This is a genomic window from Sorangiineae bacterium MSr12523 (assembly GCA_037157775.1).
GTDB classification, from domain to species: Bacteria; Myxococcota_A; Polyangia; order Polyangiales; family Polyangiaceae; genus Pendulispora; species Pendulispora brunnea.
Genome location: CP089982.1, coordinates 6,054,116 through 6,111,786 on the forward strand (window position 1 = coordinate 6,054,116; position 57,671 = coordinate 6,111,786).

The 57,671-nt window shown below is 67.2% G+C and carries 40 protein-coding genes (2 of these 40 running past the window's edge); 17 read left to right on the forward strand and 23 right to left on the reverse strand.

Features of this window, described 5'->3' with window-relative positions; translation table 11 throughout:
• The 5 genes from LZC95_23270 to LZC95_23290 all read right to left on the reverse strand — a co-directional run.
• Positions 1-419, reverse strand: partial view of an MFS transporter gene (locus LZC95_23270; GenBank protein ID WXA99723.1) — the 5' end (the start) only. 889 nt of this gene lie to the left of the window's left edge; only the first 419 of its 1,308 coding nucleotides appear in the window; its start codon is at positions 417-419; the stop codon falls past the left edge of the window.
• A gap of 101 nt (positions 420-520) precedes the next feature.
• A complete protein-coding gene (locus LZC95_23275) occupies positions 521-1,609 on the reverse strand; it encodes a LacI family transcriptional regulator (protein ID WXA99724.1) in 1,089 nt (362 codons plus the stop codon).
• Between the two features lie 54 nt (positions 1,610-1,663).
• Positions 1,664-2,434 carry a nucleotidyltransferase domain-containing protein gene (locus tag LZC95_23280; GenBank protein WXA99725.1) on the reverse strand — a complete coding sequence of 257 codons (771 nt, stop codon included), beginning with the start codon at positions 2,432-2,434 and terminating at the stop codon, positions 1,664-1,666.
• A 10-nt stretch (positions 2,435-2,444) separates the two neighbouring features.
• Entirely contained in the window at positions 2,445-3,377 is a 933-nt protein-coding gene (locus tag LZC95_23285) for a hypothetical protein (GenBank protein ID WXA99726.1), read from the reverse strand.
• A gap of 3 nt (positions 3,378-3,380) precedes the next feature.
• Entirely contained in the window at positions 3,381-5,354 is a 1,974-nt protein-coding gene (locus LZC95_23290) for a DUF4962 domain-containing protein (GenBank protein ID WXA99727.1), read from the reverse strand.
• Positions 5,355-5,469: 115 nt separating this feature from the next.
• Between LZC95_23290 and LZC95_23295 the strand changes: the two genes are divergently transcribed.
• Together LZC95_23295 and LZC95_23300 are read left to right on the forward strand one after the other, a co-directional pair.
• Positions 5,470-5,901 (forward strand): Ohr family peroxiredoxin, encoded by a 432-nt coding sequence (locus LZC95_23295; protein ID WXA99728.1) that lies wholly within the window; start codon positions 5,470-5,472, stop codon positions 5,899-5,901.
• 137 nt (positions 5,902-6,038) lie between these two features.
• Positions 6,039-6,524: a MarR family transcriptional regulator gene (locus LZC95_23300; protein ID WXA99729.1), complete on the forward strand. Its 486-nt coding sequence runs from the start codon at positions 6,039-6,041 to the stop codon at positions 6,522-6,524.
• Here the strand turns inward: LZC95_23300 and LZC95_23305 are convergent.
• The 4 genes from LZC95_23305 to LZC95_23320 all read right to left on the reverse strand — a co-directional run bounded on the left by LZC95_23305 (position 6,494) and on the right by LZC95_23320 (position 12,497).
• A complete protein-coding gene (locus LZC95_23305; GenBank protein ID WXA99730.1) occupies positions 6,494-8,191 on the reverse strand; it encodes a serine/threonine protein kinase in 1,698 nt (565 codons plus the stop codon). The two genes, LZC95_23300 and LZC95_23305, sit on opposite strands and share 31 nt — an antisense overlap.
• A gap of 47 nt (positions 8,192-8,238) precedes the next feature.
• Positions 8,239-8,661, reverse strand: a complete 423-nt coding sequence (locus LZC95_23310) for a metalloregulator ArsR/SmtB family transcription factor (GenBank protein ID WXA99731.1) — start codon at positions 8,659-8,661, stop codon at positions 8,239-8,241.
• Between the two features lie 112 nt (positions 8,662-8,773).
• On the reverse strand, positions 8,774-10,372 hold the full coding sequence (locus tag LZC95_23315) for a DUF4139 domain-containing protein (GenBank protein ID WXA99732.1): 1,599 nt from the start codon (positions 10,370-10,372) through the stop codon (positions 8,774-8,776).
• Entirely contained in the window at positions 10,365-12,497 is a 2,133-nt protein-coding gene (locus tag LZC95_23320) for a DUF4139 domain-containing protein (protein ID WXA99733.1), read from the reverse strand. The genes LZC95_23315 and LZC95_23320 overlap by 8 nt, the downstream gene beginning before the upstream one ends.
• A gap of 24 nt (positions 12,498-12,521) precedes the next feature.
• Between LZC95_23320 and LZC95_23325 the strand changes: the two genes are divergently transcribed.
• The 5 genes from LZC95_23325 to LZC95_23345 all read left to right on the forward strand — a co-directional run bounded on the left by LZC95_23325 (position 12,522) and on the right by LZC95_23345 (position 17,934).
• On the forward strand, positions 12,522-13,025 hold the full coding sequence (locus LZC95_23325) for a hypothetical protein (protein ID WXA99734.1): 504 nt from the start codon (positions 12,522-12,524) through the stop codon (positions 13,023-13,025).
• A gap of 21 nt (positions 13,026-13,046) precedes the next feature.
• The gene (locus LZC95_23330; protein WXA99735.1) at positions 13,047-13,988 is read left to right on the forward strand and encodes a hypothetical protein; all 942 of its coding nucleotides are present in this window, start codon (positions 13,047-13,049) and stop codon (positions 13,986-13,988) included.
• A gap of 46 nt (positions 13,989-14,034) precedes the next feature.
• On the forward strand, positions 14,035-14,688 hold the full coding sequence (locus tag LZC95_23335; GenBank protein ID WXA99736.1) for a sigma-70 family RNA polymerase sigma factor: 654 nt from the start codon (positions 14,035-14,037) through the stop codon (positions 14,686-14,688).
• Positions 14,685-15,812, forward strand: coding sequence for a FecR family protein (locus LZC95_23340; GenBank protein ID WXA99737.1), 1,128 nt, complete (start codon positions 14,685-14,687; stop codon positions 15,810-15,812). Before LZC95_23335 ends, LZC95_23340 begins: the two co-directional genes overlap by 4 nt.
• A 724-nt stretch (positions 15,813-16,536) precedes the next feature.
• Complete coding sequence (locus tag LZC95_23345) at positions 16,537-17,934, forward strand: hypothetical protein (protein ID WXA99738.1); 1,398 nt, start codon at positions 16,537-16,539, stop codon at positions 17,932-17,934.
• Position 17,935: 1 nt separating this feature from the next.
• Here the strand turns inward: LZC95_23345 and LZC95_23350 are convergent, their stop codons facing one another.
• Both LZC95_23350 and LZC95_23355 read right to left on the reverse strand, forming a co-directional pair.
• Positions 17,936-18,325, reverse strand: coding sequence for a YkgJ family cysteine cluster protein (locus tag LZC95_23350; protein WXA99739.1), 390 nt, complete (start codon positions 18,323-18,325; stop codon positions 17,936-17,938).
• A 21-nt stretch (positions 18,326-18,346) separates the two neighbouring features.
• Positions 18,347-21,739 (reverse strand): protein kinase, encoded by a 3,393-nt coding sequence (locus tag LZC95_23355; GenBank protein WXA99740.1) that lies wholly within the window; start codon positions 21,737-21,739, stop codon positions 18,347-18,349.
• A 95-nt stretch (positions 21,740-21,834) separates the two neighbouring features.
• Here LZC95_23355 and LZC95_23360 point away from each other — a divergent pair, with 95 nt between their 5' ends.
• Together LZC95_23360 and LZC95_23365 are read left to right on the forward strand one after the other, a co-directional pair.
• Positions 21,835-23,514 (forward strand): ATP-binding cassette domain-containing protein, encoded by a 1,680-nt coding sequence (locus LZC95_23360; protein ID WXA99741.1) that lies wholly within the window; start codon positions 21,835-21,837, stop codon positions 23,512-23,514.
• Between the two features lie 117 nt (positions 23,515-23,631).
• Positions 23,632-25,230, forward strand: coding sequence for a serine/threonine protein kinase (locus LZC95_23365; GenBank protein WXA99742.1), 1,599 nt, complete (start codon positions 23,632-23,634; stop codon positions 25,228-25,230).
• On the opposite strand, the gene LZC95_23370 is transcribed toward LZC95_23365, so the two are convergent.
• Together LZC95_23370 and LZC95_23375 are read right to left on the reverse strand one after the other, a co-directional pair.
• Positions 25,227-26,765, reverse strand: a complete 1,539-nt coding sequence (locus LZC95_23370) for a HEAT repeat domain-containing protein (protein WXA99743.1) — start codon at positions 26,763-26,765, stop codon at positions 25,227-25,229. The two genes, LZC95_23365 and LZC95_23370, sit on opposite strands and share 4 nt — an antisense overlap.
• Before the next feature lie 88 nt (positions 26,766-26,853).
• The gene (locus tag LZC95_23375) at positions 26,854-27,381 is read right to left on the reverse strand and encodes a hypothetical protein (protein ID WXA99744.1); all 528 of its coding nucleotides are present in this window, start codon (positions 27,379-27,381) and stop codon (positions 26,854-26,856) included.
• Positions 27,382-27,541: 160 nt separating this feature from the next.
• Between LZC95_23375 and LZC95_23380 the strand changes: the two genes are divergently transcribed.
• Positions 27,542-27,700: a hypothetical protein gene (locus LZC95_23380; GenBank protein ID WXA99745.1), complete on the forward strand. Its 159-nt coding sequence runs from the start codon at positions 27,542-27,544 to the stop codon at positions 27,698-27,700.
• A gap of 89 nt (positions 27,701-27,789) precedes the next feature.
• On the opposite strand, the gene eno is transcribed toward LZC95_23380, so the two are convergent.
• Both eno and LZC95_23390 read right to left on the reverse strand, forming a co-directional pair.
• Positions 27,790-29,064, reverse strand: coding sequence for a phosphopyruvate hydratase (gene eno / locus LZC95_23385; protein ID WXA99746.1), 1,275 nt, complete (start codon positions 29,062-29,064; stop codon positions 27,790-27,792).
• 154 nt (positions 29,065-29,218) lie between these two features.
• Positions 29,219-31,240, reverse strand: a complete 2,022-nt coding sequence (locus LZC95_23390) for an ATP-dependent DNA helicase (GenBank protein WXA99747.1) — start codon at positions 31,238-31,240, stop codon at positions 29,219-29,221.
• Positions 31,241-31,290: 50 nt separating this feature from the next.
• Here LZC95_23390 and LZC95_23395 point away from each other — a divergent pair, with 50 nt between their 5' ends.
• A complete protein-coding gene (locus tag LZC95_23395; GenBank protein ID WXA99748.1) occupies positions 31,291-33,699 on the forward strand; it encodes a tetratricopeptide repeat protein in 2,409 nt (802 codons plus the stop codon).
• Between the two features lie 51 nt (positions 33,700-33,750).
• On the opposite strand, the gene LZC95_23400 is transcribed toward LZC95_23395, so the two are convergent.
• The 6 genes from LZC95_23400 to LZC95_23425 are packed head-to-tail and all read right to left on the reverse strand — an operon-like array spanning position 33,751 to position 47,344.
• Positions 33,751-34,353 carry a TerB family tellurite resistance protein gene (locus LZC95_23400; GenBank protein ID WXA99749.1) on the reverse strand — a complete coding sequence of 201 codons (603 nt, stop codon included), beginning with the start codon at positions 34,351-34,353 and terminating at the stop codon, positions 33,751-33,753.
• A gap of 21 nt (positions 34,354-34,374) precedes the next feature.
• Positions 34,375-36,264, reverse strand: coding sequence for a carboxypeptidase regulatory-like domain-containing protein (locus LZC95_23405; GenBank protein ID WXA99750.1), 1,890 nt, complete (start codon positions 36,262-36,264; stop codon positions 34,375-34,377).
• Positions 36,261-36,803, reverse strand: a complete 543-nt coding sequence (locus LZC95_23410; GenBank protein ID WXA99751.1) for a hypothetical protein — start codon at positions 36,801-36,803, stop codon at positions 36,261-36,263. The genes LZC95_23405 and LZC95_23410 overlap by 4 nt, the downstream gene beginning before the upstream one ends.
• Complete coding sequence (locus tag LZC95_23415; protein ID WXA99752.1) at positions 36,803-43,141, reverse strand: hypothetical protein; 6,339 nt, start codon at positions 43,139-43,141, stop codon at positions 36,803-36,805. The genes LZC95_23410 and LZC95_23415 overlap by 1 nt, the downstream gene beginning before the upstream one ends.
• 39 nt (positions 43,142-43,180) lie before the next feature.
• Positions 43,181-45,019, reverse strand: a complete 1,839-nt coding sequence (gene sppA, locus LZC95_23420) for a signal peptide peptidase SppA (protein WXA99753.1) — start codon at positions 45,017-45,019, stop codon at positions 43,181-43,183.
• Positions 45,020-45,025: 6 nt separating this feature from the next.
• Positions 45,026-47,344, reverse strand: coding sequence for a zinc-ribbon domain-containing protein (locus tag LZC95_23425; GenBank protein WXA99754.1), 2,319 nt, complete (start codon positions 47,342-47,344; stop codon positions 45,026-45,028).
• Positions 47,345-47,605: 261 nt separating this feature from the next.
• Between LZC95_23425 and LZC95_23430 the strand changes: the two genes are divergently transcribed.
• Complete coding sequence (locus tag LZC95_23430; protein ID WXA99755.1) at positions 47,606-48,280, forward strand: hypothetical protein; 675 nt, start codon at positions 47,606-47,608, stop codon at positions 48,278-48,280.
• 17 nt (positions 48,281-48,297) lie between these two features.
• Here the strand turns inward: LZC95_23430 and dps are convergent, their stop codons facing one another.
• Positions 48,298-48,774, reverse strand: a complete 477-nt coding sequence (gene dps / locus LZC95_23435) for a DNA starvation/stationary phase protection protein Dps (protein ID WXA99756.1) — start codon at positions 48,772-48,774, stop codon at positions 48,298-48,300.
• Positions 48,775-48,885: 111 nt separating this feature from the next.
• Between dps and LZC95_23440 the strand changes: the two genes are divergently transcribed.
• Positions 48,886-49,812, forward strand: coding sequence for a LysR substrate-binding domain-containing protein (locus LZC95_23440; GenBank protein ID WXA99757.1), 927 nt, complete (start codon positions 48,886-48,888; stop codon positions 49,810-49,812).
• A 7-nt stretch (positions 49,813-49,819) separates the two neighbouring features.
• On the opposite strand, the gene LZC95_23445 is transcribed toward LZC95_23440, so the two are convergent.
• On the reverse strand, positions 49,820-50,635 hold the full coding sequence (locus LZC95_23445) for a M23 family metallopeptidase (GenBank protein WXA99758.1): 816 nt from the start codon (positions 50,633-50,635) through the stop codon (positions 49,820-49,822).
• A 78-nt stretch (positions 50,636-50,713) separates the two neighbouring features.
• Here LZC95_23445 and LZC95_23450 point away from each other — a divergent pair, with 78 nt between their 5' ends.
• The 4 genes from LZC95_23450 to LZC95_23465 form a co-directional block, all read left to right on the forward strand.
• Positions 50,714-51,403, forward strand: a complete 690-nt coding sequence (locus LZC95_23450) for a HEAT repeat domain-containing protein (protein ID WXA99759.1) — start codon at positions 50,714-50,716, stop codon at positions 51,401-51,403.
• Positions 51,400-52,284 (forward strand): hypothetical protein, encoded by an 885-nt coding sequence (locus tag LZC95_23455; GenBank protein WXA99760.1) that lies wholly within the window; start codon positions 51,400-51,402, stop codon positions 52,282-52,284. Before LZC95_23450 ends, LZC95_23455 begins: the two co-directional genes overlap by 4 nt.
• Before the next feature lie 231 nt (positions 52,285-52,515).
• Positions 52,516-54,069, forward strand: a complete 1,554-nt coding sequence (locus LZC95_23460) for a serine/threonine protein kinase (GenBank protein ID WXA99761.1) — start codon at positions 52,516-52,518, stop codon at positions 54,067-54,069.
• Positions 54,070-54,139: 70 nt separating this feature from the next.
• A protein-coding gene (locus LZC95_23465; protein ID WXA99762.1) for a hypothetical protein crosses the window boundary here: on the forward strand, positions 54,140-57,671 show its 5' portion. Its footprint extends 1,259 nt past the window's final position; 3,532 of the gene's 4,791 nt are visible here — the first part of the coding sequence; the start codon lies at positions 54,140-54,142; its stop codon lies beyond the right edge, outside the window.

Below are 57,671 nucleotides of genomic sequence, written 5' to 3' on the forward strand. Positions count from 1 at the left end.
CCGCTGTTGAAGATGCCCATGGCAAAGGCGCGCTCGCGCACGGGAAACCATTCGGCCACGACTTTGGCGGCGCCCGGCCAATTCCCTGCTTCGCCCAGTCCGAGCACGAAGCGCCACGCACTCAGACCACCGAGCCCGCGTGTAAATGCATGCCCGATGGCGGCGAGCGACCACACGATGACCGACACCATGAACCCACGCCGTGTCCCGATGCGATCGTACAGACGCCCGGAAAGGGTTTGGCTGATGGTGTACGCGAGGAGAAACCAGGTGCCGACGCTCGCGTACTCGAGGTTCGAGAGGCGCAGCGCGTCCATGATGACCGGCGCCAACACGGAGACGGTCAGCCGGTCCAGGTAATTGATCAAGGTCACGGTAAACACGAGCCCGATGACCAGCCACCGAGCGTTCGTTCGCATGGGTTCGTGCGCTGCGACCATGTGATAACGTTATCATACGTCCTCGCGACGAAGCCGCCACCCGAAAGCGGCCGCGGGCGGCTTATTCCAGTGGACGTTCGTTAATCCGTTCGAGCTATGTCCTTGATGGTCGATTGGCGGACGATCAGCTCACAATCGAGGCAGATGTTGCGGCGTTCGCGTTGCCGATTGCCGTCGATGCGGTCGAGAAGGAGCAAGGCGGCCTCACGACCTTGCAGGACCGTTCGCTGGGCGACGGTGGTGAGCGGCGGCGCCGTGTACGCGGAGAGCGGCACGTTGTCGAAGCCAGCGACGGCGATATCGTCGGGAATGGCCAGTCCGGCGTCGCGGATGGCGTACATCGCGCCCATTGCGGTGAAGTCGTTGCGCGCGAAGATGGCAGTGGGCCGGCTCTTCGCGGACAAGATGCGTTTCGCCCCCTCGTAGCCGTCGTCCTGCGTGGAAAATCCAGGCCCCGCATCGACCTTGGGGCCGACGACCAGCTTTTCATCGAAGGGAATACCGTTCGCGCGCAAAGCCTCCACGTACCCGCGGTAGCGATGCAACCCTGCCCCGTTCGGTGCGGAGACACCGACGAAGGCAATGCGACGGTGGCCCATTTTGATCAAATGCTCGGTGACATCGTAGCCGCCCTTGAAATGGTCCGCGGTAACGCGGTCCACGCGCGGATGATTCAATTCGCGCCCGACGACGACGATCTGCAAATCGTAATTGAGTAAACCCAATAGAAAATCGTTGCCTGCTTTGGTCTCACGCGTCGCGACGATCGCGCCATCCGCACGATGGTCGAAGAGGGCGCGCAGGCCGGCCTCCTCGCGGGTCGTGCTGCGGTCGCTCGTGCTGATGAACGACGAATAGCCGCGCGCGGAAAGCACTTCCTGGATGCCGCCGACCAGTTCTGCCGCGAAGGGATTGGCAATGTCCGGCACCAGAATGCCAATGGCTTGCGTGCGCCGCCGTTTGAGTCCGCGCGCGAGCCCATTGGGATGGTAATTGAGCTCCTGTACCGCCTTCAGGACCTTCTCGCGCATTTCCTGGCTGACGTACCCGCTCTCGTTGATGACGCGGGAAACCGTCATCACCGCAACCCCGGTGTGCGCCGCGATGTCGCGAATCGTCGTGGGGCGAGAAAGCTTCGGCTGCCGATGGGTCTTCTGCTTTTCTGCCATCTCGGTTGCTTGCACCGCAGATGTTCGCACGTTCCACCCGATTTGTATCTTTCTTTATGACTCCGGAACCGCCGCAATGGCCTTTGCCAACCTGTCCGCCGCGATGTCGACGGCCTCGACGAGACGTCCCGGCTCGAGCCCGGTGAGCCATGCATCGGCGTCGTGCAGACCTGCATCCTCGAGCAGCGTCTTCTCGTTCGTGATCCATTGGCCGCGCGCCGCCAAAATGGCATGCGCCGCTTCGCACGTCGCCCGCGCAATCGCACCCGCCACGTGCACGACATGGCCGCGCGGCGCGTGTGCGGCCTTCGCATAGGCTAGGTGAAGTTGTGCGTCGCTCCACCAGATCCGTCGTGCAGCCTTTCGCAGCGCATCGGGATACTCCGGTTTGGGCAGCTCGCCGTGCAGCACGCGCGCCCTCGCGAGCTCCGCCACCACGATGTAGCTCGGGATGCCTGCCAGGTGAAAGAGCAGTCGCTCGATGTGAAATCGCCCATCGCGCGCCTCGGCCAGCCGCAACTCCACGTCGTTCCAGTCGCGGTAGTGCACATCCACCCGGCGCCCGTCGACCTCGAGCCATGCGCCGCCGTTGAACACGCCCCCACCCCACGCGCCCAGCTCGAATACTTGCCCAACCCAGCCCAGTGCGCGCAAGGCATCGGGCGAAAAGTCGCCGCGGTAATAAATGCCAAAGTCCCAATCGCTGTCCGGCCGGTGCGTTCCCGTCGCGCGCGATCCGCCCAGCGCGACCGCCACGACGTGAGGCAATCCCGCTAACTCGCCGGCGACGTACCGGCAAAATGCGTCGTCATCCTGAAAGCGCATGCATTCGAGTTTACCCCGGCGGAACGATCTCGCGCACGGAGAAGATGGCCACATCCATATCGTGAATGCCATCGGTGCGGAACGTAGTTTGCCACCCGCCCCAATCGACGAGCTTCGTATATTTGCCCGTGCTCTTGCCCTCTTCGTCGACGTATTCGCTGAAGAGACGCCAACCGTTCTTGGGCTTGCCGCTGGTGCGATCGAAGGGAGCGGTGTCGAGATAAAGTCGATTGATGACTTTGCCAGATTGAGCATAGCTCACCAACTTCATACCGACCCATTCGTCGTCGGCCATCTCCGCGGAAAACGCGGGCGTGAGTGTAACGTAATCGTAGGTGGGGTGATTCAGCTCCTTGCCAAATCGGGTAACGTGGCCCGCGCTCGCCGGCGCCAGCAGCATCATGGTGCACGAACCGAGGGCCGCCTCGGACTCCTTCGACGAGTGCTTCCCGCCGCGGATTTTCAAGGTGAGCGCGGCGCGCGGCACATCGAGGATCCGATGCGGGCGAACGTAAACGGTGAATTCCTGATTCTTCAAGTCCTGAGGGCTCGAAAGGTATCCGTGCTGCGTCTTCCACGTGTACTTTTGCTCGCCGCCGCTGGCGTGCACGTGAAGGCGACTCGTCCACCCTTTTCCTCCGCTGGAGTAATCCAAGGGGTAACTCGGCACGTTCCAAAAATGGATACCGCCGTCCGTGCCCGCCGTGGCCTTGGTGTCTTTTTCGATGACGAAACGGTCGGTGTCGTTGGGATTGCTCGTACCAAGCCGAAAGGACACACCGGACGACGCCGACGGAAAAAGCATTTGCACGCCATCGCCATCGAGGGCGCTTTCCGGGCTCACTTGCGCGGGCTGCGTCGCCGGCAGTTCCTCCTCGGCTTTGCCGCCAGCGCACGCAATGAGCGTTAGAACCGCAAGACAGAAAAACGGCTTCGTTTGCATCCTTCACCTCGGTTTGGCACGAATTCCGAGCTTCGTCACGAAACGTGTTTGGGTTCCTACACCTGCAGGAGAAATTTCGAGCCGCTCACCGCGCTGTTCGCGTTCGCCCTGTTCGATGGAGCCGGGTTTTCCCGGGGCAGCCACGATATTCGGAACGATGGCCGTCACGAAGGGCGCCGGTGCGGTCACGTCGACGAGCAATTGCCCACGAATGAGAAATTGATTCGCCGCCAACGTTTCTACTTTGTCGTCGGCATGAAAAAGAATGCCAAAGCGCCCTTCTTGTCGCGATGCTACCTCGTCGGTGAGCACCAGACCTTCGGCCTCGGTGAAGGTTAGCTCGCGCACGAACTTGGTCAGGCCCAATTGCGGTTCGTAGGCCAATGTAGCGTTGCCACGCACGTACGCGCGCCCGGCCTCGAGCTTCACGTCCTCGATGCGAATGCCATCCAGCCGCTCAGCGGGAATACCCTCGAAGGCTTCGTGCTTCTCACCCTCGCGTGCCTGGCCTTTGCCGTCGAGGAGCAACGTGTTGTTATGCGCGGCCATTGGAATGCCCGCGTAACCCGAAGGGCCGGTCAAATAGCTTCCGTCGCCATAGAGAATGAAGCCGTTCGCATCGGGGTGGGCGTGCCCCGTCGAGGGCTCCCAATCCCGAAAATCGGCGAGCAGCGGCTTGGCATGGTGCCCCTCGGGCGGGCCGCATTTGAATGCAAACGCCGTGGCCTGAGGTGTCCAATCCTTGCGCCAATAGACGACTTCATGATCGGGAAAGTAGTGCCATGGCGTTTGCCGTTCGATGGGAACGACCGGCACGCTCGGATCGTACCAAAGCAGCGACCAATAGTTCTCGGCGTTGTAGTGATCCAGGCTCTCCATCCACGCCGCCACGCCCTGGGCCTCGCCGTCTTTGAATCGGGAAGCCAGTCGATAGAGCAGATTGTAATTCGTATGAAACCGGCCTCCGGGGTGCGAGCGCTCGTACTCCGGGCCCTTTTTCGCGCGGGTAGCCGGGCCATCGAAGATGTCGCCGAAGTCGAAGACGTATTGCCCATCGGGTAGCATCGAGTGGGCCACGTATTCGTGCATATGACGGAAGCCTGGGCGATCGAAGAGATCTTCTCCCGTCGCATGGGCGTGCGCATCGAGGTAGTGCACGAGCCACGGCGTGGAGAAGATCCAATATTCGAATCCCTCGTAATAGTATCCGTCGGGCGAATACGTTTGCAGCACCCGCTCGTAAATGGCCCGGGCCAGGCGGGCCCACTCCGGCGCGTCCTCCACTTCGTCGTAAAGGGCATAGGCTGCAACGCCCAGTCCCGCGATGGGGATGAAGGTGTGATTCTGGCTATACGGATACGTGGCGTCGGCTTTGGGCTCGAAGGCCGCGAACAGCAAGCGCGCCTGCTTCGTGAGCTTTTCGCGGTAGCGCGTGCGCTCAGCCTCCGTGAGATCGTTGTAAAGGAGGTCGTAGCCCCACCCCATGCCATAAAGAAGATGGCCTGCGGCCAGGTCGACATTGGGCTTGTTGTACAGGTATCCCCATACGTCGTAACTGACTGCGGCCTCCAGGTACTTCTTCGCCGCCTCCAGGTATTTCGGATCGCGCTCGATTTGATAGGCAAGTGCGGCTTCGGCGATGCCAATGCCCACGTCGTTTTGCACGCGCCGTTCCTGCGCCGGGGCGGGCGGCGGCTCCACGCGCAGCGCGCGCACCTGGTCCAGCGCGCGCTGCCAAACCTGGCGATGGCTCCCCTTCGCGCGCTCGCGGAGCGCCGGAAGCTCGGCATCCGTGACGTAGACGCGCGGGTGAATCCCTCGCAACTCGGGCCGCAAGGCCGAAGGAAGTCGGACCATGAGCTGGCGCAAGGGATGACCATCGACCGCGTTCGACGGCGGCGCCGACGAGGCATCTTCGCTGCACGCGATGGCCAAGGCGAGGAGCGGAACGAGCAGGAGGGCTTTCCGGTGTTTCACGTATGATAACGTTACCACATATGGACGGGTCTGCAAGCTCATCGATGGGTTCGGCAAAGTGGCTCATGGCGAAATTAAGTTGCGCGCAATTAAATTGAGAGCTACCTATCTGCTCATGAGCAATCCGGTACACATCGAAAAGGTCCTCTACACCGCCACCGCTTCCGCCTCGAACCGCGAAGGAAAGGTCACGAGCAGCGACGGAAACCTCGACGTTCAATTGAGCCTTCCCAAGAGCCTCGGCGGCCCCGGTGGAAACGGAACGAACCCCGAGCAGCTTTTTGCCGGCGGATACGCCGCGTGCTTCGGCAGCGCGCTCGCATTCGTGGCCAAGAGCAAGGGCATCAAGACCGGCCCCGTGAAGATCACCGCCAAGGTCGACATCGGCGCCGTGGGCCAGGGCTTCGGGCTCGCCGCCGAACTCACCGCGGAAATCCCCGAGCTGCCGCGCGAGCAGGCGCAGGCGCTTCTCGAGGCGGCCCACCAGGTGTGCCCCTATTCGAACGCCACGCGCGGAAACATCGAAGTCGCGCTTCGTCTGGCCTGACGCCACACTTGGTCGAGAAAAAAGGCGAACCGCCAGGACGGCAAGGGTTTGGGAGTTCGTGAAGAGGCTATTTTTGGCGCTCCTGCGCATCTTGGCGGTTCGATCAGGCAGGGTGAACCTTCAGAAGGACGGGATGCATGAGCACGCGGGACGACTTGTTGCGACTCGATGATCAACTCTGCTTCGCGTTGTACGCAGCGTCGCGCGCGCTCACGCGTGCCTATGCCGATCTGCTCGATCCGCTCGGCGTGACCTATCCGCAATATTTGGTGCTGCTCGTTCTCTGGGAGGAGGACGGCGCCACGGTGAAGAGGCTGGGCGAGCGGCTGGCGCTCGATTCGGGAACGTTGACGCCCCTCCTCAAGCGACTCGAGCACGTGGGGCTGGTCACGCGCCAGCGCAGCGAAGAAGACGAGCGCGTGGTGCACGTGCACCTGACCCGCGAAGGCAAAGCGCTCAAGGCCAAAGCGAAGCGCGTTCCGCTCGGGATCGCATGCCGCGCGGGCTACGATTTGGACGATGCAGCTTCCGTGGGCCGCCTCGAACTGGTGCGGGACGAACTGCGCGCGCTCTCGAAAAGGCTCGAGGAGAATCAATCCATCGGGACGAAGCGGAATCCGTAGACCACGTGGCCTTTGCCGTCGGGACCTGCAGCGTTCATGGTTTGCCCGAGGAGGACGTCCACCACGCAGCTGCTGAATGCGTCGCTTTCGAAGGTGCTCGATTCGAGTTTGCCATCGCGGGGCAGCTGATCGCGGATCTCGAAAGAAACGAAGACGTCGCCCTCGGGTAGCGTTTTCGTGCTTTTGAAGTGGTGCTCGTAGCACCGCAGGTAGAGCCAAGACGAGTGCTCGATGGCGCCACGGACTTCGGCGTCGATGACGTTGCTGTCGTTGCGGACCATCCGCGTAAAGAGTCGGATGCGGTGGTCTTGCACCTTCCAGAGAACCGCACCGTTGCGATCGACGGGGTCGGCGAAGCCGCTCGCGGATTTTTTCTTTTCTTGCCGTGGGGCGGGCTTCGCAGCCGCCGATGCAACGGGGGCTGCGCTTGCCGAGACGACCGGGGGCGGTGGCGCCGGTGCCACGGGCGCAGGAGTCGGCTCGGGTGGCGGAGGCGGAGCGGTCGCCGATGCAACCGCCGCGACCGGCGGCGGCACCGGTTTGGGCTTCGTGAGGAGCAGGTACCCTCCCCCCAGAGCCGCGATGGCGACGGCGATGCCCGCGCCGAATGGCACGGCACGAGAACGAGACGGCGACGAGGCGCGCCGCGATTGGACGGAGGCGATGGGCGTTTCCGTCGGGGCGAGCGCAGGATCGATGCGCGGCGGTGGCGCGAAGACCGGACTCGGAGCCAGCGTCGGTCCGAGCGATTCACCCGCGACCGATGGCGCGAAGAGCGCCTGCATCGCATTCCACATCGCCCGCGCGTTGGGAAAGCGCATGGCGATGTCACGGGTCACGCAGCGCGCGAACCACGGATCGAAGCCAGGGGGCAACCGCTCGGCAAGACCATCTTCGCGGGCTCGCTCACCGGCCGGCCCCAGAGGCTCGAACACGATCTCGCGCAAAAGTTGGACGCTGGTCCCTTCACGCGCCGTGCGCCAGTAATAGCCGCCGGTCAGCAAATGGTACGCGATGAGGCCGAGTGCCCACACGTCCGCCGCCGGCGCGATATCGCCCGCCGCGGTTTGCTCGACGGCCATCCACAGCGGCGAACCGAGCGTGCCGTGCGTGGCACGCGTCTGCGCCTCCGCGAGCAACTTCGCGATGCCGAAATCGAGCACCTTCACCGTGAACGGTGTCGCCCCCGCGCGCCGCGAGGCTGCGAGAAAGACGTTCTCCGGCTTGAGATCGCGATGCACGACGCCGGCCGCGTGGGCGGCCCCCACGGCATGACAGAGCTGCTCGAAAATCGCACACACCTCGGCGGCGGACATGGCGCCGCACCGGTCCATGCGGCTGCGCAGCGTTTCGCCCTCCAAGAGCTCCATCACCAGGTACGGCAGGCCGATACCGGCATCGAATCCCGCGGCGATGACCTCCACGACGTGATCGCTGGCGATGCGGGCTCCGACGCGGGCCTCCTGCTCGAACCGCCGCGCCAATGCGGGATCGGCCACGATCTCACGGTGCATCACCTTGAGGGCGCGAAGCTTTCCCGTGCTTCGCTGCGCGACCACGTACACCGCTCCCATACCGCCCTCGTCGAGGGGCCGCTCCACGGTGAAGTCTCCCCCGACGACGGCCCCTGGAAGCAAGCGGTGGCCGAAGCCGAGAGGAGAGCTCATGGGTGCGAGCTCGGTATACCACTCGGCGGTGGCGCGCGATGTGTTCGTTACTCTTCGGCGGCGTCGTCGACAGTGCTACCGGCAATATCCACGACGACGTGGCTTCGCTCCGCCGCGTGCTCGAGGGCATTGTGAACCATGTCGATCACGTGCCGATCGGCGAGCGAGTAAAAGACGTGCTTGCCAGCACGCCGGCGCGCGACGATGCGTTCGGCGCGGAGCATGCGCAGTTGTTGCGAAACCGTCGAGAGAGCGCTTCCAGCGGCCTCGGCCAGTTCGGTCACGCACCACTCGCCGTCGGCGAGGCGCTCGAGAAGTTTGAGACGGGATACGTCGGCTGCGGTACGGAAGAGCGACGCAGCGCGTTCGAAAGCCTCGTCGCTGACGGGCTTGCGACGTCCGCTACGTTGCGCGTGCTCTTCCGGACCACATGTGGGGTCGTGCAGTTCGGTCGCGGAATTCTTCATCATCGCGGGCTCTGATCGTTTTCGCTTATGCGAGGCGGTTCCGCAAGCGATACACGCTTGGACTCAACCAAATTTCAACTGCAATACGATTGCGCAGTTGACGAAGTGTCGTTTCTCACAAATCTGGCAATACCATCTTCGAGGTGGCGCGCAGCTCGTAGACGAGGACGATCTTGCGTGTTTCGTCGCCGGCGAGGTCGATGTCGCAGGTAGCGAAGCCGTCTCGAGCATCGATATTCCACGTGTGTTGCGCGGGCACGTCGATGTCGACGCCCTCGATCTCGCTCACCGGAACGCGCTCGGTTATTCGCAAGCGCTTTGGCTCGTGCGAGAGATTGGATAGCCATACCGTGACGGTGCGTTTGCGGCGCTGTGTGCCCAAAATCGAACTCGTCTCGTCCTCCTTTTCGACATCGCGACGCACACGGATGGAGTCGTCCGTGCCGAGACCCAGCTCGAAAGGATCGCCTTGTGCCACGAACCGCGTTCGGACACGGCCCGCAGCCGTGCCTGCGTGGTGCACGTGCACCGGGCCCGCCAGAAGCGGGCCGCCATCGGTCAACGTCGCCGTGGCGCGGATGTGCGCCACGCGTGCGAGCTCCGGGTACACCACCCGCTCCACCCGCGCCGGCAGGAGAACGTGCCCGATCTCGAGACGGACCGGCCGCCCGTCGGAGCGAACGTCGGCGCGCGCCCGGGCCTCGTACACGAGTGGAACGCCGCCGTCGTCGACGCCGGGCATTTGCTCGACCGCGTTCTTCCCGCCCGAAACGGCCGCGGATAGGATCTCCTGCTCGCGCCCTTCGACCACGGTTCGCCGGCGCTCCGCATCGGACTTGCGCCGCGTGACCAGGCGATCGTCCTCGAGAAGGGGGGGCGTCGCATGGTGCGCTGGACGCGCCGTCGAAAGACGCACGTGCACGTCGTTCCAATCTTCACCGGTGCGCTGCCACACCGTGGCCCACGTGAGGAGCTCCAGTTCATCGGCCGCCCCTTCTTCGCGTCCCTTGCCCGCACGCGCCACGTGCTCCGGGCGCCACAGCGCGCCCGGCGTGCGGTACACGATTTCGAAGCGAGCTTCGCCGGGCTCGTCGATGCGAATACGCACTTCCACCAGGGCTTCTTGCCGCACGTGGCGCAGATTGCCCTCGCGCAGGCGCGCTTCGGCATGCGCCACCTCGTCCTCCGCCTGCACGCGTTGCACGCGGGCTGCATCGGCCGCGTCGAGCACTTCCCCTTCCGCACGCGTCAGCGCTTGGTAGGCACCGCGCCACGGAGAGCCGTTGCCGTTCGAGCTCCGTAGGCCGCGCGGCACCGTCGAGAGCCCCGACGTCCATCGGCCGAGCAACTCGCGCACGCCCTCGCCGCGAAGGCGCGCCCGCTCGGTGGCATCGTTCGCCTCCTGCAGGCGATGCTCCGCGCGCCGCAATTGCGCCTCGCGCTCGTCCAGCTCCTCGCGGCCCAGGGTTTCCTCGTGGTGTACGCGGCGCTTGATGCGCGCACCGAGCACCTGCCCCTTGCCGGAGACCAGCCGCACGCGAACGGAGCGCTCGTCGATGAAGGGCGTCACGCCGGAGAAGACGAGCCACCGCTCGCCCTCCTCCAGCACGACGTCTGCCGTCCGCAACACCTCGGCCCGGTCTTCGAAAAACGTGACCTCGCGTGCCGTCGTGGGGTGAATGGCCCGAGGCCAGGCTAGCGCGCCTTCATTCACGTCGATTTCCTCCCTCGAGTTCACTCTTGGCTGGAAGCACGATGCGGTACGAAAAGTCGATGCGGCCCCGCCCCGCGGCGCCGAGTTCGATCTGCCAAACGAGACCGCCGCGGATGGGCGCTCCACGCTCCGCTTGATCGTATTTGTCCGGACGCGGGCGCGAGGATATCAGCTCGATCTCGACGTCCTTGTCCTCGGTCACGGGCAGGCGATCGTAGACCTTGAGCGTCACCGGGTAACCCAGCGCCGACGACAGCTCGATGGAGACCTCATGCACCACCGCGATCTTGCCGCCCAAAAAGCCGGCGGCCTCCTCCTGCGCGCGCACGTTGCGCACCACGCGAATGCGCTCCTCCACGCCGAGCCCGAGGCGCAAGGAGCCTCCGTCGCCGGTGAGCTCGAGGGCGGACGTCGTGAGCAGACCGCCATCGAGGAAGACATCCGCGGGCCCTGGCAAGAGGGTCGCCCCCTCGAAGGGATTCCTCTGCGCGGCCTCGCGGTACACCTCCGCCGACTCCCGCGGAAGCGCGATCAACGACAGCGCCGCCTCGCCCGCGGCGGTTCGCACGAGAATGCGGTGCGGGACACCGTCGGAGCCGATGTCCACGGGCGTCTCGGCGCGGTAGCGAACCTGCCGCTCCCCGTTGCCGACGTAGCGCGGATCGGAGGCGTAACGCGGCATGGGGATGCGCTCGATGGTGAGCGTATCGTCCGATGCCGCGTCGGACATCTCGGAGGGATCGCGCACGAGCTGCCCTCGCTTGTCGCGGTCATCCATGTCCGCCAGAACGAGCGCGTCGAAATCGAGCCACGCATCCGTGGGCTGCAATTCGTACGAATCGGGGTAACCGACCACCGTGGGCTGATCTTCGATCGACACCGCCCGCACCATCGCGCGTGCCGGCACGAGGGCCTTCGCCTGGCGCCGCGGCATGGCCATGGGCGCGGCTGCCGCACCATAGGCGGCCGGTACCGGCATCGGTGCAGGGACGGGGGCGGGCGCGGGGGCGAAGGCCAGCTCCTCCACGCCATTCATGTCCGCCGCCTCCGCCACTTCCGGCATTTCCGGCATTTCCGCCGCGACGGCGCTTTCGGCCATGCTGAACACCGCCTCGTCCAATGCGGCGTGAGGTCCCGCGTGGCGAGGAACCGCACGCGCTGCACGCAGTGCGGGGGCCGGCGGCGGCACGAACCGGGCAATCGCTTCGTCGTAGCCCGCGAACATCTCGCGCAGCCCCTCGGGCACGGGACGAAAACCGCGCCGCGGGGGCGGCTGCTTGCGCCCGAGGCGGTACGAGAGGAGCTCGGGCAATTGCGCATCGCGCACCAGCCCCACCGTGGAGAGGCTCACGTGAACGCCGCTCCAATCTTCCCCGGTGGCCTGCGCCACGAAGGCCTCCAGGCTCCACTCCGCCGCGAGCTTCGGGCCCGTGGTAAAGCGTGCAGAATACACAGGCCACCAACGCGCCGAGGGCACCGCGTAGGAGACCTCGAGCGCCGAAGGCCGAGGGCCCGCGCCAAGGCGCACCACGATGGCCCGTGTTTCCCTGACCTGGGAGCGCTCCGCCGTCCCGCCTTGTGCGGCCTCGAGACGCGCGCGCTCGAGGCGCTTTTCCAGATCGACGCGGGCATCGTCGATGGCGAGCAGCCGCCGATCGAGCTCCAACGTCAAGTCGTCGACGAGGGAAAGCACGGCCAGGGCATCCGAAACGCGCGACTCGGGATCGATGCGCCGCCAGCGCACGTCGAGCATGGGCTCCGGCTTCACCGTTCCCACGGCGGCGCGCCGCGCATGCACGTAACGCTGCTCGAGCTCCAGCTTTTCCAAATCGCGCTCGAGATCGCGCACCCGCTGCGCGAGCTCCCCGGGCGCGGGGCTATCCACGGGAAGCACCGCCCGTGCGCGCACGTACACGATGCGCCGCTCTGCGCGCTCATCGAGCGAGCCGGGCGAAAGCGCCGCGCGCACACTCCCCGATTGCGCCTGCGCCGTGATGCCGCCCACCCGCAGATCGACCTCGTCGTCGGGCAGATCCGAAGGAAGGGTCACCAGGCGCGTCACCACCGCGCCGCGCGCAAACAGGTCCACGGATGCGATACGGCTCTCGCACGCGATCTCTTGCATGGCCCAGCCATGGTATGAGGATTCATGCTCAAAGGCAGCCTCCGATCCGCCCTTCACCGCGCCATCACCACGCCGTTCGGCGACAACTTGGCCCCCGTCCGTGTCCCGAAGGACCTTCTGCGGCGGCTCAACGTGACCTTGGGGCAACCCCTGTGTTCCCAGGAGGAGCTCTTGCGCCGCCGCGAAGCCCGGGAACGCCTCACCCGACTGCGGGAACCGCGCAATGACGGCCAGCGCACCACCGTGGCCCGGGAGCAGGCGCCCGTCATGGTCTACTTCGAGAAGGACCGCAATGCGCGCATGCTCGGCCGCATCGAGGAGTTGCTCTCCGGCGCGTCGATCGCGTTCAAGAAGCTCGACGTCGCCGGCGACGAGGCCACGAAAGACTTCGTGATGCGCGAGGCGCGGTGCAAGGAGGACGATCTGCCCGTGGTCTTCGTCGCGGGCACGGCGGTGGGCGGCTACAACGAGCTCGTGGACTTCAACGTCTCCGGCCAGCTGAAAAAAGCGGTTTTCGGCGACACCTGACCTCGCGACCCCCTCCACCTGATGAGCGCGGGCGTCGTCATTCTGCTGCTGGTTCCGCCGGGCGAGGCACAGGCCCCGCTCATCGCGGGCCTGGCGGCGGCGACGTCACGCTCGCTCGGTGCCGAGGCGCGCGTGGTGGTCGATGCGCGCACGCCGGCCTCGGACGACGAAGCCGTGGGCCTTGCCGATCGGCTTCATGCGAACGCGGTGGTGACGTTGCGATGGCTCGAGGGCGGGCGGGTTTCCCTGCACGCGCACTGGAGCGGGCAAGCGGGATGGACGGACCGCTTTTTCTCGTTCCAGGAAGCCGATGCCCTCGATGAACGAGGGCGCACCATCGGCTTCACCTTGGCCACGATGATTCGCACCGAGAGCCCTCTCGGGCCCGCGCTCGAAACACCGCCCGCGGCGGCTGCAAAAGCTCCGGCACCACCTGCACCGCCGGCCGCGCCCTCGTGGCCGCGGCGGCCGTTCGAGCTGGAGGCCAGCGCGCAAGGGCACGTCGCGGCGCATGCCACCGCGTGGGGCGGCGGCCTGCGCGCGGCTTATTTCATCGCTCCGCGTGCGGGTCTCACGGTGGGTGCGGCTTGGTACACGGGCGCGATGAAGGACATCGACGGCCGCGTGGACGTCGCGTCCCTTTCGGTCGGCGCCAAGGTGCCGCTGGTGCTGGCGGCTCCGGAGCGCCCGTTCGAGCTCGCCGTTTCGGCGGAGGCTGCCCTTTCGCACGAAGCCGTCTCGCGCAGCGGCGCCGCAGGCTCCCACACGGAGGGTCGCTGGGTGCCGGGCGCGCGGCTTCGCGTGACGGCGGCGTGGTTTTTCACGCCGCACGTGACGGCGTTCGCAGGGTTCGGCCTGCAGGCGAACTTCGGCGAGACGGACATTGTAGTCAATGGCCGCACAGAGACCACGCTGTCCGCGTACCGTGGTACGGGCGAGCTGGGCGGGAGGGTGCGCTTTTGAGGGGCGCCCTGCCTGGCTTTCAGGGCGTCGGGTTACTCTCCGGATCGTGCAGGCCAAGCTTCGTCTCGTCACCTCGCGCCCGGCGCCGGCTCCCCAGCCGACTGCGCCTGGACCGGTGACGCCCGCGCTCGACGATGCGCAGCTCATCGCCGCCATCCGAGCGAACGACGATCTGGCCGCCACCGCCTTTCATGACCGCCTCTACCCCTGCGTCAGCCGCACCATCCAACGCTTGCTCGGCCGGCGCGATGCCGATTACGAGGACCTCATTCAGCTCAGCATGGTCGAGTTGATTCAGTCGTTCGATCGGTACCGCGGCGAGTGCTCCCTCGAGTCGTGGGCCTCCACCATCGCGTCACGTGCAGTGTACAACCATCTACGCCGGCGCAAGCGCGAGCGCCTCATCTTCGCGCCGCCCCCACCCGACGATCTGGATCCGGCGAAGCTGTCGCGCACCTTGAGCGCGCGCAACACCATGCAGCGGGTGCGCGGGCATCTGGCCGAGCTGAATCCCGAGAAGGCGTGGACCTTCTTGCTTCACGACGTGTGCGGCTACGATCTGCGCGAGATTGCCACGATCACGGGGGTGAGCGTCGCCGCCGCCCAGACGCGGCTCGTGCGCGGGCGATGCGAGCTGCACGAGCGGCTCGCCGAAGATCCCGAGCTGCGCGGTGCGCTCGAAACGGGGGCGGAGCCATGAACCGAGGTCCCGAATACGCGGATCTTGCCGCGCAGGCACTCCGCCGTGAAGTGAATGCGGACGACGGCATCGAGCACGTCGATGTGGGACGCGCACAGCGCATCGATGCCATCCGCGACGCCATTCGACAGCGCGCCCGGCGGAAAAGGCTTCTGCGCGGAGCCGGCGCGGGTGTGGCGGTTCTGGCGGCTGCGGCGGCGGTCGCACTTTTCGTGCGTGGGCGCCCCGCACAGGTGGAGGCCGTCGCCGAGGCGAGCAACGAAGCCGCCTACGTGGAGCGCGACGGTGCCCGCGAAACGCTGGCCGCGGGCAAAAAGGTTCAAACCGGCGATCACGTGGTGGTGCGCGAGGGCGGACATGCCGCCTTGGCCCTGACGACGGGAACGCACCTCGCGCTGGAGCCGGAGGCGGATCTGTCGGTGCTCTCGCAGAATCGCCACCAGATTTACTGGCTCGCCAGGGGTGCGGTGCAGGCCCGTGTTTCGAAATTGAGCGAGGGAGACCGCTTCGTGGTGCGCACCCCCGACGCCGACGTGGAGGTCCGCGGCACGCAATTCCGCGTCTCCACCGGCGAGCCGCACGCCGCCTGCGGCGGAAGCACCACGCGCGTGCACGTGCTCGAGGGCGTTGTGGTCGTGCGCCACGGAGGCGTCGAGACGCGCGTCGCCGCCGGTGAGGAGTGGCCGTGTGCATCGCCCGCATCGCCTCCTCCGGAGGTCCAGTTGGTGCGCCCGAGCCCTCCAGCTCCGCAAAATACCAACGCCCTCGTGACCAAACGTCCCCCGCCTGTCACGTCTGTCGCGCCTCTCGCGCCTGTCGCGCCTGTGCCGCCTGCGGTCGCCGCGCCCGACACGGCTGCGTCGGATCTCTCCGCGCAAAATGACCTTTTCGCGCGGGCCACGGACAAGAAGCGCGCGGGCGATGCGCGCGGTGCCATCGCCACGTTCGAGACGTTTCTCGCGCGTTATCCCAAGAGCGCGCTCGCGGAAAGCGCCGCCGTCGAGCGGTGGCGGTTGCTCACGCACGTCGACCGCGCCGCCGCACGTGCCGCGGCCAAGGAGTACGTGGACCGCTATCCCAACGGATTCGCCCGCGCCGATGCGCGCGCGCTCCTCGGCGAATAAACTCGCGCGATGCGTTTCGCCTCCCTCGGCTTCGCCGGTTTCGCAGGGCTCGTGTGCTTCGCCGCCTGCCACGGTGAGCTCGAGTTCACCGATCCCACGGACGGAGGCGCCGCATTGGATGCATCCCTCGACGCACGCGCGGACGCGCCGGCGCCTCCCGTGGATTGCCGCACCCAAGCCGGCATCTGCCCGTTATCCAATTTGCATTGCGACCCCACCTCCGGCGCCTGCGTCGCGTGCACCTCCGATTCCCATTGCACGGCACCGACGTCTCGATGCGATACCGCCCTCCATCGCTGCGTCGGATGCGGCACCCGCGGGGACTGTGCGTCAGGTCAGCTCTGCGCGCAGAAGGTCTGTGTCCCCTCGTGCCAAGATGGGGGCACCTGCCCTGGCAATTCGAGTTGCCACTCCGAATCGCAAATATGCAAAGAGTGCCAAGCGCATAGCGACTGCAAAAATTCGGACAAGGCACGTGTATGCCAAGTTGCCACGGGCCGATGCGTCGAGTGCCTGGTGGACACGGATTGTGCAATAGGTCATCCGCGCTGCGATCTCATTTCGGGCAGATGCGTGCGTTGTCTCGTTTCAACCGATTGCCCGAGCGATCAATCCGTATGCGACCCTGCTACGCTCTCCTGCGTTCGCCCGAATTGAAAATGAATCGATCCTAAATCGACACGGGCGGTGCCTGATTTGGGAATCGTCGAACCACACTGGGGCCATGACGATGCGCCGTACTGTCCTTTTTCTCATTTTCTTCGCTGCGGTGATTTTCGCCTGCGGCAGCAACGACGACGCCTCCATCAACGGTGGTGGTGGTGACGCCGGGCCGGACGTCGTCGATGGCGATGGAGGCTTTGGCGATCTCGATGGCGGGGTGCCATCGGCGTGCGATCCGCCCGGAACCTCCTGCACCTCGGGCGAAAAATGCTGCACCGGCACGTGCGATCCCAGCTCGAAGAAGTGTACCGGCGGCGTCGGACAATGCTCGGTGGCCGGCGCGGCGTGCGGCAACGGGACGGATTGCTGCAGCATGCGCTGCGAAGGCGGAAAGTGTGCGGCGGCTGCCTGCATTCAGGATTCGAAGGCCTGCACCACCCCCGAATCGTGCTGCAGCGGTAAATGCTCGGGCGGCGTGTGTCAGCCGCTCAACCCCGATCCGGGCTCCTGCAAGACCGCGGGCAACGCATGCTCGGGCGCCGGCGATTGCTGCTCCAAGTTGTGCAAAGGAGGCGTTTGCCAACTGAACTCGTCGTACTGCATTCAAAGCGGCGATGCGTGCGCCCATGCCGAGGACTGCTGCGGCGGCATCTGCACCAAGGCCGCCGGCGCGGCCCTCGGTACGTGCAGCGCGCCGACCGGTGCGACGTATTGCAACGGTGGTGTCGACGGCACGGTGTGCGAAGGCGAAGGCTGCAACGCGTGCTGCAGCCGGCTCTGCGCTCCGTATGCGCCCTCCGGCGTGAACATTTGCCAGCCGGCCAACGGCTGCCGCGTCAACGGCGACCTTTGCCGCTCGGACAAGGATTGCTGCGGCGCTCCTGGGACGGGGCTGCCCGGCGAGGGCAATGTCACCTGCGACAAGGAACCCGGCGCCGCCGTGGGCATCTGCCGCAACCCGCGCAGCTGCAATCCCGAAGGCAACGTCTGCCACTTCAAGGATTACGTGTGCAGCGTCTCCTCGGCGCGCAACGACTGCTGCGAGCACCTCGGCTCGAAGACCAACTGCGAGCTCGACCCCGTGGGCGTTCCGCGTTGCCACGCCGTGGGTGTGGACGGCGGCCTTCCCTGCCGCAGCACCGGTCAAACCTGCGCCTTCTCGGGCGACTGCTGCAACGGCGCCAAGTGCCTGCCCGACGCGAGCGGTACGCTTCGTTGCGCTCCGCCCACCACGCAGTGCAGCCAGACGGGCAACGCCTGCAGCGTCAACGCCGACTGCTGCAACGGTCTAACCTGCAACACGCCGCCCGGCTCCGTGAAGGGCACCTGCGGCGCGACCACGACGCCGGACGGCGGCACCGGAACGTGCTCGCTTTACGGTCAGAGCTGCAAGATTGCCTCCGATTGCTGCAACGGCGTCCCGTGCAACAACGGATTCTGCATCAACATCGTCAACTGATTCACGGGAGCGGCCGGTGGAACTCCACCGAGCTCCCGAGGTGACCGAGCCGGCGTGCTTCGAGGCACGCCGGCGATCCCGGTTCGACGATGCGGCAATCCTCCGGGCGCACCTCGTAGACGGCGCACGGGTACTGCCCCGGCACCGAAACATCGAGCCCCGCACACCGTGTCTCCCCTGCAATACCGTTGTCCGCCGGGACATTCTTCATGAAGCGAAAGCCCGGCGGCACCAGGTACTCCTCGGTGTAAATCTCGAGCAGCCGCTTTCCCATGCGCGCATCGTCACTCTCGAGAAAGTGCACCGTGTGCGGCGGATGATGGCAACAACGGCCGCAACCGACGCAATCTGCGCCGTTCGGATCGGGCTCTCCAGCAACGGGGGTGGGCATACGCAGCGGATGTTTACCGCGCTAAATGGAAAGCGGCCACTTCAACCCAGAAAGCCGTGAGGCGACCTGGGCGAAATCGCTGCGCACCTGGGAGATGGTGGGACGCAGGGTCGGATCACGGCGCAAGGTCCAGAAGATGGCCTCGCCGAGCGGGGCGAGCCCGACGCGGGTGGCCAGCGCGCGGAGGCGCGGCGGAAGGCCATCGTGGGCGATGTGCGCCGCGATGAGGGCCATCTCGCTTGGCGCCTGAAAGAGCGGAACACCGGTGAGCGCCTCGAAGGCGAGGCACCCGAAGGCGTACACATCGGCGGCCTGCGGCGATTGCTGGCCGTTGCCGCTGGTCGCACCCCAGACTTCGGGCGCGCCGTACGGGCCCGTCGCGCAGCCGGGACGGATATGGCGACCGGCCAGGCCGAAGTCCACGAGCACGCCGTCTTGGCCCGCGCGAAGCACCACGTTCGACGGCGTCAGATCGAGATGGCCCACGCCCACGCGGTGCATCGCCTCCAGGCCGTGCAGGACATCGTCGAGCACGCCGAAGCAGCGCTGCATGTCCAGCGCACGCGAATCGATCACGTTGGCGAAGGTGGCCCCTTCCACGAGCTCCATCACCAAGATGGGCTTTGGCCGCGCCGCCAGATCGAACGTGACGAAGCGCGCCAGGTTCTTGTGCTGCGGCAGCGCGATGAGCGCCGAGGCTTCCGCCCGGAAAAGATCCAAGAACGCCGCCTCGGACAGGGTGCGCGCCGCCGTGGCCGAATAATCGGGCACCTTGAGCGCGAACTTTTCCGCATTCGACTCGTGCCGATCCTCCACGCGGTTGACGATGAACACGCTGCCCGACCCGCCCGAGCCCAGCGCCTTCACGATGTAGAAGCCACCGATGGTGCGCCGGGGCGGCACCCACGAGGGCAGCGGATCGGGCTTTGCCACGCGCACGTGCTGCGAGTCGACGATTTCGCTGTCGGCCGGCATCGCATGCAAGTACGCGAGCACCGACGACACCACGCGCGCCAGCGACGGAGGAACGCCGTTCAAGAGACGCGACTCGCACCCGGCCACGGTTTCCCGCGTGAGCTGCGGCGCCGCCCCTGAAACCGCACGCGCGACCAGCACACGAATGCCCTCCTCGGTGGGCTGCTCCGGCGCCGTTTCCAGCTGGGATCCATCGACCCGCCCGCGCGCGAACCGCGTCAAATACCGCAAGGTGGCGAGCTGCGTTTCCAGCGCGCCGAGGGGCCCGTACTCGCCGCCGCTGGGATCGACCAGCGCCGAAAGCGTGGGCGCTTCCTCGATGGCGACCAGCGCCCCGTGCAAACCGACCAGCGCCGTCCGAAACGCCTCACCGCGCTTCGACGGATGCAGAAAGAGCTCGCGCGCCAGTTCGTCCAGCGCCCCGAGCTGCGCTTGAAGCGGCGCCGGCTCACCGCCCGCATTCGCGAGGCTGCTCGGGCTGCACGTGCGAACGAAGCGCTCGTAGCGCTCGAACATGTGCTTCAAATCGGGATCCATGGCCGCCTCGGCCAAGGTGCGCAGGTGCGTCAGCGGCGCCGTCGCCAACGCCGCGCGGAATGCGACGGGCTCGTCGAACACGGGCGCGAGCGCATCCCCTACCCCGACGCCCACGAGCAGCGCGTCCACCGTCTCGATGGCCTCCGCCCGCACCAGCGCATCCAGCGTGCGCGCCAGCGCCGCCGACAAGGTTCGCACGAGCACCGGCGGCGGCCCCGACTCGAACCGCTCGACCAGCGCGCCTGCAATGCGGCACCACCGCGTGCGAAGCTTCGCCGCCCGCGCCGGCTCGTCGTACGCGCCCACGTCGCTGTCGACGAGGTGGATCAGCGCGCGCAATCGCCGCAGGCGCAACGTCGCATGCGCGCCCGATCCCGTCTCGCGCGCGAGGATCCACGAGGCGATGCGCTCGCGCACGGTGTCGAGTTCGTCCTCGTGCCTCGTTGCATCGGCGCCGCCGAGCTTGAGCAAGTCGGACAAGGTGTGGCGCTCGAGCAAGGTGATATCCAGATCGCGCACCACCGCCAGCGACGTGCGCCGCGCCGTCGATCCGCCTCGACCTTCGTCGGCCTCGTCCTGCGCGAGCACGTCGAGCGTATCCAGCGCCGCCACCGCCCCCGAGAGCACCTCGCGCGCCGCCGCGTACGACTGCTTCGCGCCGTGCGTGACGAAAAGCTCCAACGCCGCCGCGAGTTGCTCGCGCAGCGACGGTTCGTCGCGCGTCTCGCGCTTCAAGTCGCGCGCAATTTCACGCGCCAGGGCCTGCGCCGCATCGTCGGGCACCAGCGGATCGGGGTTGCTGATGCGCCCTAGTGCCGCAAACGCTTTTGCCGCCGCACGCTCCACGAAGGAGCCCTTGCCGTACTCCGCGAGCAACTCCGCGATGGCCTCCGACGCCTCGAACCCCGCGCGCGCCACCAGCCGCTCGAGCAGCACCTTCGCCGCGTCGGGCTCGGCCTCCGCCGCGCGCGGCAAGCCCCACGCGAACGCCGCGGTCATCCCCGTGTCGCGCTCCAGCGCGCCGCTGTCGATCGCGTGAACCGCACCGCGCAGCGCGGCATCGGGGCTCACCGCCACCATCGCCGCAAGTGACGTGGCCCCGCGACGCCACTCCGTCGGCGTAAGCCCCGGCGCCAACGCGCCCGCCACCTCCGCCTTCAACGCCGGCACGAATGGCGCGAGCAGCCCACGCGCCACGGCGATGGATCGCCACACCAGCGACTCGCGATCCCCGAGCAACCTGCGCCACGCCTCCTGCAGCCCGTCGGCCTGGAACACGCGCAGCGCGTGATCATCGCCCTGCTGCGCGCGCGTGGCCGCCTCCCGGGCCGCCCGTTCCAGGAGCCGCGCGGCAATGCGCCGTGCATGCAGCGAACCGCTGGACGGCATCACGATCCACTCGCGGGCAAGCTCCCGCGATGCGCAGAGCCCATAGGCCAGCGGCCCATCGCGAACCCCCAGCGCCAAAGGCAAATCCACCACCAGCGCCACCCGCGCGCGCACGGCCGACGTGCCCAGCCCCTTCCCGGAACCGAGCGCCATGCGGGTGGCCATGGCCACGAACGTCTCGGCATTCGCCGCGTTCAGGCGCCCGAGAACACGCCGTCCCATTTCGCGCTGTTCCGGGCCCGGGGGGAGCGCGGCGGCGAGCGCATACAGCGCCGCGCCCGACGCCGGGGGCGCCAACCAATCCAAATCGTCGACCAGGCCATCGTGGAGCGCCACGCGCACGACCTTGACGAGGGCATCCGGATGCAAGCCATCGAGCGGGCTGGGCCCATCCTGCACGCTCACTCGGGCGAGAGTCGCCAAAGCCTGCCGCCACGATGCGCGCCGCTCTGCAGGGTCGTGCATCCGCGGGAGATCGAGCAGGCCGCTGACGTAGGTCCACGGTCCTTTCACGGTGATTCACTCATCATCCGCTGCCGCACGAAAAACCGCCACGATTTTCCAGCTTTTCCCTCGACGACTTTCGCTTCTTTGGTAGGAAGGGGCCCGTGATTCTTCTCGAGAACCTCACCAAACGATTCGGACCCAAGATTCTCTTCGAGAACGTGTCGATGCAGTTCGACCCCGGCAAGCGTTATGGCTTGGTGGGGGCCAACGGCGCCGGCAAGTCGACCCTGCTGAAAATGCTCGCGGGAGACGAAGAGTCCGACATGGGATCCATCAGTATTCCCTCGTCGTTGCGGCTCGGCGTCCTCAAGCAAAACCACTTTGCGTACGACAAAGAACGCATTTTGGACGCCGTCCTGATGGGCAACAAGGCCCTCTGGGACGCGATGACCGAGAAGGACACCCTGCTCGCAGGTGAGGTCACGGACGAGATCGGTATCCGTCTGGGCGAGCTGGAAGGCATCATCGCCGAGGAAAACGGCTACGTCGCCGAAAGCGAGGCCGCGGAGCTCCTGGTGGGCCTCGGCATTCCGACGCACAAGCACACGGATCCGATGAGCACCCTCGCCGCCGGCTACAAGCTGCGGGTGCTTCTGGCCCAGGTGCTCTTTCTGCACCCCGACGTGCTCCTGCTCGACGAGCCGACGAACCACCTCGACCTCGACTCCATCCGTTGGCTGGAGCAGTTCCTCGTCGACTACAAGGGCACGCTGGTCATCGTCTCGCACGACCGGCACTTCCTGAACGCCGTCGCCACGCACATGGCGGACATCGATTACCAGACCATTACGGTCTACACAGGCAACTACACGGACTTCGTCGAGGAGAAGTACGAGAACCGCCAGCGCGCCCAGGCGCAAAACGCGGCCGCGAAGAAGAAAATTGCGGAGTTGCAACAGTTCGTCGACCGCTTCGGTTCGCACGCCTCGAAGAGCAAGCAGGCGCAGTCCCGCGTGAAGCAGATCGAAAAGCTCGAGGTGAAGGAGCTCAAACGATCGAGCCTCGTGCGTCCCTTCGTGCGCTTCGAGTTGGACAAGCCCAGCGGCCGCGATGTCCTCCGCGTGAACGATGTCGACAAGGCCTTCGGCCCCGAGAAGAAGATCTTCAAGGGCCTGAGCCTCAACTTGAACCGCGGCGACAAGATGGCCGTCATCGGTCCGAACGGCATCGGCAAATCGACGTTGTTGAAGTTGATCGTCGGCGCCTACGGCGGCTTGGACGCGGACACCAAGAAGGACATCCTCAAGCCCGACACCGGCGAGATCCGCTGGGGTCACGAGACCAGCGTCGGCTACTTCGCGCAGGACCACCACGAGGCCCTCGGGGAGACGGCCAAGGGGCTCACCGCGTACGAGTGGCTCTACTCCTTCGACAAGACGGCGACGCAAGAGCAGATTCGCTCGATCCTCGGGCGCCTCCTCTTTTCGGGCGAGGCCGCGCTGAAGAAGATCGAGGCGCTCTCCGGCGGTGAATCGGCGCGCCTTCTCTTGGCCAAGTTGCTGCTGCAAAAGCACAACGTGCTGGTGCTCGACGAGCCGACGAACCACCTGGACATCGAATCCATCGAGGGTCTGCTCGACGGGTTGAAGCCGTTCCCCGGGACGGTGGTCGTGGTCAGCCACGACCGGCACTTCGTTGCCGAGCTCACCAATCGCGTTCTGGAGCTACAGCCTGGCGAAGGTGGGACGGGTGAGAAGCGCGAGGCGGCCAAGGTCGTCGAGTTCGGTGGCACCTACGACGAGTACCTGGAGCGCGAAGGCCGCGATTATTTGCGGAAATAACGCGTTTCCGTTTTGCGACCCGTTGCGCTGACGCTGTAGTCCAGTTCGCTGGCGATTTCGCTGCGAATGGAGCACCATGGGATGTCGTAAAGCTCTACCCCAAGGGCTCTCGTCGGCATGCTCGGAACGATCATCGGCGAAAAGTATCGTCTCGAACGATCCATCGGCACCGGTGGCATGGGCGAGGTGTTCGAAGCACGCCACATGGTCACCGGCCGGGCGGTCGCCGTAAAACTACTGTACGAGCAGCCGGCGGTGAACGAGGCGGTGGCGAGCGACCGCTTTCGCCACGAGGCCTATGCCGCCGGCACGCTCGACGCCGAGCACATCGTGCAGGTCTTCGACGCGGGCACGGACCGCGATACGGGCCGCCGTTATCTGGTGATGGAGCTTCTGCGCGGCGAGAGCCTGCACACGCTCATCAAGCGATTCGGTCCGCTCGCACCCGAGTTGGCGTTCAGCATCGTGGGTCAGGCCGCGTTGGGCCTGTCGAAGGCGCACGCCGCGGGCATCATCCACCGCGACGTCAAACCGGCGAACATCTTTCTCTCGCTCGAGGCGGACGAGGTCGTGGTCAAACTGCTCGACTTCGGAATCGCCAAGGTGCGCGATCTCGATGATCGCGAGGACCCCGCCGCCATGGGCGGTGCGGTCGTGGGCTCGCCGCATTACATGTCGCCGGAGCAGGCGCAGGGCCTGCCGACGTTGGATCATCGAAGCGACCTGTTTTCCCTGGGCGCCGTGCTCTATCGGCTGCTCTGCGGGCAGACGCCGCACCCGAGCGCCGATACGCTGGTCCGGCTGATGTATGCAATCTGCACGGAACCCGCGCGCCCGCTTTCCGAGGTGGCGCCCTGGGTTCCGCCGGAGATGGTCGCCTTCGTGGAGCGGGCGATGGCCATTCCGGTCTCGGCGCGGTTTCACTCGGCAGGTGAGATGGCGCACGCCATCGCGTCCATCGTGGGCGATCTGCGCATCGCGCCCGCCGACGTGGGACCGCTTTCCGACGAGCACCGCGCGAATTTCGAGCCGCGGCGCTTCGACGACGGCGCGCGAACCTGGGACCAGACGGCCTCCATCGCCACCCGCGCGAACAAAGGCTCCCTGTTGACGGCGGTGCTCGGGGCCATTGCGATGGCCGTGGTGCTCCTGGCCATCATGGGCCTGTGGCGCACGCGGGGTTCCGCGGTGTCCCGCGCCATGCACGCCGCGGTCACGTCGGTTGCATCGCCGGCGTCGGCCGCGCCGGCGGGGGTGGCACCCGTCACCGCGGCGGTAACCTCGACGGAGCGCTCCGTCTGGGTGCACGTGCCGCCCGCGGACGACATCGTCGTCGATGGGCATCGGGTGCAAGCCTCACCGACGGGCTACGTGGAAGTGGTGGGCGAGCTTGGAAGCCGCCATGAAATAGGGATTGCGACAGGAAGCCGTGTGCGAACGACCCAAGTGGTCATCACGCCCGATGGGCCTTTCCCCGAAGCGATCGCGTTCGACCCGGCCCCCGCCGAGCGCGTCTCCACGACGCCACACAAGCGCCGTGTCGTAAAGCGCGACGCCCCTTCGTCCGATGCGGGCCTCCGGGAGGGAGCCGCGGCGGCCATTGTGGACGCCGCCGAAAATGCGCGCCCCCGCCCCGCGCCGGTGGCCGTGGAGCCTCCGGACGATCCGCTGGGTTCGATCAAGTTGCCCACCGAGCGAAAGACGTTCGACGACTAACGCGCGCAGGGCTCGGCAGGCGGCACCTCCGTGCCCTCGCGCGAGTACATGCGATTCACGGTGGCGGCGATCTGCGGATCGCCATCGCGGGCGAGCGCCTCGAGGCGCGATTGCATGTCGGGGTTGCCGCTGGAGGACATCGCCTCCGCCGCCTGACGCCGTGTCGACGCGTCGCTGCTGCGAATCGCGCTCTCGAGGATGCGGTCGGCCTCCGGGCCGCCGAGTTGCGCCAATCCTGCCAATGCGGCAGTACGCGAACTGGCATCCTGCGATTCGGAGGCGCGGAGGAAAATGCCAAGGGATCGCGGATCGCCTGCCTCGGCCAGTGCCTGCAAGGCGCCCGCGCGCGCCGGGGAGGAGCCTTCCGCGAGCTCGGCCACGGTCCGCACGGACTCGGGATCGTCTCGATGGCCGAGGAACATGACGGCTTGTTCTGCCTGCGGGCCGTTCCCACGCGCGATGGCGGCGAGCTCGCGTGCGCTCTCCAGCGACTCGTCTTGCCCGAGCGCATTGACCGCCTCCGTGGCATCTTTTCCGCCTTGGTGGGCAATACGGATCAAGGCCGCGCGCGCCTGCTCGCGCACACGTGGATCGGTCTGCGGCGCGTTGATCATGGTCTCCTGCAGCGCTTGCACCTGCGCAGGCCCCGGGCTTCGCGAAAGCTCGGCGAGCGCCTTCTGCGCGGCCTCGTCGGACATTTGCGCAAGCGCATTCACGGCCGTCGGCGCATTCTTGCCGCGGGCCTCCTGAACGAGGAACGCGAGGGCATCGGGGCCTCCAATGTGGCCGAGTGCCTCCAGTGCTACCGCCCGCATCTCACCGGGCCCGCCCTGCTGGGCAAGCTTGAGCAACATGGGCACCGACGAAGGGTCCCCCGCCTCGCCCAATGCGTACACGAGGGCCGTCTTGTCCCTGCCGTTCGCACGCTCCAGCGCGCCGACGAGAAGCGGCCCGGCCTCGGGCCAGCCCGCCTGCCCCATGGCGATGATGGCATCGCGCTGCAACTTGGGCGAATCGCCGTGCGCCAGCTCGAGCAGCTCCGCATGCGCGGCCTCGCTTCGACTCATCGCCAGGGCCGCAAAAGCAGCCCCGGTGAGCCCTGGATCGGAACCGCGGGCAATTTCGCCGAGCCAATTCATGGCCTCCGACGCGCCGGTCTCGCCGAGGGCATCGATGGCGCAATAACGCAGCTCCGGGCGCCGTGCCGTCCGATACACCTCAAGGATCGTCTGCACGGCCGACGGCTCGCCCGAGATGCCCAGGTGACGCAACGCCTGGCACTTGTGCGACTCCAACCGAGCGGCCCGCAGCCGCGCCATCCACTGCCCAACATAAAGCGACATGGGCGCAGCCCCAGGTTCCCGCTCCGAGTCGGGCACGAGTCCGCCGCCCAGCGGCACGGGGGTGACCACGCCCGCACAGGTCCCGTTGGCACTCACTTCCGCGCGATCGCTCCGCGCCACGTCCCCCGTCGCCTTCCGTGTCGGGCGCAGCGCAAAGAACACAGCGAGCCCGAGCGAAAGAAAGGTCGCCACCTTCCAAGCAAGAACCGATCGGCCCATGCCTCATGGACGCCCGACCGCAGCATTTGTTCGTCCAAATCGCGCGGCGCGACCAAATTTCTCAACGACGGTGGTCGGCACGGATGCGCGCCAGGATCTCGTTCACCCGTTCGGAGTCCAGCGGCAAACGCTCCAAACGACGTTCGAGCTCTTCGAGACGCGTCAGGCCGAAGCGCAAAGCATCCGTCCCAAAGCGACGGTCCTTCTCGCGATTGGCGACGTACTTGGAAATCACCAAATCGTGCGGCTCGAGGCACCAGCCCGTGATGCCTCGCGTGTTGGCATTGCAAATGGCAACGAGCCGCTCTTTCCAACCGTCGGGCAGGATCGCAGTCCCCTCCTCGACGCCTTGCGCGTAATAGCCAAAGGTATCGTGAAACGGGGACCCCTCGCCGATGCTGCCATCGATGAGCGCCCAACGCTCCGGGAAATTCTTCGGATAAACATCTGCCTCGACGGATACCAACAGTTCCGCGGGAGCACCCGGATGACTACCCAGAATCGCCTGACTTCCGATCACGACGATTTCAAGATCATCCGCGATGTCACCCGAAGCGCGAAGAATGTGCTCAAGCTGCTTTCGGGTCATGTGGCGTCGACCTCCAGATACGCCATCGCTCTCTCGGAGAGATGAGCCCCGCGAACGGCGACGCGTGCCTCAAGTCGATATCGCGCTCGGAAGATCCTTCGAGCACAGCGAGCACGGCAGGTAAGCCTGCTTCGACGATGCGAAGCCATGCCTCGGCGTAATGCCGGGAGCGATCCTGCCGGGCCCGCCATTCAAGCGCGCGCTTCCGAACCTCAACGAGGAGCTCCGGCTCGCGGCGAAGTCGCTCGGCTACGGCCTGATGATAGGCAAGACTTCGGGCCTCGGCGACGCGCATGCGCTCAATTTAGCACTGTCATGACAGTGCCGCTCATTGACGGTGCCGCCAAATTTCAGCATTTCGCAATAGGTGCGCCTCGGCGTGGAGGCGCACCTATCGACGAACGACGATTACGACTTGAAGGGATCGCGGCCTGCGAAGGCGGCGCCGGCGCCCAGTTCGAAGCCGATGCGAAGGAGCTGATTGTACTTCGCAATCCGGTCCGAACGCGACAGGCTGCCCGTCTTGATCTGGCCAGCGTTCGTCGCCACCGCGAGGTCGGCGATGAAGGTGTCCTCGGTTTCGCCCGAGCGGTGGCTGATGATCGAGCGGTACTTCGCGGCGGTCGCGAGGCGGATCGTGTCGAGCGTCTCGGTGAGGGTGCCGATTTGATTCAGCTTGATGAGGATCGCGTTGGCGTAGCCACCGTCGATGCCGCGCTTCAGACGCTCCACGTTGGTGACGAACAGGTCGTCGCCCACGAGCTGCACGCGATTGCCAACGCGCTCGGTGAGCTTCTTCCAGGCGTCCCAATCGTCTTCGGCGAGGCCGTCTTCGATCGACACGATGGGGTACGTCTTGGTGAGCTTCTCGTAGATGCCAATCAGCTCGTCGGACGAAACGGCCTTCTTGTCGAAGGTGTATTTGCCGGCCTTCTTGTCGTAAAATTCGCTGGCCGCGCAATCGAGCGCCAGGAAAATGTCCTTGCCCGGCGCGTAGCCGGCGCCCTCGATCGCCTGAACGATGACGCCGATGGCCTCTTCGTTCGACTCGAGGCGCGGGGCGAAGCCGCCCTCGTCGCCGACGGCCGTCGTCAGGTTGCGCTTCTTCAGAATGCCCTTGAGCGTGTGGAACACTTCCGTTCCGGCGCGCAGCGCTTCCTCGAAGGTGGGAAGGCCGGCGGGCACGATCATGAACTCCTGAATCTCGAGCCCGTTGTCGGCGTGCTGCCCGCCGTTGACGATGTTCATCAGCGGCGTGGGGAGCACGCGCGCATTGAGACCGCCGAGGTAACGCCAGAGCGGAAGGCCGACCACATCGGCGGCGGCGCGCGCCACGGCCATGGACACGCCGAGCAGCGCGTTGGCGCCGAGCTTCGACTTGTTGGCCGTGCCGTCGGCCTGCAGAAGCACCTTGTCGATGGCCGGTTGGTCGAGCGAGTCGAGCCCGATGATGGCCGGGCCGAGCGTCTGATTGACGTTGCGAACCGCCTGAAGCACGCCCTTGCCGAGGTAGCGCGCCTTGTCGCCGTCGCGCAGCTCGATGGCCTCGTGCTCACCGGTCGAGGCACCGCTCGGGACCGCAGCGCGACCGCGGCCGCTCTCGGTTTGTACTTCGACTTCGACCGTGGGATTGCCGCGCGAATCAAGGATTTCTCGCGCAAAAACTGCTGAAATTTCGCTCATGTTGGACCCGGGGTTAAGTCGTTGGAAGCCCGGGGAGTAGCACTCATTTCTCTCATGCGAAAGCGTGAGTCGCTGCGTTCGCACGCACGAAACATGTTTCGCCTACCGCAGCCTACCGGCCTAGGCCCCGCTTGAGGCGGCGGTCACTCGGGCGTCACTCCAGAAGCGCGAGTTCGCGCCAAAATGCGCGCACGTCATCCATGGTTCCGAGCCGTCGCGCCGGTGGGAGACTCGAGAGGAGCATGCGCCCGTAGCCCTTGGTGGTCGCACGGCGATCGAGGAGCGCGATGACGCCGCCATCTTTCCGCGTACGCAGGAGCCGGCCAAAGCCCTGCTTGAGCAAGATCGCCGCGGCGGGAACGGAATATTGCGAGAATGGATTCCCGCCTTGGCGCTCCACCTCGGCCGAGCGCGATGCCACCAAAGGGTCGGTTGGCACCGCAAAGGGAATCTTGTCCAGCACGACCAGCCGCAGCGCATGGCCGGGCACGTCCACGCCTTCCCAAAAGCTCATCGTGGCGACGAGCACGGCGTTTCCAAGCTCGCGAAACCGTGCGAGCAGGATCTGCTTGGGCGCCTCGCCCTGAAGCAAGATGGGCTCGCGGAGGCGTCCGCGCAGGATGCCGCACAGGTTCTTCATCGCCCGGTTCGAGGTGGCCAGCACGAAGGCCCCGCCCTTGGTCATCTCGACGAGCTCGATGATGCGCTCCGCGGCCGCCGCCTCGAAGGCCGGATTCGTCGGCTCGGGCAGATCGCGCGCGACGTAGAAACCCGCCCGCGAGCCGTAGTCGAAGGGCGAGGCCACGACGAGCTCCTCGGCGTCCGGCGTCGCCCCGAGCCGCGCCTTCGCAAAGTGAAACCCGCCGGCCGTCGCCAGGGTGGCACTGGTGCAGATCACCGCCGAGACGCGGTCGAAAAGCGCCCCGCGCAGCAAACCGCCCACGTGCACGGGGCTCGAGCCGATCGCCACGGACTTCTCGCGCGTCTCGACCCACGCGACGTTGCGAAGGGCCTGCGGATCTTCGTCATCCTCGGGATTGCCGCGACCGATGGCGCGCGCGCCCTCGACGATCTGCTGCAGATCGCGCTTCAAATCCCCCGCCCTGCGCGCGATCAGCGCAATCGACTCCTCGCGCGCGAACAAGTCCGCGTACGTGGCAAGGGCATCCACGGCCGCGAGAAGCTTCAGGAAAAGCTCGTAGGTGGGCCCCTCGAGCTCCTGCCCGGTGAGCGGCCGTCGCGATTCCAGATCGCCCGCCGCGGTTCTCGACGCGGGGAGAGCACGGAAAAATGCATGGGCCGCATGCTCCACGCGGTCGAGCATGCCGCGGGCCTCCCCTCGCCCGGCCGCCGTCAGCGTCCGCAGCGCGTCACGCACCAGAGCATCCACGCGCGCGCTGGAGGCACGCACGCCGAAAAACGTGGTCGCCACGTCCTCGAGCTGGTGGGCTTCGTCGAAGATCACCGCATCGTACGCGGGGATGACGCTGGCCATGTCCGCGCGCCTCCCGCCTCCCAATTGAGAGCCCGCCATCCCGCGGCGCAGGGCGAGATCCGCGAAAAAGAGGTGATGATTCACCACCACCACGTCCGCCTCCTCCGCCTCTTGCTTCATCTGGGTGACGAAGCAGTCATCGTTGTAGGGGCAACCTTTGCCGATGCGCGTATCCGTCGAGGACTGCACGGCAAACCAGGCGCGGGAGTCGTCGGGGAGCATCGAAAGCTCGACCCGGTCGCCGGTGCGGCTGCCCGGCACCCATTTTTCGATGTGCACCAGGTCCATTTCGAGGGCGAAGCGGTGGGCCTCGGTTTCACGCAGCTCCTGGAAGCGGCGGCGGCATAAATAATTCGATAAGCCCTTCATCATGGCCGAGCGGAATCGGATGCCGTGCGGCGCGAGCACTTGCGCCACCAGCGGCAGATCCTTGGACATGATTTGGTCCTGCAGGGCGCGGGTGCCGGTGGAGATGATCACCTTTTTGCCGCTCAGGGCGGCGGGAATGAGGTAGGCGAGCGTCTTCCCCGTACCGGTGCCCGCCTCGACGAACAGCGGGCGCTCGATTTCCAGGGCGCGTTCGACCGCCTGCGCCATGCGAAGTTGCCCTTCGCGCGGCTCGTAGCCACCCAAGGCCCGGCTGAGGGCCGTTCCCGGCCCCATGACATCCGCAACTCGCATTCTTCCTAAACTCGCGCTCCCTCGAGGGTGCTTGCTACCATAGAAAAACCGTGCATTCCCAGCGGCCGCCCTCAGCGCAACGAAGTCCAGCGCGTCGCGCCCCGGATCGGACCACCGAACCGGCGGACGCGTCCACTGGAGCGCCGCGCGCGCCGGAGGGGCTCGAGCTGCGGCTGGCCATCGGCAAAGGCGGGCTCGGGTTGGAGCTGGGGCGGCCTTTTTCGATGGGGGTGCTCGAGATCATGGAGCTGGTGATTGCGCTCCCCACGGTGCGCTTTCCCCTCGATGTATCCGGCGGGGTGTCCCGCTTTCGGCACCGGCGCGGGACGTTGGACCGCATCAGCGTGGAGCTTCCGTCCCAGCGGCTTCGGCGGTGGGCGGCGGGGCGCCTGCGCGGCCTCATCGGGATCGGGCCCTGCGAGGTGTGGGTCGGGGTGGAAAAATACGGGGCATCGTTCGCCCTTTCGTCGGAGATTGCCATTTTAGCGTTCTCGGTGACGGTCGCCGTGACCGGGGAGGACGCATCGCTGATGGTGACGCGGGCGCGCGGCACGGGGCTTCCGGCGCCGGCCACGGCCATGGCCATTTCGGCGGTGGAGGCGCTGGTTGGCAATTTTGCACGGCGCGAAGGGGCCCGCTTCATCGTGCCGAAGGCCGTGACCAAAGTGGTGCGCGCGCTGCTTCCCGAGGCGGGTGTGCGCGCGCCGGGAACCGCGGACGTGAGCATCACGTCAATCGCGGCGGCGCACGATGCGTGGATTGTGCATGCATCGGCGCATCCCGTGGCCGCGGAGCCCACGGAGGTGGCGACGCGCGCGATGGAGGCCGTGGCCATTACGCGGGCGGCCGACGAGGCGCGCCTCGAGAAGAACTACGAGGGCGCTCGGGCGCTGGACCTTTTGTCGCTGGAGCGGGCACCACGTCACCCCGAGATTGCCTCGCGCATCGCCGAGATCGACGCGTTCGTGGGCGGGCGCGCCGAGGCGGCCCTGGCGACCATTGCGGAAGTGGAGCGCGAGGAGGGGCGCGGCTCGCATCTCGATTTTCTGCGCGCCGAATTGCTCGCCGAGACCGGGGACGTGCGCGGCGCGATTGCGGCGTTCGAGCGCGCCGGCGAGCACGAGACGGCGCCGGTTCTCGCGGCGCGGGCCTTCGAGCGCGCCGCGGAGCTGACGCGCGATCCGCTGGAGGCCGCGGGCTGGCTCGATCGGGCGGTGGCGCATGCGCCCGCGGTGCCGCGGATCCGCTGGGCGCGTGTGCGGCGGCGTCTCGCCCTGGGGCGCACGCAAGACGCGCGCGCGGACGTGGAGCACCTGGAAGCGCAGGCCAGCGGACCGCGTGCCCGGTACGATGTGTGGTGGCGCGCGGGGGCGGCCTGGCAGGATCTGGGGTTGATCGCGGACGCGGCACCGCTGTTCGAGCGCGCGCTGCGCTTCGTTCCGGACGACGCGCACGCGCTGGCCGGGCTGGGGCGCGCGCTGGTGGCACGCGGCAAGACGGCACGCGGGGTGGCGCTTCTCACGCGTGCGATCGATCTGCGCGAGGCCGCCGGAGAGGACGCAGCCGGGCTGCACATCGATTTGGCCAAGGCGCTCGCGGAGAAGCTGGACGATCGGCCCGCGGCCATCGTGCACGTGCGGCAAGTGCGACCGTCGGGACAGGCCGGACAGGCCGGACAGGCCGGACAAGCGCGGCAGGGCGCCCGCGATGCCGTGGAGGCGCGCGCGCTCGAAGGGCGCTGGCGCGCGGAGCTGGGCGACGTGGCCGGCGCATCGCTCGCGTTCGCGCGGCTGCGCGATCACGCGGAGACATTGCCGCCGGGCGACCGTGATGCGCACGAGCCCACGGCCGCGTTTCTCCTGGAGGCAGCGATTTTCGAGCGGGAGGTGCTGCACGATTCGCTGGCGGCGCAGCGGCACTTGGCGGCGGCGTTGCGCCTTTGCCCGAATCACTCGGCCATCGTGTCGGCGTACCGCGCGGTGGGCGCGGAGATCGCAGGCATCCCGCTGCCGCCGCCCGCGCCTCCGTCGGTGCTCGGTGAGTCGTCGGACGGGTTCTCGCCGGACGAATTCGCAAACATGGAGGGCCTGTCGATGGCGCGGCTGCCGCCGTCGCCGCCGTCCATCATGAACATCGGCCTGGGCACGGGCGAACACGGCAACGACGCGCAAGAAGCCGAGGACGAAGCGCGGGTCGAGGAGCTCACGCGGCAGCTGCAGGCCGATCCCACGCGCGACGACGTCGTGGACGAATTGGTGGAGCGCCTTCTACGACTCGGGCGGAGCCACGAGCTTTTCGCGCTCCTCAGCGCACGCCTCGAGGACGCCACGCCGGAGCGCCGCATCGCGCTCGTACCGAAGCAGCGCGACGTGCTCACGCGCCTCGAGGCCGATGCACGCGCACGCGGGCAAGATTTGGAAGCGCAGCTTTTCGCCAGCGCCCGCGATGCGCTCTCTTGAGCTTTCGTGAGCTTTCGTGAGCTTTCTTGAGCTTTCCCGAGCCGGCGACGACTACGACGCCGCTTCGGCGAGCGAATCGGCGACTTCGCGCAGGGCAACGTCCACGTCACCCGGCTGAAGGCCGCACGCCACGGCAAGCCGCGTGAGCACGTCGCGCTCGACCTGGCTTACGTCGTGACTCACCTGACCGAGCAGGGCTGCAATGCGCAAGACTTCGCGCGCATGGCTCTTTCGCGTGATCTGCGTGGCCACCGCAGCAATGCGCCGCTCGAGGCCTTCTTCCTTGAGCCATGCCTCGAGCTCGGCAATGAGCTCCGCCACGTGCTTCGGCGCCACGGTGCCGCCGCAAGCGGCCGTGACAACCCGTTCCAACGTGCGCCGTTCCTCGTCGTCCACCACGCCGTCGGCCGATGCCACCAAGTAGGCGCCTTCGACGATGGACTCGAACAGCGCGACTGCCACGGGGTCGAACCCCGTCGGCACGGTCGCATCCTCCGCCGGCTTGGCTCCATACGACGCCGCCGCCAAGATGAGAATCGACCCGGGTGACGTCGGCGCCCCCACGAGCACACGCGTGCTCGGAGGCTCCTCCGCCAGGCGCCCTTTCGTGCGCGCGATCTTCGCGAGCAGGTGAATCTTGTCTTCGCTCGACATTTCCAATGAGATTACCAGCTTTCAGTTCGGCGGCTTGACAGAAACACTTCGTGGTTCGGTCAGAAAGAGTTCCAGCTTGCCGTTCGCATCCGTAACAGCCTGCCCAATTTCCACCGCCCGGTTCCCACACGACTGCCCCTGAGGGCACTTCGGCACGGCAAACGCCCTGACCAGGGCCCCCCGCACGACTTCCTCCGGTTGGATGCTGCGCGCTCGTGAAACGAGCGTGACCGAAACGGCAATGGGTGCGGGTACCACGAAGCGGTCCAAGGTAACGGGGGTGTTGGCTATCTTGTGCGATGTCGAGACCACCCATGGAAATCGCGTTCCATCTCTGGGTCGGACGACAATGTCGTAATCGCCCGGATCGAGCTGGAGCGAGAATCCCCCCGTCGCATCCGTAGTCGTCCGCGCCGCGCGCATCGCTTGCGCAAAGGGCCCCGGCTTGGCCGGACTGACCGCAGCCTGAGCCTCCACCTCGGCTTCCGCAACGGCGGTACCGTCGGCGAGAACGACGGTCCCTTTCACCTCGGTCTGGCGCACGAGGGGAAACATGATTGGCCCTGAAGCATCCACCTTCGTTTGCCCTACCCAAAGCGCCAGCGGTGGAGCCTCGGGGGCCGGCGGTTCCGGAAAGATCGCCACGTCGTACTGCCCCAAGGGAAGCGGGACCTGGAACGTGCCCGAAGGATCGGTTTGAATCGTCGTCGCGTAGCGAAGGAGCCGGTTCGAAGGCCTCGCCACGAGCGCCCCCGTTTGGTCGACGCTCCGAAAGACCATCGTGGCCCGCGCGGGCACACCGTCTGGTCCCATCACCTGCCCCGTCACGTTGGCCGGCGGCGGAACGTACGGATACGCCTGCGGCTTCGGAATGACCGGCACCGCCTGGCTGATGAGCGAAGGCACGCCCAGCACCGTCCGCGGAGGCGCAATCACGAGCTCCACCGGAACGGACTGCAGACTGGGATGGCCAACCGTAAACAGGGTCACCTCGTTCGTCCCAGCATGGAGCGTGGCCGTGGGAGAGATGTTGCGATGCCGCACGCTGTTCTGCAGGACGGCCGTCCAACCCGTGAGATCCCGCGGCGGCCCGGAGGGGTCCGGAAAGATCTGGTACGTGCGCGAGTCCGTATCCAATTCGTTGCTCGTGAGTTTCACCTCTTGAAACTCCGACGCCGTGAAATCGAGCACTTGCTCGTGCGGCGGGAACGCTTGATCGAACGGCGGATCGGGCGAGATCACGCGCAAGTAGCGCCCTGCCGGTAGCGAGACGCTCCACCCGATGCTGGGGCTCCCGAACGGGCCAGGCCCCGGAGCATTGCCCCGAAGTGCTTCGGGCGGAATCGGGACGAGCATGGGGGCGAACAGGGGCAACGCGGGTATGCCGAAGTCCGTGGACAGCGGTGTATCGGTCGGGTCCTTCGGTGGTGTCGAAGGCTTCTCGTAGGCGAGCGGATACCACGTCGTATGCTGCGGGATGGTGGTATTGAAGCGCGGATTGCCGAGGTTGCGCCCCAAAGTATCTTGCGCTGCTGGATCGAACATGTACCAACCCAGTGCGCTGACCAGACTTGGAACGAACACACAGGTTTCCCCCTCCGGACAGGTCTGAGGCAGAACGAGTTGCGAGAGGTCCTTCGATCGCATCACCGCGGTAGCTGGCACCGAGTACGCAGGAGAGCCCGCGGGCGTGCTGATCAACAGCGTGAACTCGAGGGTCGAGTTCAGCTTGCAGAAGCCTCCAATGCGATCGCAAACCGGTACACCATCTTGCTGGTATCCGGCGCACGGATGCGACGAGCAATCGTTCCTCGGCGCGAGCGAGGACTCGAACGGCAGCTCCCTGCAATGCGCTGCCACGAGGAGCAAGGCCATGCCGGCTAGGAATCGACCGAAGATCCGTGGCTTCATGGCGATGCGTCCGAGCCGTCCCTCCCGGCATCGACGGGTCCCGCGTCGGGCACACTCGCATCGTATTGAATGCACTTCGAATAATCCCCATTCGGCACGTAGTTCCACGAGACGGAGTCGGCGCCCGTTGGATCGCCATTGTGGGGAAACGCGCCAAAAGCCAGGGCGACCACGAACTCGATGACGTGGCAACGCTGCGGATCCATGGCGTCCCTCGACAGCGAGAAGGTCACGACCTGCACATCGGGCGCGTCCGAGCGCCCCGGTTCGGATCCACTCACTTTGGGAAGCGGATTCACACCCTCCTCGTAGTCGACGAACACGCGCCACTGGTAGCGCTCCGCCGGATTGTAAAGCCGGAGGGTCACATTGAAACCGCCGCCATCCGGTATCCCCAGCAAGGGGCGCGAGGAGGCGGGGTCGACCGACATGATGGACGGAGTTCTCGTCGGCAAACTCCGTTGCTCGGGCAACGGATCCGCAATAATGCACGCCGCGAGAAAGCCCCCGACCAACGCCAGCGCAGCGACCTTGCGCATCACGGCTCCTCTTTCAGGCGGGCGGCCATGTACTCGGGGGAAGCGGCGAGTTCGGCGAGATTGGCAAGCTCGGGGAACTGCGCGCACAAGCGCTCGACACCGCCCCAGGCGCGGGCGCTTTCCAGGTCCATGCCGCGTTCGCGGAGGAAGGATTGCGCGACCAGGGCGAAGTCTCCCGCCAGAAACAAGCCGACGCGGCGCGCGCTTTGGCGGACCATGGCGACGACGTCATCGTAGCTCGTTCGAGGGGCGGCGCCGAGGAGCTCTTGCATGCGGCGCTGCGTGCGCGGGGGCACGGTGTGCCAGAAGGACTCGGCCAGGCGACCGCTCTTCGGATCCAATTGACGGCCGTACTCCGGCGGGCCGAAGGCACCCAGCATGGCGCGCCACATCAGCGATCCCTCGGGCTCGGGCAATGAGGCAATGAGCACGTTCTGCGGCAATGCGCACGCGATGCCTTGGCCCAAGGCGTAGCGCAGCTCCGGTGTGTCCGCGCGCAGATCGCCCGAGAGCACGATGGCGGGCGGCGACGCGATGTGCACACTCGACGTCACCGACGCGGTCCCCGTGCGCGGGTGCGCGTACAGCGCCAGCTTGGGCAGCGCCAGAAGCCGCGTGGCCGTCTGCAAAAGCTGAAACAAGTGCACGAGCGGCTCCGAGGTGCCCTTGCCGATTCGGATCCCCGGCGGCGCCGTCGTCTCGCGAAGGAAGATCTCCGGCGCGCTCTCCCACAAGAGCCAGAGCACCTCGAGAACGGCCGGATGCCCCACCTTGGCCAGGAGCGCCAGCATCCCCTGCTGCTCGCGTTGCGCGCCGAGCGGAGGCGGCTCCCGCGGCGGGGTGTCCGGATCGAGCGCCGCGAGCACGCGCTCCAGTTCGGCCGCCGATGGCTCCTCGGGCGGCGCCATGGGCAAGGACGAACGGCGCTGGCGCAACGTCTCCAGTTCGGCGGAGAGCTGCGCCGAGAGCACGCTTCCCTCGGGCGCGGCCGCCATCGCCTCGACGAAGACCTGCTCGCCCTCGACGAAGTCGTCCTGGCTCGTCGACGTGAGGAGCAACCGTCCGAGCTGCGCCAACGTCACGGTGCGCTCTTCGCCGGTGGTCGCGCGAACAAGCTCGCGCAACACGGTGCGCGCACGAGAAAGATCGCCGCGCGCCGCCGCCACCTGCGCCGTCTTCTTCAGCGCCTCGAAGCGCGATTCGGGGTGAAATGCCGCCTCGTCCAGATGGGTCAACGCCGCATCCACGCGATCCGCGCGAAGGGCCGCGGATGCTGCCGCCAGGGCCACCGTCCCGCGCGAGCGAAAGCCGAGGAGATTCCCTTCGAGCGCCGCCTCGTAATATGCGAGGGCCGAGGGGAAGTCCGACGTGAGCATGCAGCGCTCGGCCAGGGCCAGCGCGATCAGCGGCTGCGCGCCCACCTCGGCGTGGGCCTGGGCAAGGCGCAGCGATGCCTCGTCCACGCGTCCCAAGGCGGTGAGCGCCTCCACCGCCAGGAATGTCGACAGCGCCACGTCCTCCGGCTCGAGCTCCTCGTCCACCTTGGTGAGCTCCGCCAACGTCGCACGTGCCTCGTCCTCCGAGCCGGCGCCGCGCAATCGATACTCCAGACCGCGCGCAAAGAGCTGCGTCGCCGCCCGGTGCGGCGCGGCATCTGCCGCCTTGCGCGCCCGCTCGAGTGAGCGTGTTCCATCGCCCACGCGCGCCGCGGCCTGTGCCGCGTCGACCCACAGATCGGCGCGCGTTGCATCGTCCGCACCGCCATAGAGAGCCGCCGCCTCCAGCGCAGCGCCCAGCTCGTGGTCGTCTTCCAGCGCGCGGGCCAGGTCCACCCGAAGCACCATCGCCTCGATCAAAAGCGGCTCGCGCTCGAGCAGCTGCGTCACCAGCACCAGCGCACCGCGGAGATCCCCCGCATCGCGCGTCGCCGTCACCGCACGCAGCTCGAGCTCCGCCTGCGTCTCGGCGCCGTTGGCCAGCGCCGATAGGTGCTTCCACAGCGGCGCGGCGCGATGGGTTTGCCCAGTGCGCTCGTAGAGATCGGCCAGGTAGCGGAGCGCACCGTCGTTCTCGGGCCACTCGCGCAGAAGCTCTTCCAGCTCGGTGCACGCCTCGCCGACGCGTCCCAGGCGCTGCTCGAGGATGGCCACGCGCCGCAGACGTACCGCGCGCAAGGAATCACGCCGCTCCGTCTTCGGCGCCAGGCGCGTGATGCGGCCGGCGAGGTGCTCGGCGAGCCGCTCGTAGTCGCCCGCGGCGACGATCATCGACTCCACCGTTTGATCCGAGGTTTCGTCCTCGGGGTTCGCGTCCAGCACTTGCTCGAGGGCGGTGATGGCCTCGTCCACCTGCCCCGCATCCTCCAGGGCACGCGCGAGGCGCCGCAGCACGGCGGGGCGCGCCTCGGCGTCGACCCGCTTTTCGATTTCGCGCAGTGCCAGGATGCGCACGTCCGTGCGGCGCGCCATCTCCGCGGCCCGCTCGAGCGCGCTCCAACGGGCGAGCGGCTCGGGATCCAATTCGGCGGCCTTGCGAAGCAGAGAGGCCGAGCTGCCCAGCTCCCCGCGCTCTTCGCAGCGCTGGGCCACCTCGGTGTAGCGATCGGCGCGATCGCGCGGTTGAAATGACTCGTCCTCGGCCCGTGCCAAGGTGCGCCGCTCCAGATCCGACGCTCGCCCCGCCGACCCGTACAGCGCGCGGATTTCCGACTCGACGGCCGAGCGCTCCTCCGGCCCGAAGAGAATGCGCGCGCGCTCCATCGCGTCGATGGCTTCGTCGTACTCTCCGGCCATGGCGCGCTCACGCGCGTACGTGCGAAACACCTCGGCGCGCTCGTCCGGCGGCACGGTTTGATCGAGACGCCGCGACAGCTCGGCGTCCCCCAGGCGCTGCGCAGCGTCGTCCGCAGCGCGCACCAGTTTCGGATCCTCCGGCTCGCGCAGTGCCGCACGCAAGGTGAGGCGATCGCGCAGCTCGCTTTCGCCGCGGTGGTGCGCGATGGCCGCGAGCAACTTCAGCGCCGCCGCCCCCACGTGGGCGTACGGCTGCTCGAGCACGGCCACCGCCGCCTCCACGAACGCGACGACGGTGGGCGTGCTCGCGAGCTCGCCCGCGTGGTCGACCAAGGACGCGTACTCGTCGATGTCCGCGTTGGTGTCGAACGCGCTCGTGATCGCGGCGAGCGCACCCTCGGCATCGTGAAAGAGCTGCAACGTCATGTGCGCCAGCGCCAGCGCAGTGCGGGCTCCATCGGGCCCTTCGAGCTTCGCGGTCAGCGCCTGCACGGCCTCCTGCACGCGCGCGGCAAGGGCATCGTGCTCGCCCGGTGCCACGCGCAGAAGCTCCTGCGCGGCGTCGGTGAGCAAGGCCAAGGTGCCCGCGTCGGGCGCGAGGCGTGCGGCGCGGAGCAGGCAATCGACCCGTTGCTGCAAGCCCGCGTCGTCCGTATCCGTGAGCGCCGCCGCGCGCAGAAGCCACCCGGCCTGCGCCACGGGACTCGGCGAGAGCTCCGCCACGTACTCCAGCGTACGCACCGCGAAGAGCCGATTGTTCGCCCGATCGGCCACGCGCTCCAGGAGCACGAGCGCCGCCCCCTCCGAGGGCACCGCCACGAACGCATCCCCCGCGTGCTTCAGCGCGCGCTCCGGATCGCCGTGGTGCTCGAAAAAGCGCGCACCGCGGTAGTGTGCCGCGCGACGGCCGAATCGTCCCAGCGCACGCTCGCCCATCGCATCGTAGAGGTCCGACATCTCCACGATGCGGTCGCTCTTGATGGCGCACTCCTCGGCAATTTCGAGCGCCTCGGTGTGCTCGGGATCGCGGTCCAGCGCCACGATGGCCAGCTCGAACCCGCGACTTGCCTCGTCCACCGCCAACGCCGCACGCGCCGCCTCCGCCGCGATGGCGCCCGAGGTTGCGCGATCGGCCTCGTGGTCCATCAGCTCGCAGAGGCAGTCGAACGCGAACCGCGGATCGGCGAAGCGCGCCATGTCCGTCGCCAGCGTGAAGTAGCCTCGATAAGGCGCCATTTTCGCCGCGCGCACCCATGCGTCGACCGCACCGTGGCGATCGCCCGCGAGATCCCAGAGTGCCGCCCCCAATTCCCGCCACGCGGCCGAGGCGGCCCCCGGATCTTCCTCCTCGCTCAGGAGCCGTGCGTGCGCCTCCAGCCACGCGAGGCTGCCGTCTTCGGAAAGCGCCGCCTCGCTCAGCGCCTCGATGCGCTCTGCCAAAGGACCTGGCGATGCACCGAGGCGAAGCGCCCGCACGATGGCCCGCACTTCCCCGTCGAAATCGCCCGTGGCCATGCGCCGCTCGGACAGGGCGACGAACAGCTCGCGCCGCTCCTCCGCCGTCGCACCGGAGGCGATCCATCGCTCGATGATGGTGCCTGCGAGATGGTCGTCGCCCGCCCGCTCCGCCGCATCGAGCAACGCCGCGCGAAGCTGCGCTTTGCGCGGGCCGAACACGTCGAGCGCCCTCCGCGCCACGACCACCGCGCGCGCCGAATCGAGCTGCGAAAGCTCACGGATCCCCTGCCCCACGAGATCGGCCAGCGGCCCGGCGGGCTGCGGCTGCGAGAGAACCCAGGAGAGCGCATCGCCCAGCCGAGCCGCCTCTTTCGCGCGCACCACGCGCTCGATGAGCCATTGCGTGGCATCGCGATCGCCCGGGCGCAGGGCCACGTATTGCTGCGTCCACGCCACCGCGTGCCCCGTCTCGTCGAGCTTCTCGAGCGCCTCGGCCAGCGCCTTGCAGAAATGACCGCGCGGGCACACGAGCTTCACCACGCGCTCGAGCGCCGAGGCGCTGGTTCGGTCTTCTCCAGTCATACAAGCCTCGGCCATCGCCCACACCGCGCGCGGCGACGTCGGCTCCGCATGGCACGCCTGCTCGGCAAGCGCCCGTGCCGACACGGCATCACCTGCCGCGAGGCTCCGCTCCGAGGCCACGGCATAAAGCACCGCGCGCACCGCGGGCGCGGCATCCTCGGCGAGCCGCTGGAGCTCCTGGGGTTCGGTCGGTCCGGGGCGCTCCACCACCGCCTTCACCCAGTCGAGCCGGGCGTTGCGGCGTGGGGAATCGGACATCGACTTGCGCAATTCCTCCTGCGCCGCCTGCGCATCGCCGGCCCGGAGCGCCTCCGCCATCGGCTCGATGGCAAAGCGGAGCGCGTGGGCGCGCAGCGCTTCGTGCGCCTCGTACGAGTTCGCATCGAGCGCGTACAACTCGGCATAGGCCTCCGCCGCGCGCTCCGGATCGTCGAGGCGCCCCGAGGCGAGGTGCGCGAGCTCCTCGTAGTGCCGCACGCGGATGTCGACGTCGTCCTCGGCCTGCGCACGCGCCTCCACGCGCACGGCAAGCATCTCGAAAAGCCCCGCGCGCAAGAGCAGCTCGTCGAACGCCGACGCCGCCTCCCCGAGATAGCCCACATCGATGCCTTCGTCGAAGGCCGCCCCCAGCGCGACCGGCACCTCGCCGCGCGCCAGGGCCTCCTTGCGACGCCGTGTGTGCACCGCGCGCGCCTCTGCGCTGTCTACCTGGAGCTCCAAGGCGCGTGCATGCTCGCGCCAGATCTCGTCCCCGGCCGCAGGCTTGCCCTTTTCGGCGAGCGCTTCCGCCAGCGTGCGCGCGGCCGTTTCGCTCGAGGGATCCGCCTCGAAGGCGCGCAGGGAATCCTCCAGCGATTCCTCGCCTTGCGCATGCCGGCGCGCGGCCGCGTCCACGTAGGACTGCGCGGCCATGGCGGGGCTCACCACGTCGGGCGCCCACGAGGCCAAGGTGCCGCGCAGCTCCAGCGCCAGCCCGCTCTTCTTGTCGACGCGGGCTGCATCCTCGAAGGCCTCGCTCGCGCCACCCGGATCGCCCGCACGTGCATGCAGCACGCCCACGCGCACCAGCGCGGCCGCCATCTCCGCCTCGTCGGCCTCGGTGCTGGGCACCTCGCCCTCGTCGATGGCCGCGCGAAGCACGGCAGCGGCCAGCCCCGCCTCGCCCAGGCTCTCGAGCCATGATGCGAGCTCGCGGCGCAGCTCCGGGTCTTCCGCGGTGCGCAGCGCGCGCAGTGCAAACTGGGCCGCCTCGTCCAGATCGCGATCGCGCCGGGCTAGCCAGCGCGCGAGATCCACCGCGGCGGAGGCCTCAGCGATGGCATCCTCGAATTGACGTGCCTCGGACAACCGCGCGCGCAGGCTCGCTTCTTCCGCGCGCTCGCCGGTGCGGCGCTGCGGGGCCGGCGGCGGGGCCGTGGAATTCCGCTTTCGCGTTGCCTCGGCAGGCACGGTCCACTCGGGCGGCGGCAATGTCGCGCGAGCCATGGCATTGTCGAGCTTGTCCACAGCGCCATGGTAGCGAATGTGGCCTTCAGATTCTCGCTATCATTTGACCACGAGCACGTACGGCATGGCGGCAGCCTGGTGCTCGTCGCCCGTGAGCGGGGCAAGCGCCGAGACGAAGGGCACCATGTCCGGCGCCACCTGGTCCAGCACGGACTTCGCGACCTGCGTCACGCGTTGGGCGCGGCTTTCCTCGCCGCCCTCATCCGCGCCACCTCCCCCGCCCAGCGCCTCGAGCACGCGCGGCGAGTTTTCCACCACCTCCACGGCCGCGTCGCTGTCGAGCTTCGCCAGCTCACGCGCCTTGGCAATGGCCGCGTCGAGCCCGCCGATTTCGTCGACCAAGCCCCGGTTCTTGCCTTCGCGCCCGCTGAAGATGCGCCCCTCGGCCGAAACGGCGACCTTCTCGACCGGGATCTTCCGGCCCTCGGACACCCGCGCCAAAAACAGGTCGTAAATGCCCGTCATCGACTCCAGCACCCGCGCCCGGGTGGGCTCGTCCCACGCCACGAAAGGCGAATTGTACGCCGCCCGCGTCGCGGCTTTGCTGTCGCCCGGCTTGGCCGGGAAGGTCTCGGCATGCACGCCCACCTTTTCCAGCGCTCCCCCGACGGCGATCTTGCCGCCCACCACGCCAATGGACCCGACGATGCTCGTGGCATCCGCGAAGATGACGTTCGCGGTCGACGCCAGGTAGTACCCGCCGCTCGCGGCCATGTCGCCCACGCTCACCACGATGGGCTTTTTCGCCCGCACCCGCATCAACCGGTGCCAGAGCAAATCGCTCGCGAGCGCGCTGCCGCCGGGTGAGTCGATGCGCAGCACCACGGCTTTCACTGCATCGTTTTTCTCCAGGCGGGTGACGATCTTCCCGAGCTCCTTCTCGGTGATTCCCTCTTGGCCGCCCAAAAGCCCGCCGCTCGGTGCCATGGAGATGCTTCCCGTGGCTCGCACCAGCGCTATGGGCGCCGTGATCACGCCGTCGCTGCCGAGCGCGCGCACCAGGCCGGAGAGGCTCGCCTCACCGTCGTCGCTCGCGCCGGGGCCGAAGCGAAGCTCCTCGCGCACCGCGCCCGTGGCCTTTTTCTCGGCGTCGCGAGCATCGTCCAAGTAGCCGACCTCGTCGACGAGCCCGCGCTCCTTCGCCTTGCTGGGCGAGAATGGGCCATCCTCGGCCGACACCGCCGCGTTGGGCCTGGCCTGCCCATCGCGCGTCAGCCCTTTCCCGATGGCATCGAGCCAGCTCGCGCGGATGTCCGCCAGCACCGACTCCAACGAGGCACGCGCCTCGGGGCTCGGCCCGTCGCGGGTCAGTGGCTCCTCGGCGCCTTTGAATTTCCCGACCTGGAGGAAATCGATGGTCAGATGCAGCTCGTCGGCGAGCAGCTTGCGCATGTACACGACTTGCGCCGCGATGCCCACCGTCTCCACCTCACCGGCGGGCGAGACGAAAATCTTCGTGCAGCCCCGGGCCGCCGCGAACATCGTCTGGTTCGAGAACCCATCGCCATGGCAATAGACGGCCTTGTCCTTGCGCACTTTCTCGAGAGCCTCCCCGAGCTCCTCGGCGCGCGCATTGCCCAGGCTGGCCGCACCAAAGCGCACGAGCACCCCTTTGATGTCCGCGTCCTTGCGGGCCCGCTCCGCCGCGCGCAGCACCTCGTCGAAGCTATGCTTGCGCGGCCCGAGGCCCCACGCGCTTCCCGCGCTCTGCTCCGGCACGCCGTGGCTCAAGTCGAGCAGCGCGAGCGCCGGCCCCGTGCGCGGCTCCCGCGCGGTCGCCCCCGAGCCCGAGCTCGATGGCGTACGTCCCTTGCAGCCCACCGCCAGCGTTGCCGCCAGTGCCGCTAGGCCCGTATATCGCGCGAGTTTTCCGCTCATGATCGACTATTGCTCTGAAGGTGACGCTGGCGATGGCCCGGAGGTGCTTTCGACGCGTTGCTTGACCCGGTGCGGGTACGTTCCTTCCGGCATCCGCTCGACGATATCCTTGTAGGTCCGGATGGCGCTAGCACGATCCCCCAATTCCCATTGCACGTCACCGAGGCCGACGAGCGCCGGCATGTAGGCCGAATTGTCCGCAATCGCGCGCCGGTAGTAGCTCTGCGCGCCCTGCAAATCGCGCTGGCCACGCAAGACGTCACCCATGCCGGTCAGCGCCTCCACGTTGTGCGGATTCTTCGCCAGCACACCTTGATAAAGCGACTTGGCCCGCGGCAGGTCGTTGTGGTTCTTCGCGATGTCCGCCTGCTGCAACTCATTCGGCGCCGGCGGAGGCGCCGCGGCATGCGCGGCCGCGGCTTTGCCCTTCGGCGCATTCGGTACGACTCCGGCGTCTTGCGCCGCCGGCGCCCCCGCATCGACGGCCGCTCCGGGGGCACGCTCGACGTAAGCCCGCAACGCCGCAAGGAGCGGATGGGGACGCGGGAGCGCCGCCAATCGATCGAGCTCCTGCTTGGCCAACGCCGCATCCCCCGAGCGCGCAAGCGCATAGACGAGGGCCGCACGAGCACGGCCCGAGCTCCCCTCCCCGCCCGCAGCGGTGCGCAAACGCTCGATGACGATGGCAAACGGCGGATCTTGCTCGGACAGATCGAGCGCCGCCAAGGTGTACGCCGCATCGGGTTGCGAGGCGTTGAGCGAAGCCGTGCCCACCGACCCCAGCAGCGCGCGCGCCGATTCTTTCTCGCCCGCGAGGCGCAGCGCATCCACCTTCACCTTCTTGGCCGCCATCTCGTTCGGCGCCGCCGCCATGGCCGCATCGGCGGACTTCAGCGCCTCGTTCACCAGGCCGTCGAGCTCCGTTTTGTTCGCGCGCGTTTCGTTCTCGGCGCGCGGATCGTCGGGCAAGAGGCGCTGACGCAACCACGGCACGTCCGCGCGCATGACGGCGAGGCGTGCCAGATCGATGAGCACACGAGGATCCTTGTCCGCGAGCGCGCTCGCCTTGTCGAAGTTCTCCTTCGCCTGATCGAGGTTGCCCTGATCGAGCGCGGCCTCGCCCTGTTTCAAATAGGTGCCCAGACGCGGATCCGGCGCCGGCTCGGTCGTGGGCAAGGCGATCGACTTGCTGATCCGATCGAGGTACGGCCGCCCGAACACCGCGGCCACCGCACCGATGCCGAACAGCATGATGATGGTCACGAACCATCGCGCCGCACGGTTGCGGCGCGGCAGCGGCTCGACCATCGCCGACAGCGGCGTGCGACTGCGACGGCGCCTTCCGTCGCTGAAATCTTCCTCGTCCAGCGATTCCGCACGCCGCACTGGCGCCGTGGGCGGCGGAAGGGACATGTCGTTCGACGGCGTGGGCGTCGGAAAGCGCCTCTCGGGCAGCTTCTGCGCGGGATCGATGGGGCGCTCGTGCGGGCGCGAGTCGTAGGTCCCATACGTCGGTTGTGCGGGGGGCGGCGGTGGCGCAAGATCGTCGGTCACCACGGGCACGCGCACCGTGGGTGCGAGGGACGCCTCCGGCCCGACACCCTGCGTGGTGACCGCCCCCGGCCGGGGCAGCTGCGCCGCATTGTCAACCTGGCCAGCTTCGTGGAGCGCCGTGCCAATTTGGCCAATTCCGACTTGCGTCGTGGAGCGGTGATGCTCGCCAGGCCCCGCCGCGCCAACACCGATGCGGGTCGACTTCCACACCGCCCGAGCCGGGCTGGCGGGATCGACCGACGCCGAAACCCGCTGCCCCACCTCGGGTGGCAGCGGCGGGTTGGGCGCCTCCGTCGGGGGAAGCGTAGGCGGGTCGAAGTGGTCCTCGCCCCGGCCGGTACCGGCCAACGTCCCGCGCGGAATGCCGCTGACCACGGGCAGATGAGCCTCGTCCGCGGCCGCCAGCGATCCTTTGTCGAGATTCTCGATCGGGGCCGTTATCCGGCGTTCCGCCGCCTTGGCGTGAAAGAAAGGCTCCAGCTCCGCAATGGCGCCCAGCTGGCGCGGCGGTGCGCTTCCGCGTGCAAGCACATCGTCACGCGCCACGGAGTTTCCCGAGATGGCGCGCTGCAGTTCACGAAGCGACGTGAAAACGAGCGTATTGCCCTGCGCCGTCGTGATGACCCACCGATCTTCTTCTTGCGCGCCCATGCTGCGCCGCACGCGAAACTGGTGCCCGCAGCTCGTACATTTGACGGTCGTTCCCCTCTCACTGACGAGCGCGTCGTCGAAATCGTACTCGGTCTGGCAGCGCTCGCACTGGACGTACATGGCTGAAGGGAGGGGCTAGGGGTTGGTTGTTAGGGTTTGGGGATCAGAAACCACCCTTACCTCAATTCCGACAGTAATCCCCAACCCCTAATCCCTTGCATGACGCGTGTTCCACATGCCGCGTGAACGAGAGTGCACACCCGCGCGGCGTCCTTTGTCTTTTGGCGGAATTCACGAGTTTCCACAGGCGCTTGTGAGGGGCACACGCGTTGCTATGCTTGGCTGGGCATGCGGCCGACGTTCAACGTGAGGGCTCCTTTCATGAAGCGATGGTTCGGTCTTCTCATTCCGGCAGCCCTCGGGCTCACGACGGCGGCCGTCTTGAGCGGCTGTCCCATTTACGACGGGGATAGCGGCCACCGTGTGTGCACCGCCAGCGGTGACTGCTACGACTGCCCCAATTCTTACTATTCCAACGAGTGTGTGCCGTGGGGATGCGGGTCCAGCTTCGACTGCCCCGACGGCTACAGCTGTCAGAACAACTATTGCGTCAGCGGGAATGGTTGCTCGCGCGACACCGACTGCCCCTACGGCTGGAGCTGCGGCTCGGATCGCCAGTGCCATTCTGGCGATTGCTCCGTCACCGGCTGCCCCAAGGGCGGCACGTGCAAGCTCTCCGGTGGCAAATTGCAGTGCGTTTACCCGGATGCGGGCCCCCCCACCGACGCGGGTCCGGCCCAGTGCACCGGCGACGGCACGCAGGACATCTGCGCCTCCGGCAGCATTTGCCTGCACCACAACTGCTACATCGCCTGCTCGCCCGACGCCGGCGCCGACGCCTGCAAGGGCGCGGACAAGTTGAACGTCTGCAAGCAGGTCACCGCCGCCAATGGCACGTACAACATCTGCGGTTCGGGCACGGACGTCGGCAACGAGTGCGACGCGAAGCGCCCTTGCAGCAGCCCGACGCTCTGCATCGACGGCTACTGCAAGTAACCCCTAGCTGGCCGATTTCAGCCTTCGAGAGAAGCACGCAAGAACCACGCGTGCTTCTCGAATTCGGTCACGACCTGCGTGAGCAGATCGACGGTGTCCGTGTCGCCGAGCTTTTCGCCCACGGTGCGTGACTCGCGCACGCCGTCGAGGAACTTCTCGAAGCGCTCGGCCAGAAGGCGCACGTGTTCGAGGTCGCGCGTCGTGTCCTGCGGGTACTCGGGAAGGCGCGACGACTTGGAGACGTGGCGCACGGTTCCGTAGGCGCGACCGCCCAAGGTGACGGCGCGCTCGGCGATGCCGTCGTTGAAGTTGGCCAAGCCCACCGCAAACGTCTCGAACAGCGGGTGCAAGGCGGCGAACTGCGGGCCCTTGATGTTCCAGTGCGCGACCTTGATCTGGCTATGCAGGTCGAGGCCATCGGCCAGGCGCGCGTTGAGCGTCTCGACGATCTGGACGCGGGCATCTTCGGGCAGGTGACTGGGGCTCTTGTACATGGGGTCCTCTCTATCTCGTTGGCCAAGATGCGTTCGATCCGTCGATTCCCCAAACACATGGTTTCGATGGACGTGATAGGCGCTATCTATCACAGTGCGCGTGACGGGATCATGACGGCACCGCACCCATTTTCGCTTCGCCAACTTCAATACGTGGTGGCCGTGGCCGACCTGCTCTCCTTCCGCAGAGCCGCCGAACACTGCCATGTGTCGCAACCCTCGCTCAGCGCCCAGCTCGCCCAACTCGAGGAAGCCGTCGGCGTGCAGCTCTTCGAGCGCGATCGGCGACGCGTCTTGCCGACCGCCGCCGGGCAAGCCTTGGTCGAACGCGCCCGTCGCGTGCTGCTCGAGGCCGACGATCTCGTGGAGGCTGCCAAGCGCGTGGCCGATCCACTGGACGGCACGTTGCGCATCGGGGTCATCCCCACCGTCTCGCCGTATTTGCTTCCACGGCTCACGCCGCGGCTGCGGCGCAACTTCGAGCGGCTCTCCGTGGCGTGGCTCGAGGACAAGACCGATGTCCTCGTGAAGCACTTGACCAGCGGCAACTTGGACGCGGCGCTCGTTGCCCTCGAGGCCGACATCGGCGACGTGGAGCACGACGTCATCGCCAAAGATCCGTTCTTCCTCGTTGCGCCGCCGGAGCATCCCCTGGCCAAAAAATCAGCCCCGGCGAGCCGCGCGGAGCTGCGCGATGCCGGCGTGCTCCTTCTCGACGATGGCCACTGCCTGCGCGAACAGGCGCTCGACTTCTGCTCCCGGGCCAACGCACGCGAGCTCGAGTTTCGCGCCACGAGCCTGCCGACCTTGGTGCAAATGGTCGCCGGAGGCTCCGGGGTGACCTTGCTCCCGGCGCTATCGATCCCTACCGAAACCCAGCGTGCACGTCTGCGCGTTCGCTCGTTCACCGATCCGGCGCCCTCGCGCACGATTGCGCTCGTCTGGCGCAAGCGCTCGCCACTTTCCCTTGCACTGCACAAGCTCGCCGCAGTGCTTCGCGACGCTTACCCGGCCAGCCCCGCGAGCCGCACGCGTTAGTCGAGCGTCATTTGAAGGGGAGCACGTTGCGCGGATCGCAGACGATGCTGACCGCACTCTCCATGAGCTGCCCGCCGGCCTTGGTCGCGATGTCCAAGCCGTCGCGAACGCGGCGCACTTCCAGGTGCAAGTGCACCAGCTCCGGCGACCCCGTGTCGCCCATGAAGCCGAGAAGATCGCCATCGCGCACCGTGGTACCGGCCACGAGCCCGGGCGCCGCCGATGCCAGGTGCCCGTAGAGCACGACGTAATCGCGCAGCTGCCCCGCCTCGCGGATCGTGTGACGGGTGACCACGCTGGTGCCGAAAAGCTGCCCCACGAACACCACGTCGGCGTCGCCCTGCTGGTGCTCGAGCGCCACCAACTTGATCTCCGTCCCGCGCGGCCCCGGAAGGTCCACGCCGCCATGGCCCGTCGCCCGCAGCGTGGCCCCACGCCGTTGCGATTCGTTGGGCCGATCCAAGTCGTAACCGCTCACCACGGTCCTTCCGCCGGCGAGCCCGGGCGCCACCGGATACCGATACAGCTCGTAGTCGGCCGGTCGCTCGGGACGCCGCGGGATCTGATCGTAAATGGCCCAACGGCCGCTGCGTTCGCGGTGCGCATTGCTCGCGATGACGGCATCCTCGGCCTCGTCTTCCGCAGGCAGATGCACGCACGCCTCGCCATCGGGCAGCATGCCCTCGGCGCACGCGGTCTCGACGGGATCGCCCGGCGTACGCGGCACGTCGACCGTTCGAATGCGCAGCGGCGAAAGCGGGCCCGCCGCCGCACCCAGCGATGTGGTGACCACCACGAAAAGAGCACCAACTGCAAATTTCATATCGAGCTTAACCAGCGGAACGGCGGAACCGTACGGCACAACTTCGCATTCCCGCGCATCGTTGTGTTATGGGGGAGCGTGCAAAAAAGTGACATAGAAAAGCTCATTGCAGAGCTCTTCGACGCCGAGCGTGCCGTCCGACGCACGCACGCATCGCTGCTCGATCAGAACCATGGTGCGCTCGTGGCCAGCATCGCCACGGCCGTCGACCAAGCCTTCGCGCTGGCGAATTCCGACCGCAGCGAGCTGCAGCTCCGGCTCACGCGTGCGGCCGAATTGCTGAGCGATCTCGAAGGACCGCAAACCGTGGATCTGCTCATCCGCATCCTCGGGTGCGACGAGCCCGAGCCTCGCCACGCCGCGGGCGAAGCCCTGCAAGAGCATGCCTACGATCGCTTCAAGGAGGTCGCCCTCGGCGTCGAGCGCGCGCTCGAGCGCATGAAGCCGGGCGATCCCGCGCTCTCCGAGCTCCCCTATCTGTTGGCCGAAGTGCAAGAGCCTGGCGTGCTCAAATTGCTGGGGCGCTTCCTCACGCACCCGGATCCTGACTCCGTCGCCGCCGCGGTGGAAGCCCTGGTCGAATATGGTGACCCTGCGAGCGTGAGCATGCTCGCGCCGCTCACGAAGGACACCCGCACCGTCCAACTCGAGGACGAGACGGGAGAAGAAGGCCGCATCACCATCGGCGAGCTCGCGTCCGAGGCACGCGATCTCCTGCGGCAAATGGCCGGGCCGGCCTCGCCCGGCGGAAAGCCCAAAGGACGATGACCGAGACGATCGACCCGCCGAGCCTTGGCCCTCGTCGGATCGATCAAGGGCTGTCCGCAGAGCAAGCTGCGGAGTTCGATGGCCCTGCCGTCTCGACCTACCTCGCGCCTTTCGTGCAGCTCGCGCTCGAGCACCTCGAGCACCATCCGTCGTTCACGCGCACGCGCATCGCCGATGTGGCGCAGGCCAGCGAGCCCGCGCGCGTCGTGCACCTCTGCGCGCGCACGGGCTTTCTCGACGCAGGGATCCGGCGCGTGCTCCCGGGCGCGCGCATCTACGGTACGGATCCTTCGGCCGACGCGATCGCGCGTGCCCCCTCGCGCCCCGATGGCGAGTACACCGTCGTGCCGTCGCTGCCCACGCCGTTCACCGATGGCTGGTTCTCGCACGGCATCACCGTGCACCCGGGAGGGAGCGTCGGCGATCGCGCACGTTTGCTCGCCGAATACCGGCGCATCCTCTGGCCGACGGCACAAGTCGTCCTCGCGGTGCCGCTCCGCGGTTCGTTCACGGAGCTGGGCGATCTTCTGCGCGAGTACGCACTCAAACACGACGCGCCCGACGTGGAGGCGGCCGTCACCGGTGCGGCCTCACTCCGACCCGGCGCGGAAGGATTGGCGAACGAGCTTTCGCGCGCAGGCTTCGAGCAAGTAACGGTGACGACCAAGACGGTCACCCTCACCTTCGCCAACGGCCAGGCGCTCATTTCCGACGCGGCCATGCGGCTCCTGGTTCTTCCCGAGCTGGAACAGAGCTTGGGAATCGCGCTCAACAAGCCGCTGCGTTATGCGCAAAGCGCCATCGACAAATATTGGAGCGGGGGAGATCTTTTCGAGCTCACTGTCATCGCAGGATGCGCGGCAGGATATCGACGCGCATAACGTATACCATATACGCCCACCTTTCGTCAGGAAGGATCCTGCCCACACTCAAGTAGCCTCGGAACTTTCCGCGTGACCCCAAACAAACTCCATTCCAGCGAGCTTGCGCGCAGCCTTTCTCCGCGCGACGATTGCACTCAGGTGCCGACGCCGTCCCATCAGCCTGCTCCACCTGACCCGCAGTCAACCCCGGGACCCTCGTTCCGCTCGGTCACGGGATACCTCTGCCCGATGTGCCGGCTGACGTTCCCCGAGACGGATGTGATTCCTTCGCATTGCCCGCAGGATCGGACACCGCTGATCTCCGCGCGCACGTGGCTCGAGGCGCAGAACGATCCCATGGTGGGTCGCACGCTCGACGGACGCTTCACGCTCCTCACGCGCCTCGGCGCCGGCTCGATGGGCACCGTGTACCGCGCGCGCCAACATGGGATGGAACGCGACGTCGCGATCAAGATCCTGCGCAGCGACCGCGCCGTGGACGAGGCGAGCAAAGCTCGCTTTTTGCGCGAGGCCCGCGCCAACAGCGCCTTGGTGTCGCCGCACACGGTGACCGTGTTCGACTTCGGGCAGGCATCGAGCGGTGAGCTTTTCCTGGCGATGGAGTTGCTCGAGGGCGAGTCGCTCGGACAACGCCTCACGCGACTCAAGAGGCTCCCCATTCCCCTGGCGCTCGATACGGCGAAGCAAGCCTTGCGATCGCTCGCCGAGGCGCACGCCAAGGGCATCGTCCATCGCGATCTCAAGCCGGACAACCTCTTCTACGCGAAGGTGATGCACGGCGGTAACGACGAGGAAATCGTCAAGGTCGTCGACTTCGGCATCGCGAAGATGCTCGGCGAGGGCATGGGCCCCATCAACGCCATCGAGACGCAGGCAGGTACGGTGTTCGGGACGCCGCGGTACATGTCGCCCGAGCAAGCACAGGCCAAGCCACTCGATGCACGCAGCGATCTCTATTCGCTGGGCGTGCTCCTCTACCACATGCTCACGGGGCGCCCGCCCTTCACGGACGACGATGCCATCATCGTGATGGCGCGCCATATCAAGACGCCGCCGCGTCCTCTGCGCGAGGTTGCGCCCGACGCGGGCATCCCGCCCGAGATCGACGCGGCGATCATGCGCGTGCTGGCGAAGAACCCCGCCGATCGTCCGGGCACCGCCGATCAGATGGCCACCGATCTGGCGCGCGCATTCGAAAGCGCGCCGCTCGCAGCCGCGAGTTCGAGTGGCGTGCAGCAGGTCTCGCTGGCCAGTGTGTCCGTACCCACCATGGCCGCGGCGGACGACAGCCTCGGTATCGCGGGTGTTTCGGCCTCGCACGATCGCCGTCGCTCGCGCGGATTCATCGGCGGCCTCATTGCGCTGTTGACGCTCGCCGTCCTGGTGGTGGTCATGTTCGTGCGCGCACGCAATGCCGATACGGCCACGAAGGGCGTCAACGCCATCGGGCCGGCCATCGACACCACCAGCGCCCCCGCGGCCAGCGCGCCCTCGACCAGCGAGATGTCATCGTCGGACCCGAGTGCCGTGGCCTCCGCGGCTAGCTCCGCAAGCTCCGCGAGTGCCGTGGACTCGGCGAGTGCGAAGGACACGGATGCGAGCGCGCAGACTCACCTCGCCCTGCCCATCGCTCCACCTCCTCATAGAGTAGATAGAGTGGGTAGCGGTCGACCATCGCGTGGATCGTCGAACCAGAACACCGCCGGTACCACGTCATCGACGAACAAGAGCGCAACGCCACCCGCACCCAGCGCGAGCTCACGCTACGGCATCCTCGAGTAGTTCGATATGCAACCGAAGTAGGCTCGGCGTTTTGAAAACCGAGAAAACTTGGTAGCATAGCCGTTCTGTCATGGATGCCGCTGACCTCGAGACGCTCGTCGCGCGTCTCGTGCAAAATCCCCACGACGAGGAGGCCCTCGCCGCCGCACACGACTCGGGAAACAACGACCCCAAGGCGTACGCGCTCTTACTGGAGAAGGTCGGGAGCCTCACACTCGACCCGGCGTACGCGAGTCATTGGCTGAGTGAAGCCGCCAACGTTTGGCTGCAAACGCTGGGTGATGCACATCGCGCAGCGCGCGTGCTGATGGAGGCCGTCGATCGCGATCCGACGCAGAGCCTCGCCGCCGAGCGCCTCGCACAACTTTACCGCGACAAGGAGAACGTGCGCGGGCTGGCGGCTCTTCTCGATCGAAGGGCGAAAGCGCTCGCGCCTCTCGTGCCGTACCATCCGGAGCTCGTGCCGGAGCTCGCGCAGATGCACGAGGAACTCGGGCGCCTGTGGAGCGAAGCGCCCCTGTCGCAACCGAAGAAGGCCATCGAGAGCTTTCGCAAAGCGATCGAGCTCGAACCGACGAACGCGTACGCCATCTATTGCGGACGGGAGCTGTGCAAGACGCACGGCCAGTGGGACGACGCATACCTGCTCTACGACATGGAGCTTTCGCTGGTCGACGATCCCGAGCGCAAGGTGGCGCTCCTTCGGGACGAGGCGCAGACCCGCCAGCGCGCAGGCGATCTTGCGGGGGCCACGGGCGCGTTGATGCGCGCGCGCGTATTCGACGAAGAGGATCCGGAGCTTTCGCAGGAGTTGGCGTCGTCGGTCGTCGACCGCGTGCAGGCCGGTGAGCAGGTGGCCGATGCCGAGCGCACCTTGGCCGTGGAACTCCTGGTCGGCCTCGCCGAGTCGTACAACGGAGAGCACGGCCTCGCGTATGCCGGCGCGGCGCTGGACATCGAGCCTGGGCAGGATCGAGCGTTCCAGCTTTACATGTATTATGCACAGGCCCTGGAGCGCGAGGACGACGTTCCTGCGCGCCAGGCGGCGTACCTGAAGGCCAACCCCGAAGGTGCCATGGCGGCCGAAGCCGCCGCGCCGGCCGAGGCGCCTCCCGTCAAAGACGATGCGGCCACGCATGAGAAAGTACCCGAGCCACCGCCGCCCGCGGAGGCTGCCGTGGCCCCCTCGCCTTCGCCGCCTCCCGTGACGGCGGCCCCGGCGCCGGTCGATTCGCCCTCGGCACGGGGTCCGCTGCAGGACGTGCTTCGCGTGGCCAAAGAGCTCGCCCAGGCCGCGCGAAAGCCGGAGGCCCTGGCCAAGTACAAAGAGGCGCTCGAGAATGACCCCGCCCACGCCGAGGCGCTGGCATGGGTCGAGGACTACCTTCGCACGCAGCGCGACTATGCGCAGCTCCGCGACGTGCTTCTGGCGAGCGTGCGCGCGCTCGGGTCGGCGGCGGCGGTGCCGGAGGTGCTGGAGAGCCGCAAGGCACGCTTGCGCGAGGTGGCCGGCTTGTCCGAGGGCAACCTGCGCGATGTCGATGGTGCGGTGGCCGCGTACAAGCAGCTCATTGCGCTCGATCGCACGGACGAGAATGCGCGTCAGTCGCTCATGCGGCTGCTGGAGCGCACGCAGCGCTGGGACGACATGGCCAATGTCCTCGAGCAAGAGGCGGCGGCCGCGCGCGAGGTGGCCGAGAAGGTCGTGCTCGAGAAGAAGCTGGCCGCGCTGCACGAGCAAAAGCGGCAGGACGTCGGCAGCGCGGCGGAGGCCTGGGCGCGGGTGGCGCACCTCTCCCCCAACGACGACCGCGCCATCACCACCGCGGTGCGCCTGTTCGAAAAAGCCGAGCGCGTCGATGCGGCCACGCAGGTCATCACCGAAAATGTGCGCACGGTGATCGATCCGGGGACGCGCGGCTCGCTGCTGGAAAAACTGGGCGAGTTGCGCGAGCAGCTCGGGCACGCGTTCGGCGCGGGCGAGGCCTACGCCAACGCCGCCGAGCTGCATCGAAGCGCGCGGCTCTGGGAGCTCTCGGAAAAGTGCTTCGTCAGTGTGGAGCGCTGGGAGGAAGCGGCGGCGGCGGCCGATCAGCGAGCCTTGCTCTCCACCGAGGCCAAGGCGCATGCCGCGCACCTGGCTCGTGCCGCGGAGTTCATGACCCGCGCGAACAAAGAGGCCGAGTCCATCTCGCGGGTCGAGCAGGCCTCGGATCTGGATCCTTCGAACGACGATTATGCGTCGCTGCTCAGCGAGCATTACATTTCCAAGGAGAACTGGACCAAGCTGGTCGAGTTCTTGGCCCGCCGCGGCGGCCGTGTTGCGGACAAAGCCAAGCGTGTGGCCCTGCGCAAGCAGGCGGCCAATCTGTACGCGGCGCGGCTCATGGAGCGGGAGCTCTCGCGCGACCAATGGCTCAAGGTCCTCGAGGATGGCGACGACCGCGAAGCGTTGGAAAAGCTCATCGATCTTGCCATCGAGCGCGAGGATCACAACGAGGCGGCCACCTTGTTGCGCCGCCTCGGTGGCGTCGCGACCGAGCGCGAAGACAAAGTGCGCATTGCCCTGCGCGAGGCCGAGCTCCTGGCCGACGGCGTCGGCGACACCGACACGGCCATCGCGCGCTACGAGGCCGTGCTGTCGGACCTCGATCCACTTTGCCGCCCGGCGCTGCAAGCCATCAGCGATCTCGAGGAAGCGCGGGACAACTACCGCGAGGCGGCCATCGCGCTCGAGCGCGAGCTGACACTGGTCACGAACCTCGAGGCGGGGCAGAAGACGTCGGTGCTGCGGAGCGATCGCGGCCCCATCGCCGCGCGGCTCGCGCGCCTGTACGAGAAAATCGACGAACCGGAGCATGCCATCCGCGCGCTCGACGTACTGCGCACCGTCGATCCCGAGGACTTCGACGCGCTGAACCGGCTTTGTCTCCTCTGCGAAAGGGTCCGCGATTGGGCGCGCGTCGCCGATCTCCTCGCCCAGCGGATCGAGGTCGAGGGCGACGTCAGCGAGACCAGCGTGCTCACGAAGAAGCTCGCCCAGGTCCTGGTGCACCAGCTCGATCGCGGCGAGGAAGCACTCGCCGTGCTGACCGAGCTCTGCGATCAGGGCGATGAAGACCTGCGCCGCACCTACGTCGAGCTGGGCGACCACATGGGGTGGAAGGGCATCGTCGCCACCAAGCTCGTCGAGTGGTGGTACGCCGCGCGGCACTCGCCCGAACGCACCACCGCCCTGCGCGGTGCCTTCGCGCGGTTCATGGACCTCGAACGCGAGCAGGAAGCGCTGCGCGTGGCCGTGGAGCTCGCGCGAAGCAAAGTGGCCGATCGCGACCTGGCCGTAACCCTCGAGGATCTCGCCGTGAAGGCGGGCGATCTCGACGCGCTGGTGCTGGCGCAGGAGATCCTGGTGCGCGAGCTCACCGGCCGGCCGCGAGCCGTCGAGTTGACGCGCCAAGCGGAGATCGCGGTCCGCGCCGGCGTGCCGTACTCGGAGGCGATTGCCCATAGCGAACCGGGGTTGGTCGATCTATCGCTCGACGACGCCGAACCACTCGTGGAGCGGCTCGCCGCATTGGCCGGCACCGCCGACGACGTCATCG

Bases quoted from the DNA above. Each gene is read 5' to 3' on its own strand.
- LZC95_23350 (WXA99739.1), bottom strand. From the start codon at position 18,325: ATGCCCACCCCCGTTGCTGGAGAGCCCGATCCGAACGGCGCAGATTGC.
- LZC95_23405 (WXA99750.1), bottom strand. From the start codon at position 36,264: ATGAAGCCACGGATCTTCGGTCGATTCCTAGCCGGCATGGCCTTGCTC.
- LZC95_23440 (WXA99757.1), top strand. From the start codon at position 48,886: ATGACGGCACCGCACCCATTTTCGCTTCGCCAACTTCAATACGTGGTG.
- LZC95_23310 (WXA99731.1), bottom strand. From the start codon at position 8,661: ATGATGAAGAATTCCGCGACCGAACTGCACGACCCCACATGTGGTCCG.
- LZC95_23280 (WXA99725.1), bottom strand. From the start codon at position 2,434: ATGCGCTTTCAGGATGACGACGCATTTTGCCGGTACGTCGCCGGCGAG.
- dps (WXA99756.1), bottom strand. From the start codon at position 48,774: ATGTACAAGAGCCCCAGTCACCTGCCCGAAGATGCCCGCGTCCAGATC.
- LZC95_23380 (WXA99745.1), top strand. From the start codon at position 27,542: ATGCCGGGAGCGATCCTGCCGGGCCCGCCATTCAAGCGCGCGCTTCCG.
- LZC95_23400 (WXA99749.1), bottom strand. From the start codon at position 34,353: ATGTCGAGCGAAGACAAGATTCACCTGCTCGCGAAGATCGCGCGCACG.
- LZC95_23340 (WXA99737.1), top strand. From the start codon at position 14,685: ATGAACCGAGGTCCCGAATACGCGGATCTTGCCGCGCAGGCACTCCGC.
- LZC95_23275 (WXA99724.1), bottom strand. From the start codon at position 1,609: ATGGCAGAAAAGCAGAAGACCCATCGGCAGCCGAAGCTTTCTCGCCCC.
- LZC95_23460 (WXA99761.1), top strand. From the start codon at position 52,516: ATGTGCCGGCTGACGTTCCCCGAGACGGATGTGATTCCTTCGCATTGC.
- LZC95_23445 (WXA99758.1), bottom strand. From the start codon at position 50,635: ATGAAATTTGCAGTTGGTGCTCTTTTCGTGGTGGTCACCACATCGCTG.
- LZC95_23320 (WXA99733.1), bottom strand. From the start codon at position 12,497: ATGCAAGAGATCGCGTGCGAGAGCCGTATCGCATCCGTGGACCTGTTT.
- LZC95_23325 (WXA99734.1), top strand. From the start codon at position 12,522: ATGCTCAAAGGCAGCCTCCGATCCGCCCTTCACCGCGCCATCACCACG.
- LZC95_23345 (WXA99738.1), top strand. From the start codon at position 16,537: ATGACGATGCGCCGTACTGTCCTTTTTCTCATTTTCTTCGCTGCGGTG.
- LZC95_23410 (WXA99751.1), bottom strand. From the start codon at position 36,803: ATGCGCAAGGTCGCTGCGCTGGCGTTGGTCGGGGGCTTTCTCGCGGCG.
- LZC95_23375 (WXA99744.1), bottom strand. From the start codon at position 27,381: ATGACCCGAAAGCAGCTTGAGCACATTCTTCGCGCTTCGGGTGACATC.
- LZC95_23285 (WXA99726.1), bottom strand. From the start codon at position 3,377: ATGCAAACGAAGCCGTTTTTCTGTCTTGCGGTTCTAACGCTCATTGCG.
- LZC95_23455 (WXA99760.1), top strand. From the start codon at position 51,400: ATGACCGAGACGATCGACCCGCCGAGCCTTGGCCCTCGTCGGATCGAT.
- LZC95_23365 (WXA99742.1), top strand. From the start codon at position 23,632: ATGCTCGGAACGATCATCGGCGAAAAGTATCGTCTCGAACGATCCATC.
- LZC95_23305 (WXA99730.1), bottom strand. From the start codon at position 8,191: ATGAGCTCTCCTCTCGGCTTCGGCCACCGCTTGCTTCCAGGGGCCGTC.
- LZC95_23425 (WXA99754.1), bottom strand. From the start codon at position 47,344: ATGTACGTCCAGTGCGAGCGCTGCCAGACCGAGTACGATTTCGACGAC.
- LZC95_23295 (WXA99728.1), top strand. From the start codon at position 5,470: ATGAGCAATCCGGTACACATCGAAAAGGTCCTCTACACCGCCACCGCT.
- eno (WXA99746.1), bottom strand. From the start codon at position 29,064: ATGAGCGAAATTTCAGCAGTTTTTGCGCGAGAAATCCTTGATTCGCGC.
- LZC95_23430 (WXA99755.1), top strand. From the start codon at position 47,606: ATGAAGCGATGGTTCGGTCTTCTCATTCCGGCAGCCCTCGGGCTCACG.
- LZC95_23390 (WXA99747.1), bottom strand. From the start codon at position 31,240: ATGCGAGTTGCGGATGTCATGGGGCCGGGAACGGCCCTCAGCCGGGCC.
- LZC95_23300 (WXA99729.1), top strand. From the start codon at position 6,039: ATGAGCACGCGGGACGACTTGTTGCGACTCGATGATCAACTCTGCTTC.
- LZC95_23330 (WXA99735.1), top strand. From the start codon at position 13,047: ATGAGCGCGGGCGTCGTCATTCTGCTGCTGGTTCCGCCGGGCGAGGCA.
- sppA (WXA99753.1), bottom strand. From the start codon at position 45,019: ATGAGCGGAAAACTCGCGCGATATACGGGCCTAGCGGCACTGGCGGCA.